General features: G+C 73.0%; 50 protein-coding genes (2 of these 50 running past the window's edge). 19 read left to right on the top strand and 31 right to left on the bottom strand.

The features are described 5' to 3' along the window. Nucleotides 1–458, top strand: the 3' portion of a protein-coding gene (locus ACFW01_RS22450; protein WP_384505932.1) for a pentapeptide repeat-containing protein. Its footprint begins 373 nt before the window's first position; only the last 458 of its 831 coding nucleotides appear in the window; the start codon falls outside the window, past its left edge; its stop codon occupies nucleotides 456–458. Here the strand turns inward: ACFW01_RS22450 and ACFW01_RS22445 are convergent. Next, nucleotides 420–1982, bottom strand: a complete 1563-nt coding sequence (locus tag ACFW01_RS22445; protein ID WP_384505930.1) for a cytochrome P450 — start codon at nucleotides 1980–1982, stop codon at nucleotides 420–422. The two genes, ACFW01_RS22450 and ACFW01_RS22445, sit on opposite strands and share 39 nt — an antisense overlap. 120 nt (nucleotides 1983–2102) lie before the next feature. Between ACFW01_RS22445 and ACFW01_RS22440 the strand changes: the two genes are divergently transcribed. Next, nucleotides 2103–2711, top strand: coding sequence for a TetR/AcrR family transcriptional regulator (locus ACFW01_RS22440; RefSeq protein WP_384505927.1), 609 nt, complete (start codon nucleotides 2103–2105; stop codon nucleotides 2709–2711). Nucleotides 2712–2872: 161 nt separating this feature from the next. Further along, on the top strand, nucleotides 2873–3598 hold the full coding sequence (locus ACFW01_RS22435; protein ID WP_161329244.1) for a DUF2470 domain-containing protein: 726 nt from the start codon (nucleotides 2873–2875) through the stop codon (nucleotides 3596–3598). Here the strand turns inward: ACFW01_RS22435 and ACFW01_RS22430 are convergent. From ACFW01_RS22430 to ACFW01_RS22415, 4 genes are all read right to left on the bottom strand, one after another. Then, nucleotides 3566–4780 (bottom strand): lactonase family protein, encoded by a 1215-nt coding sequence (locus ACFW01_RS22430; RefSeq protein WP_384505924.1) that lies wholly within the window; start codon nucleotides 4778–4780, stop codon nucleotides 3566–3568. The two genes, ACFW01_RS22435 and ACFW01_RS22430, sit on opposite strands and share 33 nt — an antisense overlap. 52 nt (nucleotides 4781–4832) lie before the next feature. Beyond that, nucleotides 4833–5879, bottom strand: a complete 1047-nt coding sequence (locus ACFW01_RS22425; RefSeq protein ID WP_384505921.1) for a hypothetical protein — start codon at nucleotides 5877–5879, stop codon at nucleotides 4833–4835. A 32-nt stretch (nucleotides 5880–5911) separates the two neighbouring features. Further along, nucleotides 5912–7168, bottom strand: a complete 1257-nt coding sequence (locus tag ACFW01_RS22420) for an aromatic acid exporter family protein (protein WP_384505918.1) — start codon at nucleotides 7166–7168, stop codon at nucleotides 5912–5914. Nucleotides 7169–7262: 94 nt separating this feature from the next. Continuing rightward, entirely contained in the window at nucleotides 7263–7757 is a 495-nt protein-coding gene (locus ACFW01_RS22415) for an FBP domain-containing protein (protein WP_234955829.1), read from the bottom strand. Between the two features lie 211 nt (nucleotides 7758–7968). Here ACFW01_RS22415 and ACFW01_RS22410 point away from each other — a divergent pair, with 211 nt between their 5' ends. Both ACFW01_RS22410 and ACFW01_RS22405 read left to right on the top strand, forming a co-directional pair. Beyond that, entirely contained in the window at nucleotides 7969–9258 is a 1290-nt protein-coding gene (locus ACFW01_RS22410; RefSeq protein WP_234955831.1) for an ROK family transcriptional regulator, read from the top strand. Between the two features lie 70 nt (nucleotides 9259–9328). Then, nucleotides 9329–9655, top strand: a complete 327-nt coding sequence (locus ACFW01_RS22405; protein ID WP_384505913.1) for a hypothetical protein — start codon at nucleotides 9329–9331, stop codon at nucleotides 9653–9655. A 107-nt stretch (nucleotides 9656–9762) separates the two neighbouring features. Here ACFW01_RS22405 and ACFW01_RS22400 read toward each other — a convergent pair whose 3' ends face one another. The 3 genes from ACFW01_RS22400 to ACFW01_RS22390 all read right to left on the bottom strand — a co-directional run bounded on the left by ACFW01_RS22400 (nucleotide 9763) and on the right by ACFW01_RS22390 (nucleotide 12874). Beyond that, the gene (locus ACFW01_RS22400; RefSeq protein ID WP_384505910.1) at nucleotides 9763–10794 is read right to left on the bottom strand and encodes an SDR family oxidoreductase; all 1032 of its coding nucleotides are present in this window, start codon (nucleotides 10792–10794) and stop codon (nucleotides 9763–9765) included. 338 nt (nucleotides 10795–11132) lie between these two features. Further along, nucleotides 11133–11789, bottom strand: coding sequence for an HAD family hydrolase (locus ACFW01_RS22395; protein ID WP_384505907.1), 657 nt, complete (start codon nucleotides 11787–11789; stop codon nucleotides 11133–11135). 53 nt (nucleotides 11790–11842) lie between these two features. Beyond that, nucleotides 11843–12874, bottom strand: coding sequence for a PHP domain-containing protein (locus ACFW01_RS22390; RefSeq protein WP_384505904.1), 1032 nt, complete (start codon nucleotides 12872–12874; stop codon nucleotides 11843–11845). A gap of 114 nt (nucleotides 12875–12988) precedes the next feature. Here ACFW01_RS22390 and ACFW01_RS22385 point away from each other — a divergent pair, with 114 nt between their 5' ends. Then, nucleotides 12989–13225, top strand: coding sequence for a hypothetical protein (locus ACFW01_RS22385; protein ID WP_234955840.1), 237 nt, complete (start codon nucleotides 12989–12991; stop codon nucleotides 13223–13225). A gap of 30 nt (nucleotides 13226–13255) precedes the next feature. Here the strand turns inward: ACFW01_RS22385 and ACFW01_RS22380 are convergent, their stop codons facing one another. From ACFW01_RS22380 to otr(A), 7 genes are all read right to left on the bottom strand, one after another. Beyond that, nucleotides 13256–14500, bottom strand: a complete 1245-nt coding sequence (locus ACFW01_RS22380) for a lectin (protein ID WP_384505901.1) — start codon at nucleotides 14498–14500, stop codon at nucleotides 13256–13258. Between the two features lie 208 nt (nucleotides 14501–14708). Beyond that, nucleotides 14709–15206 carry an FBP domain-containing protein gene (locus tag ACFW01_RS22375; protein WP_234955844.1) on the bottom strand — a complete coding sequence of 166 codons (498 nt, stop codon included), beginning with the start codon at nucleotides 15204–15206 and terminating at the stop codon, nucleotides 14709–14711. A 1110-nt stretch (nucleotides 15207–16316) separates the two neighbouring features. Next, nucleotides 16317–17774: an IS607 family element RNA-guided endonuclease TnpB gene (tnpB, locus tag ACFW01_RS22370; protein ID WP_384505898.1), complete on the bottom strand. Its 1458-nt coding sequence runs from the start codon at nucleotides 17772–17774 to the stop codon at nucleotides 16317–16319. Next, entirely contained in the window at nucleotides 17771–18346 is a 576-nt protein-coding gene (locus ACFW01_RS22365) for an IS607 family transposase (protein ID WP_384505895.1), read from the bottom strand. The genes tnpB and ACFW01_RS22365 overlap by 4 nt, the downstream gene beginning before the upstream one ends. Nucleotides 18347–18610: 264 nt before the next feature. Further along, nucleotides 18611–19162, bottom strand: a complete 552-nt coding sequence (locus ACFW01_RS22360) for a VanZ family protein (protein WP_234955850.1) — start codon at nucleotides 19160–19162, stop codon at nucleotides 18611–18613. 86 nt (nucleotides 19163–19248) lie between these two features. Then, the gene (locus tag ACFW01_RS22355) at nucleotides 19249–19932 is read right to left on the bottom strand and encodes a DUF4230 domain-containing protein (RefSeq protein WP_234955852.1); all 684 of its coding nucleotides are present in this window, start codon (nucleotides 19930–19932) and stop codon (nucleotides 19249–19251) included. A 110-nt stretch (nucleotides 19933–20042) separates the two neighbouring features. Beyond that, nucleotides 20043–21923, bottom strand: a complete 1881-nt coding sequence (otr(A), locus tag ACFW01_RS22350) for a tetracycline resistance ribosomal protection protein Otr(A) (protein WP_384505891.1) — start codon at nucleotides 21921–21923, stop codon at nucleotides 20043–20045. Between the two features lie 208 nt (nucleotides 21924–22131). Between otr(A) and ACFW01_RS22345 the strand changes: the two genes are divergently transcribed. After that, nucleotides 22132–23085 carry a ribose-phosphate diphosphokinase gene (locus ACFW01_RS22345; protein WP_384505888.1) on the top strand — a complete coding sequence of 318 codons (954 nt, stop codon included), beginning with the start codon at nucleotides 22132–22134 and terminating at the stop codon, nucleotides 23083–23085. On the opposite strand, the gene ACFW01_RS22340 is transcribed toward ACFW01_RS22345, so the two are convergent. Both ACFW01_RS22340 and ACFW01_RS22335 read right to left on the bottom strand, forming a co-directional pair. Next, on the bottom strand, nucleotides 23051–23437 hold the full coding sequence (locus ACFW01_RS22340; RefSeq protein WP_234955858.1) for an anti-sigma factor antagonist: 387 nt from the start codon (nucleotides 23435–23437) through the stop codon (nucleotides 23051–23053). The two genes, ACFW01_RS22345 and ACFW01_RS22340, sit on opposite strands and share 35 nt — an antisense overlap. A gap of 161 nt (nucleotides 23438–23598) precedes the next feature. Then, the gene (locus ACFW01_RS22335; protein ID WP_384505884.1) at nucleotides 23599–24540 is read right to left on the bottom strand and encodes an NADP-dependent oxidoreductase; all 942 of its coding nucleotides are present in this window, start codon (nucleotides 24538–24540) and stop codon (nucleotides 23599–23601) included. Nucleotides 24541–24782: 242 nt separating this feature from the next. On the opposite strand from ACFW01_RS22335, the gene ACFW01_RS22330 reads away from it, so the two are divergent. Continuing rightward, nucleotides 24783–25178, top strand: coding sequence for a VOC family protein (locus ACFW01_RS22330; protein WP_384505881.1), 396 nt, complete (start codon nucleotides 24783–24785; stop codon nucleotides 25176–25178). 55 nt (nucleotides 25179–25233) lie between these two features. Here ACFW01_RS22330 and ACFW01_RS22325 read toward each other — a convergent pair whose 3' ends face one another. Both ACFW01_RS22325 and ACFW01_RS22320 read right to left on the bottom strand, forming a co-directional pair. Next, nucleotides 25234–25533 carry a DUF4235 domain-containing protein gene (locus ACFW01_RS22325; RefSeq protein ID WP_122615220.1) on the bottom strand — a complete coding sequence of 100 codons (300 nt, stop codon included), beginning with the start codon at nucleotides 25531–25533 and terminating at the stop codon, nucleotides 25234–25236. 45 nt (nucleotides 25534–25578) lie between these two features. Continuing rightward, nucleotides 25579–26604 carry a glutathione S-transferase family protein gene (locus ACFW01_RS22320; protein ID WP_384505878.1) on the bottom strand — a complete coding sequence of 342 codons (1026 nt, stop codon included), beginning with the start codon at nucleotides 26602–26604 and terminating at the stop codon, nucleotides 25579–25581. A gap of 253 nt (nucleotides 26605–26857) precedes the next feature. Here ACFW01_RS22320 and ACFW01_RS22315 point away from each other — a divergent pair, with 253 nt between their 5' ends. Further along, nucleotides 26858–27778 (top strand): cation diffusion facilitator family transporter, encoded by a 921-nt coding sequence (locus ACFW01_RS22315; protein WP_384505956.1) that lies wholly within the window; start codon nucleotides 26858–26860, stop codon nucleotides 27776–27778. A gap of 63 nt (nucleotides 27779–27841) precedes the next feature. On the opposite strand, the gene ACFW01_RS22310 is transcribed toward ACFW01_RS22315, so the two are convergent. Then, entirely contained in the window at nucleotides 27842–28291 is a 450-nt protein-coding gene (locus tag ACFW01_RS22310; protein ID WP_234955864.1) for a nitroreductase family deazaflavin-dependent oxidoreductase, read from the bottom strand. Between the two features lie 362 nt (nucleotides 28292–28653). On the opposite strand from ACFW01_RS22310, the gene ACFW01_RS22305 reads away from it, so the two are divergent. The 3 genes from ACFW01_RS22305 to ACFW01_RS22295 all read left to right on the top strand — a co-directional run bounded on the left by ACFW01_RS22305 (nucleotide 28654) and on the right by ACFW01_RS22295 (nucleotide 31274). Next, a complete protein-coding gene (locus ACFW01_RS22305; RefSeq protein ID WP_384505875.1) occupies nucleotides 28654–29871 on the top strand; it encodes a cytochrome P450 in 1218 nt (405 codons plus the stop codon). 12 nt (nucleotides 29872–29883) lie between these two features. Further along, entirely contained in the window at nucleotides 29884–30084 is a 201-nt protein-coding gene (locus ACFW01_RS22300; RefSeq protein WP_234955866.1) for a ferredoxin, read from the top strand. Between the two features lie 221 nt (nucleotides 30085–30305). Then, nucleotides 30306–31274, top strand: coding sequence for an aldo/keto reductase (locus ACFW01_RS22295; protein ID WP_234955867.1), 969 nt, complete (start codon nucleotides 30306–30308; stop codon nucleotides 31272–31274). Between the two features lie 17 nt (nucleotides 31275–31291). On the opposite strand, the gene ACFW01_RS22290 is transcribed toward ACFW01_RS22295, so the two are convergent. Together ACFW01_RS22290 and ACFW01_RS22285 are read right to left on the bottom strand one after the other, a co-directional pair. Beyond that, nucleotides 31292–31960, bottom strand: coding sequence for a DUF4232 domain-containing protein (locus tag ACFW01_RS22290; RefSeq protein ID WP_384505871.1), 669 nt, complete (start codon nucleotides 31958–31960; stop codon nucleotides 31292–31294). A gap of 106 nt (nucleotides 31961–32066) precedes the next feature. Beyond that, on the bottom strand, nucleotides 32067–34445 hold the full coding sequence (locus ACFW01_RS22285; RefSeq protein ID WP_384505868.1) for a SpoIIE family protein phosphatase: 2379 nt from the start codon (nucleotides 34443–34445) through the stop codon (nucleotides 32067–32069). A 256-nt stretch (nucleotides 34446–34701) separates the two neighbouring features. Here ACFW01_RS22285 and ACFW01_RS22280 point away from each other — a divergent pair, with 256 nt between their 5' ends. The 5 genes from ACFW01_RS22280 to ACFW01_RS22260 all read left to right on the top strand — a co-directional run bounded on the left by ACFW01_RS22280 (nucleotide 34702) and on the right by ACFW01_RS22260 (nucleotide 42815). Beyond that, complete coding sequence (locus ACFW01_RS22280; protein ID WP_384505865.1) at nucleotides 34702–37788, top strand: glycoside hydrolase family 2 TIM barrel-domain containing protein; 3087 nt, start codon at nucleotides 34702–34704, stop codon at nucleotides 37786–37788. A gap of 142 nt (nucleotides 37789–37930) precedes the next feature. Beyond that, nucleotides 37931–40174, top strand: coding sequence for a glycoside hydrolase family 9 protein (locus ACFW01_RS22275; protein ID WP_384505862.1), 2244 nt, complete (start codon nucleotides 37931–37933; stop codon nucleotides 40172–40174). Between the two features lie 87 nt (nucleotides 40175–40261). Further along, nucleotides 40262–40510, top strand: coding sequence for a hypothetical protein (locus ACFW01_RS22270; protein WP_361359603.1), 249 nt, complete (start codon nucleotides 40262–40264; stop codon nucleotides 40508–40510). A 3-nt stretch (nucleotides 40511–40513) separates the two neighbouring features. After that, complete coding sequence (locus ACFW01_RS22265; protein ID WP_125494390.1) at nucleotides 40514–40891, top strand: toxin Doc; 378 nt, start codon at nucleotides 40514–40516, stop codon at nucleotides 40889–40891. A gap of 316 nt (nucleotides 40892–41207) precedes the next feature. Next, the gene (locus tag ACFW01_RS22260; RefSeq protein WP_234955877.1) at nucleotides 41208–42815 is read left to right on the top strand and encodes an RICIN domain-containing protein; all 1608 of its coding nucleotides are present in this window, start codon (nucleotides 41208–41210) and stop codon (nucleotides 42813–42815) included. Nucleotides 42816–43001: 186 nt separating this feature from the next. Here ACFW01_RS22260 and ACFW01_RS22255 read toward each other — a convergent pair whose 3' ends face one another. Then, the gene (locus tag ACFW01_RS22255) at nucleotides 43002–44171 is read right to left on the bottom strand and encodes a lactate 2-monooxygenase (protein WP_384505857.1); all 1170 of its coding nucleotides are present in this window, start codon (nucleotides 44169–44171) and stop codon (nucleotides 43002–43004) included. A gap of 359 nt (nucleotides 44172–44530) precedes the next feature. Between ACFW01_RS22255 and ACFW01_RS22250 the strand changes: the two genes are divergently transcribed. Then, entirely contained in the window at nucleotides 44531–44965 is a 435-nt protein-coding gene (locus ACFW01_RS22250; protein ID WP_122615206.1) for a protease inhibitor, read from the top strand. 155 nt (nucleotides 44966–45120) lie between these two features. On the opposite strand, the gene ACFW01_RS22245 is transcribed toward ACFW01_RS22250, so the two are convergent. The 8 genes from ACFW01_RS22245 to ACFW01_RS22210 form a co-directional block, all read right to left on the bottom strand. Continuing rightward, nucleotides 45121–45366 carry a CDGSH iron-sulfur domain-containing protein gene (locus ACFW01_RS22245; RefSeq protein WP_384505854.1) on the bottom strand — a complete coding sequence of 82 codons (246 nt, stop codon included), beginning with the start codon at nucleotides 45364–45366 and terminating at the stop codon, nucleotides 45121–45123. Beyond that, nucleotides 45347–45991 (bottom strand): HemK2/MTQ2 family protein methyltransferase, encoded by a 645-nt coding sequence (locus ACFW01_RS22240; protein WP_384505953.1) that lies wholly within the window; start codon nucleotides 45989–45991, stop codon nucleotides 45347–45349. Before ACFW01_RS22240 ends, ACFW01_RS22245 begins: the two co-directional genes overlap by 20 nt. Nucleotides 45992–46021: 30 nt before the next feature. Beyond that, nucleotides 46022–47053, bottom strand: coding sequence for an iron-containing redox enzyme family protein (locus ACFW01_RS22235; protein ID WP_384505851.1), 1032 nt, complete (start codon nucleotides 47051–47053; stop codon nucleotides 46022–46024). Nucleotides 47054–47098: 45 nt separating this feature from the next. Beyond that, nucleotides 47099–48109, bottom strand: a complete 1011-nt coding sequence (locus ACFW01_RS22230; RefSeq protein ID WP_384505950.1) for a Ppx/GppA family phosphatase — start codon at nucleotides 48107–48109, stop codon at nucleotides 47099–47101. Nucleotides 48110–48195: 86 nt separating this feature from the next. Next, on the bottom strand, nucleotides 48196–51018 hold the full coding sequence (locus tag ACFW01_RS22225; protein WP_384505848.1) for an NHLP bacteriocin export ABC transporter permease/ATPase subunit: 2823 nt from the start codon (nucleotides 51016–51018) through the stop codon (nucleotides 48196–48198). 1 nt (nucleotide 51019) lies between these two features. Then, nucleotides 51020–53242 carry an NHLP family bacteriocin export ABC transporter peptidase/permease/ATPase subunit gene (locus ACFW01_RS22220; RefSeq protein ID WP_384505845.1) on the bottom strand — a complete coding sequence of 741 codons (2223 nt, stop codon included), beginning with the start codon at nucleotides 53240–53242 and terminating at the stop codon, nucleotides 51020–51022. Next, nucleotides 53239–54045, bottom strand: a complete 807-nt coding sequence (locus ACFW01_RS22215; protein WP_234955889.1) for an HlyD family efflux transporter periplasmic adaptor subunit — start codon at nucleotides 54043–54045, stop codon at nucleotides 53239–53241. The genes ACFW01_RS22220 and ACFW01_RS22215 overlap by 4 nt, the downstream gene beginning before the upstream one ends. 132 nt (nucleotides 54046–54177) lie before the next feature. After that, on the bottom strand, nucleotides 54178–54393 hold the full coding sequence (locus ACFW01_RS22210; protein ID WP_003978108.1) for a hypothetical protein: 216 nt from the start codon (nucleotides 54391–54393) through the stop codon (nucleotides 54178–54180). 581 nt (nucleotides 54394–54974) lie between these two features. Between ACFW01_RS22210 and ACFW01_RS22205 the strand changes: the two genes are divergently transcribed. Continuing rightward, on the top strand, nucleotides 54975–56318 hold the 5' portion of the coding sequence (locus ACFW01_RS22205; RefSeq protein ID WP_384505841.1) for a S1 family peptidase. The gene runs 6 nt beyond the window's last position; only the first 1344 of its 1350 coding nucleotides appear in the window; it begins with the start codon at nucleotides 54975–54977; its stop codon lies beyond the right edge, outside the window.

Genomic DNA, 56318 nt, shown 5'->3' with positions numbered 1-56318 from the left:
CCGCCCGCCCGGTCCACCCCGACCTGCGCCGCGCCCTGGCCGACACCGAGCGGCTCACCGCCGGGACCCCCGGGGAACTGGCGGCCCTCGACGTCGCCGCGCACCGGCAGCGGGTCAACGCGCTCCTGCTCCGCACCAGCGAACTGGTGCGGTCCGGCACCCGCGGCCGCAAGAAGAACCGCCGCAACGCCGACCTGATGGGCGCCCGCCTCAGGGGCGCCGACCTCGCCGGGGCCGATCTGCGCGGCGCCTACCTCATCGCCGCCGACCTCACCGGTGCGGACCTGCGGGGCGCCGACCTGATCGGCGCGGACCTGCGCGACGCCGACCTGACGGACGCGGACCTGACGGGAGCCTTCTTCCTGACCCAGCCGCAGCTCACCGCGGCCCGCGGCGGTGCCGGTACCCGGCTGCCCGGCTCAGTCACCCGCCCGGTGCACTGGACAGCGGGCCGCTGACGCGGCGTCCCCGGCGGCCCCGGTGTCCGCGGTGCGGGCGCCGTCCTCCGGCGCCGGGCCGGGACCGCCGGACGGGGTGCGCCGCTCCAGTCGCAGCCGCAGCCCCTCCGGCATCAGCGTCAGCCGCTCGGTCACCCGCAGCCGGTAACCGGGCTCGGGCCGCAGCTCGTAGCGGCGCAGCAGCAGACCCAGGATCAGCGTCGCCTCGTGCAGCGCGAACTGCCGCCCTATGCAGGCCCGCGCCCCCGTCCCGAACGGCTTGAAGGTGTGCGGGGCGCGCGACCGTACGGCCTTCGCGTCGAAGCGGTCCGGGTCGAAGCTCTCGGCGTCCGGGCCCCACACGCCGGGGTCGCGGTGCAGCATCCCGGTGAGCACCAGGGCCCACGCCCCGCGCCGCATCGGGTACGCGCCGCCCAGCACCGTGTCCTCGCGGGCCTCCCGCGCGAAGGCGGGGGCGGTCGGCCACAGCCGCAGCGACTCGTCCAGCACCCGGCGCGTGTAGCGCAGCCTGGCCACTTGCTCGTAGCCGGGTGCCTCGGTGCCGCCCCAGACGCGGTCCACCTCGTCCCGGACCCGGGCGGCGACGTCGGGGTGCTGGGCGAGGTAGTGCAGGGCGAAGGAAAGCGCGCCCGAGGTGGTCTCGTGCCCGGCGACCAGGAAGGTGATGACCTGCCGGCGGACGTTCTCCGCCGACAGCCGCTCACCGGTGACGGGATGGGCCGTCTCCAGCATCCGGTCGAGCAGGTCGCCCTCGCCGCCCGCCGCGGCCCGGCGTTCGCGGACGAGGTCGTCCACGGTGCGGTTGAGGTGGGCGATGTCGGCGGCGTTGCGGCGGCTCGCGTCGCGCAGCAGCCAGGGGGCGAGCGGCGCGGGCACCGTGTTGAGGCGCTGCGCGTAGGTGAGCGTGCCCACCATCGCGGAGACGAAGGGGTGCGGGCGGGAGCGCTCGAAGGACCCGAAGTCGTGCCCGAACCCGGTGCGCGCGATGGTCTCCAGCGTCAGCTTGGTCATGTCACCGGGCACGTCCACCGCCCGTCCCGCGGCCCGGGCCCGGTCCCAGTGGTCGGTGAGCCGCGAGGCCACGTCCAGCATCATCACGTGGTACCCGGCCATGGCCTCGCGGCTGAAGCCGGGCGCCAGCACGTCGTGCGCGAGCTGCCAGTTGGGCTCGTGGTTGTACGCCGTGAACAGGCCGTCCCCGGCCACCGGCCGCAGGTTGGCCACGCCGAGCCCCACGTGCTTGGCGAAGCGCGACTCGTCCGCCAGGTCGGCGGCGAGCGCGGCGCCCCACACGAAGACGAACTCCTTGCCGAAGGCCCGCCGCCGGAAGATCGGCCCCAGCCGCCGCGCGTACCGCAGCGAGTCCTGCATCGGCGTGCGCCGGCTCGCCCCGATCACGTCCCCCAGCAGAGGGACGCGGTACGGCGGGCGGGGTATGCGGCGCAGTTCGGGCCAGCCCAGCTCGGCGCTGCGGAAGCCCTTCGGCAGGCCGTCCCGGGCCGTCTCGTCAGTCGTCCGGGCCATGCGCGATCTCCCTTGACACGGCGGCGTGTTGCCCACCTGGCGAAAGCGTGTTATACATGGATTCAATAGCGGCTCCCAGTCTCGTCCCGTTGTTGAACCGGCGTCAAGTAAGGTGCGGGCATGGCCGCGAAACAGGGCGAGCGCACACGCCGCCGGCTCAGCACCGGCGAGCGCCGGGAGCAGTTGCTGTCGGTGGGGGCGCGGCTGTTCTCGGAGAGCCCGTACGACGAGGTCTGGATCGAGCAGGTCGCCGAGATCGCCGGGGTCTCCCGCGGATTGCTGTACCACTACTTCCCGAACAAGCGGGACTTCTTCGCCGCGGTCGTCGAGCGCGAGAGCGAGCGCATGCTGCGGATGACGGCGGCCGTGCCGGGGGTGCCGGTCCGCGAGCAGCTCGCCGCGGGGCTCGACGCGTACCTGGAGTACGTCCGCGCCCACGCGCACGGCTACCGCGCCTTCCATCGCGCCGACGCGACCGGCGACCAGGCCGTGCGCCGGGTCTACCGGCAGGCGCTCGCCGCGCAGGAGCGGCAGATCCTCGCGGCCCTGGCCGCCGACCCGGAGTTCGGCCCGGCCTTCGAGGAGCGCGGCGACGTGCGGCTCGCGGTGCGCGGCTGGCTGGCGTTCACCACCGCGGTCTGCCTGGAGTGGCTGCGGGACCCGGAGCCCGCCCGGGAGCAGGTGCGCGACCTGTGCGCCCGGGCGCTGCTCGGCGCCATCGCCCCCTGAGTGTCCGCGTTGCACTGCGGAACGCGCCCCCGGGCCGCTGAAGTGTGCCGTCCGGAAAGCTGAAAAGGTCCAGCAAAGATCACGCGTCCTGGTTGGCGCACGCCGCGAACTCCGATAGGTTAGGTGAGCCTTACCTAATGAATTGATGACGGAGGTTGAGGATGGGTGACAGCCACGCCTGGACGGCCGCGCCTGCCGCGGCGGAGCAGGCCCGCTCCGTGCTCGCCGCCGCCTGGTCCTGCGCGGTGACCGCGGAAGGCGGCCGCGAGGAGTTCGTCGGCGCGCACACGGTCGGCGACGACGGCCAGGTGTTCCTGCACGTGCCCGAGGACAGCGCCCTGCTCGGGGCGGCGATCTGCGCGCCGCGCGGAGAGCCGTCCGCCGTGCTGGAGTTCGCCGACGTGGCGCCCGTCCCGGTGCGGGGCCGGATCAGGGCCCGGCTCTGGCTCGCCGGGTGGTTCGCCGTGGCGGACGGGCACTTGGCGTTCCGGCCCACGCGTGTGGTGCTGCGGCGGCCGTCCGGTGCGGTGGTGGTCGACCTCGACGAGTTCGCCGCCGCCGAGCCCGACCCGCTGGCGCTGGCCGAGGCCCGGCTGCTGACCCACCTCGCCGACTGCCACGGCGACGCGGTGGAGCGGCTGACCCGGCTCGTCGAGGCCGACAGCCTGCACGGCGCGGTCCGGGTGCGGCCGCTCGCCGTCGACCGGCACGGACTGACCCTGCGCATCGAGCGCGCCCGCTCCCACGGCGACGTACGCCTGCCCTTCCACGCGCCGGCCGACGACATCGGGCAGCTCACGGAGCGGGTGCACGTGCTGCTGTCGCAGGCGAGCGCCGCCTCCTGCCCCCGGGCCCTACAGCGGCAGCGCACAGACGGCGACGGGTGAGGCGAACGGCTCCCCGGCGGCGCGCAGCTCACCGCCTTCGGAGACGCGGAAGACGCTGACGGTGCCGGATCGCTGGTTCGCCGCGAAGAGCAGCCCGCCGTCGGGGGAGAAGGCGGTCTGCCGCGGGAAGTCGCCGCCCACCGGCACCGTGCCGAGCAGCCGCAGCCGGGCGCCGTCCGCCTCCACCGCGTAGCGCGTGAGGCTGTTGTGCCCCCGGTTGGCGAGGAAGGCGTGCGAGCCGTCGGCCGTCACCAGGATCTGCGCCGGGTGATTGGTGCCGGACCCCGTGCCCGTGGACTGCGCCTCGCCGATGGTGAGGCGGCCCGTGTCGGGGTCGTAGGCGCAGACCGCGACCGAGTCGTCGACCTCGTTGGCGAGGTAGGCGTGGCGGCCGCCGGGGTGGAAGGTGAGGTGGCGGGGTCCGGCACCCGGCCGGGTCCGGGCCCGCGCGACCTCGGTGAGCCTGCCCGACGCCTCGTCCAGCCGGTAGGTGTACACGGTGTCCGTGCCGAGGTCCACCGCGAGGACATGGCCACCGTCGGGAGCGGTGACGATCTGGTGCGCGTGCGGCCCCTGCTGCCCGGGGCCGGGCGGGGGAGTGGAGTGGGTCACCAGGTCGGTACGCTCCCCGAGCGCGCCCGAGGCGTCGATCGGGTGCACCGCGACGCTGCCCGAACCGTAGTTGGCGCTGAGCAGCCAGCGCCCGCCCGGATGCACGGACAGATGACAGGGCGCGGCGCCTCCGCTGCTCCGGCTGCCCAGCACCTTCCGGTCGGACAGCCGGACGGCGGTGACCGCTCCCTCCTCGCGCTCGCTCACCGCGTACAGGGTGCGCCCGTCGGGATGCGCCGCGAGATACGAGGGATCGCCGACGCCGGTGAGAACGCCACGGCCGGTGATCCGCCCGGTGCGGGGGTCGTACTCGGCGAGGCCGACGCCCTTGCCGCCGCCCTCGGCCGAGGTGTACGTGCCGATGTACAGCGGGCGCGGGCCGGTGGAGTCGCCCTGCCTGCCCGCGGCGCCCGCGCTCGCGCCCGGCGCCGTGGGTGTCGGGGAGGACGCCGGTGACGGCGGTTCCTGCGCGCCGCCGCACCCCGCCGCGACGGGCAGCACCGACGCCGCGCCGGCCGTCCGGGCGAGCAGCCCGACCAATCGCCGCCTGCTCCAGCCGTCACCGCTCACGCATCCGCTCCTCGCATCGCTCCCCTTGGCTCTCCCACCGGCCTGCCGCCTCCTACCAGTCCCCGTCCTCCACCGGCCTGCCCTGCGCGTCCTTCAACGGCCGGACCTGCTGCTGCCCCGGTGCCTGCCACGGCTCGTGGTCGTCCCCGAGCCACTCGCCGACCGGCTTGACGTCCCGCAGCGGCTCGGTGGGGTCGAGGTCGTGGGCGTCCTGGTCGTAGTAGTCGTACCAGGGCAGGCCCGCCTGTGTGTACGCGGCCCGGTCCACCGGGGACGGCGGCGGCTCCTCGCCCGTGACGCGCCGCCACTGAGGCGGCGTCACCAGGTGCACGAAGACCCGGCCCGCCGGGCTGTCGGCCCAGTGCTCCAGCGGCCGTTCGTCCCGGTACACCTCCTGGCGCATGGAACCGCCGACGCCCAGCCCCATCGCGGGCGCGGACCGGGACCGGGCCGCGCCCCCGTAGGCGGCGGCCGCGCCGGGGGCGGCCGGAGCCGGCATGGCCGCCCCGAAGGCGCCACCGGGAGGGGCCGCCCGGCGAGCGAACTCGGCGCGCCGCCGCTCCGCCTCCCGCCACCGCTCCCGTTCCCGGTCGTTGAGACGGAAGTCCTGCAACTGGACCCCGCCCCAGACCTCCTCGCCGGTGACCTGGCCCTCGACGGTCGCCCCCATGCCGAGCGGCACCGCCACGAACTGCCGGACCGTGCCCGTCCCGGAGTTGATGCCGTCCAGCCAGGGCTGGCGCGGCAGGACCACGTAGTTCTGCGGATCGCGGGAGAGCCGGCCGCTCCAGGGCCTGCCCGAGACCGCGCACACCTTGCCCACCCCGACCTGGAGCGCGGTGGGCTCCCGCGTGCCCGCGAAACTCAGCCACATGGCCTCCCGCAGGTACACCGGCAGCATCACGCCGCCGCGGGCCTGCCAGGACTCGGGGACCGTGCCGGCGTAGTCGGCGACGCGGCGGAGCGGGAACTCGCCGAGCCCGGGCGGCAGCGGGTGGGTGCCCTGCTCGGGCAGCCGCAGGGTGCGGATGAACCGCACCGCGGCCCCGCCCGGCAGCAGCAGCCGGTTCCCGTCGATCCGCACGCTGGTGTCGGTCATCCGTACGCCCCCTCGTCGTCGTCCGCTCTTCCTCAAGGGGAACGCCGCGCGGCGCCGCCGCGGTTCCGCTTCCGCAGCACCGCCCGTCCCCGGTCCCGCAGCCGGGTCAGCCGGGGCATGCGTTCACGCAGCTCGCGCGTGTGCCGGTCCAGCTCCTCCAGGAGCCGTCGCGAGCGGTGCTCGGTGTCCATCTCGTCGATGATCCGGTCGACCTCGGCCAGCACCGCGCCATGCAGCTGCCACTGCCGGGAGTCGCGCCTGACCTCCTCCAGGAGCAGTTCGGCCAGCCGGTCGCGGGTGGCCGCGGCCTGGCGCAGCTCGCTGGAGAGGCGTTCCTCCGCGGACTCGGCGTTCTCGCTGGCGCTGGTGGTGACCAGCACCGCGAAGCTCACCACGGCGTCGGCGATCTCGGACAGCAACTGCTGGATGGTGGCGCCCGTCTCCGGTGGGAACAGGGGCTCGGGTTCACGTTCCTTCGCGAGGTCGGTGAAGCTGCGGGCGAGGACCCGCATGACCACCGTGCAGATCTCCAGCGTGTCCAGTCCGGTGCGCAGCACCACCCGGTGCAGCAGTCCCTCGCGCACCCGGGGGTTGAACCGCAGACTGTCCTCGGCCTGCCGCAGGTCCTCGTCCACCTCCCCGATGTCGTGGTCCAGCCGGCGCGCCTCGTGCAGCCGGGCCGCCGCCTCGTGGAACGGCGTGCTGTCGGCGGCCTCCTCGCCCATACGCAGCATCAGCTGGCGCACCCGCCGGGCCAGTTCCTCGATGGACTCGCCCGCCTGCTCCACCCACACCGGAGGGGCGAGGACCAGGTTGAAGGCCAGTCCGACGATCGCTCCGATCAGCGTCTCCACCACCCGGGCCCACGCGAGGCTGCCGTGCGAGGTCACGCCGAGCACCAGCATCGCGCTGATCGCCACCTCGGCCGTGAACTCGTGCGCCCGCACCAGGTGCCCGGCGCCCAGCGCCGCCACGATCAGCAGGGCCAGGCTCCACCAGCTCAGTCCGACCAACTGGCTGAAGGCGATGGCGATCAGCACACCGGCCACCACGGCGTTCACCCTGCGAATGCTCATCTTGAGCGTGGCGTACAGCGTGACCTGGACGACCAGGAGCGCGGTCAGGGGCGCGGTGAGCGGTGCCGCCGACTTGTCCGGAGTCAGCCGCACCGCGATGACATAGGCGATCGAGGCCGCGGCGGCCGAACGCAGGGCCTGCACGACCACGGGGTCCCTGAGCCACTTCACCCGCCGCAGAGCCGACTTCGCGGCCTCCCGTACATCACGCATCCTCGGGCTGTTCCCTTCCCCGGGCGCCTCGAACGTGTTCCGGACAGGACGGTAACCGGACAAAGGGGGCGGGGATGGTTCCACGCGCCGTAGGTCAGCCGGTCACCTTGGCGAGGAAGGCGGACAGATTGCCCAGCGTCCGCTCGACCTGTTCCTCCAGGGTGAGGCTCTCCTCGAAACGGGCGCCGCTCTGCGACACCTTCCTGCCCCGCAGGTACAGCGAGCAGGCGAGGTCGGTGCACATGTACAGGCCGACCGAGTTGCCCTCGCGTCCGGCCGCCCCGGCCCTGCGCGCCGTCATCAGTGACACGCCGCCCCGGGGATGGGTGGTCAGGCACAGCGCGCACAGGCTGCGCTGGAAGTAGCCGGCCCGGCCTTGCTGGAACCGCAGCGACAGGCCGGTCAGCCGTCCGTCCAGGTCGGCGACCAGATAGCTGCGGTCGGGTGCCCCGGGATCGCGCCAGCCGAGGAAGTCGAGATCGTCCCAGGGGCGTTCGCCGAGATCGCGCGGGAGGGGCAGGCGCTTGGCCTCTCCCTTGGAGCAGTTGATGAAAGAGGTGCGGATGTCCTGCTCGACGAGTGCTCTCATGGGGAGCCTCCCCTTCGGGTGCCGGAGTGGGAACCTGGATGGCCAAACCTAGAGGCCCTAGGTTTCCGCCTAGCGTAGATAGTCGATGGGGGAAGAGCGACCGCATTTCGGCGAGCGGGATTTCATAGCATGAATTAAGGGCAGAGGGAAGTCGCGTACTGTCGCACGTCAGAGGTATGTTGCACACCGGGCACGGTACGGAAGGAGCCACATGGCGGGGCGGAACGGGCGCACGGTGCGCGACCTGAGAAGGGCCAACCGTACGGCCGTACTCCAGCGGCTGTACTTCGACGGGCCGCTCAGCCGCTTCGAACTGGGCCCGGCGACCGGACTCAGCTCCGGCTCCGTCAGCAACGTCGTCGCCGACCTCGTCGCCGACGGCCTGGTGGAGGAGGCCGGCAGCGTCGACTCCGACGGCGGCAGGCCCCGCACCCTGCTGCGGGTGGCCCCCGCCAGCGGCCACATGATCGGCGTGGACGTCGGCGAGACCCGGGTGCGCGTCGAACTGTTCGACCTGACGCTCACCGAACTCGCCCGCGCCGAACGCCCGCTGACACAGCAGGGCTACGACGTCGAGGTCATCGTCGGCCACATCCGCGACGGCATCGCCGAGGTGCTGGCCGCGGCCGGTCTCCCGCCCGAGCGGCTGCTCGGCGCCGGGATCGGCGTCCCCGGCATCGTCGAACACACCCAGGACCGCGGCGCCGTGGTGCACGGTCAGACCATCGGCTGGGACGCGGTCCCGCTGGAGGCCCTGCTGCGCGCCGGGTCCCCGCTGCCCGACACCGTTCCCCATTTCATCGACAACGGCGCCAAGACCCTCGGCCAGGCCGAGATGTGGTTCGGCGCCGGACGCGGTGCCCGCAACGCCGTCGTCGTCCTCTTCGGCTCCGGCGTCGGCGCCAGCCTCGTCACGCCCGAGGTCGAGCAGGGCCGGGCGGTCGAATGGGGGCATCTGACGGTCCGGGTCAGGGGACGCCGCTGCCGCTGCGGCGCGCTCGGCTGCCTGGAGGCGTACGCGGGCGCCGAGTCGCTGCTGGCCCGCTGGCGGGAGGAGGGCGGCGCGGTGCCCGGGGGCGCCGACGAGGAGACCGCCCTGACCACCATGCTCGCCGCCGCCTATCCGCCGCGGGGCGAGGCGGCCGACCCGGTCGCGCTCGCCGTCCTGGAGGAGACCGCCGAGTACCTGGGCGCCGGGCTGTCCGACCTGATCAACCTCTTCCAGCCCGAGCGCATCCTCATCGGCGGCTGGGCCGGCCTCCAGCTCGGCACCCGCTTCCTGCCCGCCGTCCGTCGCCACGCCGTGTCGTACGCGCTGCGCCACCCGGCCCAGAAGGTGACGGTCGACCTGGGGCGGCTCGGCCCGGACGCCGTCACCGTGGGCGCCGCGATCCTGCCCCTGGCCGACTTCTTCGCGCGCGGCGGCCGCCGCCCCGAGCCGGCACCCGAATACCCGGTCCCCGCCTGGCGCACGGCGCTGGAGGAGCGGGCGCCGCAGTGAGATTGCGCGAGGTGGCGCGGGGTACCCGGTGCGGTCGGACGTGCACGAGCACCACCGGAAGGAGCGCGCAGTGACCGACCACCGCCAGGAGGGTCCGGGCGAGAACGGCACCCCCGTTCCCCGGGACCTGCCGGACCAGCAAGCCGGGACCGGCGACGACCCGTGGGAGGCCGCGGCGCCCACCCGCGAGCAGCGCGAGCAGCTGCAGGGCGACCCGGCGGACGCGGCGGACCACGAAGAGGACACCGGGACCGGCGGCGAGGACAGTGGCGAGGACGCGGCCGAACCCGCCGAGGACGTCCCCGACACGGACGAGGCCGGAACCGGCCGCCAGGGCGCCCCGCACTCGGCCGCCGTCCACCCCGAGCACCCGGTGCCCGACGAGTCCTCCGGCTGACGGCGCGCACACAGGCGGATCAAAGGGGCCAGAAGGCGGATCAGGGGGCGGGCCGGGTGCCCGCCCCCTGAAGCGCGCCGCGCCCCACGGGGGCGGGCGCGGGCCACTCAGCCGACCTTGCGTCCCCGCATCGGTGCCGTGTCCGCGCCCGCGCCCTCGCGCAGGCCGTCCAGGAACTCCTCCAGCACCTCCGTGGCCGAACGCGTCGCGCGCCAGCCCAGCTCCACCCGCGCCCGCGTACAGTCCATCAGCGGCAGCCGCAGCACCGCGTCGAACAGGTGCGGCGACGCCGGCAGCAGCCGCAGCCCCCACGCGGCGGCGACGGCCGAACGGGCCGCGGTCCGGGGCAGCCGCACCGGCCGCGCGCCGAACATCTCGCCCAGCACCTTCGCGTCCACGACGGGCTCCGCCGCGAGGTTGTAGGCACCCCGCGCGTCCTCGGAGCGCACCGCGAGCCGGTAGGCGTGTGCGGCGTCGTCGGTGTGCAGCGCCTGCACCCGCAGACCGGGGACGTCCGGCAGGAAGGGCAGCGCCCCGGGGCGTGCCGCCGGGCCCGGCAGGAACCTGCCGCCGAAGATCCGGCGCTGCTCACTGGCCGACTCCCGCTTGAACAGGAACGCGGGACGCATCCGCACCACCCTGGTCCCCGGGTGGTCCCGCTCGAAGATGTCCAGGGTGCGTTCCAGGTAGGCCTTCTCCCGGCAGTACGCGGCGTCCGGCCAGCCGTGGGTCGGCCACGACTCGTCCACCGCGCGGTCCTTCGGCCCGGGTGAGTACGCCCCCACCGACGAGGCGTGCACCAGCGCCGGCACCCCGGCGGCGGCCACCGCCTCGAAGACCCGGATGGAGCCCAGAACGTTGGTGCGCCAGGTCGTCGCGGGATCGTGCGTCGGCTGGAAGGCCCAGGCCAGGTGCACCACCGCGTCCGCCCCCGCGAAGTGCGCGGCGAGGTCGGCCCGGTCCGAGGCCAGGTCGACGGCGGCCCACTCCGTCCGCTGCGGCGACCACCCGGGGATCCGCCGGGCCAGCCCCAGGACGGACCCCACCTCCGGATCCTCCGACAGAAGCCTCACCACGCTGGTGCCCACGTTGCCGGTGGCACCCGTGACCACGATCCTGCTGCCCGCTCCGCCGCTCACCCTGCGCTCCTCTCAGCCGTTCGCCGCACGAGGTCACCGGGTACCCAGCGCGCCGGAAAGGCACGCGGGAGCGGCGCGTGGACAGAGGGTGGACAGAGGGAAGCCCCGACCGCGACGGGGGAATCACGGCCGGGGCGGCTCTGAGGCGGGTACGGATGGCGGTCGCCTCTCGGCGAAAGGCTCCACAGGGCTTCAGCCGAACGATCGTCCCTGTGGGCAAAAGGTGAGGCCCGGGGACACTGTCCCATCCGTACCCACGCCCTCTACAACGGGACGGGGGCGCCCGGTGTTCCGCCGTCCGGCCCTCCCCGGGGTGAGGTGTGTCACGGCAGGGCCGCTCAGGCGAGCGGGCTCCGCTCCAGGGAAGCCAGCAGTTCGGCCGGATCGGCGTAGACCGCGTCGGCGCCCGCCTCCTCCAGGTCGGCTCGCGGCAGACCGCCGCACAGCACCGCGACGCAGCGCACCCCGGCGCGGCTGCCGGCGCGCATGTCCCACACCGTGTCGCCCACGAAGACGGCCCGCTCCGCGGGCACCCCGGCCAGCTCCAAGGCGTGCTCGACCGGCTCCGGCGACGGTTTGCCCGCCTCCACGTCGTCCGCGCTCGCGGTGGCCGCGATCGCGTCGTCCGCGTCGATCGCCCGCCGCAGCGCACCCAGCTCCGGTCCGCCGGCGGAGGTGGCGAGCACCACCGTCCAGCCGTCGCCGGCCAGGCGGCGCAGCAGCCTCCCGGCGTCCGGCAGCGCGGGCAGGCGGTCGAAGTACTGCCCGTAGAGCGCCTTGTGCGCGGCGCTCAGCTCCGCGTCCCGGTCCCTGTCCCGGTCCTCGCCCAGCAGCCGCCCCACGAGGTCCGAGGAGGGCAGCCCGACGGCCCGGAGCACCGCGTGCATCGGCACCTCGTGCCCCGCCTGCCGGAACGCCTCCCACCAGGAGACGACGTGCAGATGATTGGTGTCGACGAGGGTCCCGTCGACGTCGAACACCGCAGCGCGGTCCATGCGCCCTCACTCTCCGGCCGGCGGTGGTCACCGGCCGCCCGGCGGGTACCACGTCATCCGCCGCCCACGCCGGACGGTGCAAGGCCCTCCCGGGTCCAGGCCAGCACCTCGTCCAGGGACCAGGTGGTGACCACCCGTTCGGGCGGCACCCCGCACTCCTCCGCCCGCGCGCACCCGTTGATCTGCCAGTCCAGCTGGCCCGGCGCGTGCGCGTCGGTGTCGACCGAGAACAGCACGCCCGCAGCCACCGCCCGGCGCAGCAGCCGCCGCGGGGGATCGAGGCGCTCGGGCCGGCTGTTGATCTCCACGGCGGTGCCGGACTCCGCGCAGGCGGCGAACACCTCGTCCGCGTCGAACTCCGACTCGGGCCGGCCCCGCCCGCTCAGCAGCCGCCCGGTGCAGTGCCCGAGGACGTCCGCGTGCGGGTCGCGCACGGCCTTCACCATGCGGCGGGTCATGGCGCGGGCGTCCATCCGCAGCTTGGAGTGCACGGACACCACCACCACGTCGAGCCGTTCCAGCAGCTCCGGCTCCTGGTCCAGTGAACCGTCCTCGAGGATGTCGCACTCGATGCCGGTCAGCAGCCGGAACGGCGCCCAGGTCTCGTTCAGCCGGGCCACCACGTCCAGCTGCTCGCGCAACCGCTCGGGGGAGAGCCCGCGCGCCACCGTCAGCCGCGGCGAGTGGTCGGTCAGCGCAGCCCACGCGTGGCCGAGCGCGGCGGCGGTGCGGCCCATCTCCTCGATCGGGCTGCCGCCGTCGGACCAGTCGGAGTGCAGGTGGCAGTCGCCGCGCAGCAGCTCCCGCAGCGCCTCGCCGCCCTGCGCGCGCGGGGCCTGAGGCTCGCTCTCCAGCTTCTCCAGGTAGCCGGGTGTCCGCCCGGCCAGCGCCTCGCGTGCCACCTGCGCCGTCTTGGGGCCGATGCCCTTCATCGACTCCAGCGACCCGGCCCGCTCGCGCAGCTCGTCGGCGCTCAGCCCGCCGAGCACCCGGGCGGCGGTGCGGAAGGCGCGGACCCGGTAGGTGGGCGCCTGGGACCGCTCCAGGAGGAACGCGATCCGCTCCAGTGCCTCGACGGGCTCCATCGGCACCTCCTCCCGCGGCCTCCTGTGCACGTCCAGGGTTCCCCAGCGCCCTGGGACCCGCACCCCGGGCCGGTCCAGTCCTCGCTCCGGCGCGTTGCGGCCTACCCTCTATTCATGACCGAAATCGACAGCCCGCACATCGGCACTCCGCGGATCCTCGTGCTCCGGGTGCAGCCGGGCACGCCTCCGTTCCGGATCGTGGAGATCGACGGCCAGGTCGTCGGTGAGGCCAGGGCCGTCACCGACGTACTGGAGGCCGCGGCGGCCTTCGGCATCACGGTCCACGACCTGGACGACCCGGACGTGGTCCGTTGGGTGGGCGGGGACAAGTTCACCTGGACGGTCCGCTAGGAGAGCCGGGCCCCGGCCCTTCGGGGCGGCTCAGCCGACCGTCCACTTCTGGTTGGCGCCGCCCGAGCAGGTCCAGATCTGGAGCCGGGTGCCGTTGGCCGCGTTGTTGCCGGTGACGTCGAGGCACTTGTCGGCCTGCGGATTGACGATGTCCCCGGCGCCGGTGACGACCCATCGCTGGGCGGCGCTGCCGTTGCAGTCCCACAGCTGGACCACCGTGCCGTCCGCCGTGCCGCCCGCGTCGACGTCCAGGCACTTGCCCAGCGCCCGGACCGTGCCGTCGGAGCCCACCGTCCACCGCTGCGCGGCGGTGCCGTTGCAGTCGTAGAGCTGTACGGGGGTGCCGTTGGCGGTCCCCGCCGCGGCGACGTCCACGCACTTGCCGGCCAGACCCCGGATCGCGCCGCCGGTGCCGGAGTCGCTCGTCGTCACCGACACATGGTCCACCACCAGCGACTGCGGGAAGACCGTGGAGGCGTCCGGGTCGCCGGGCCAGTAGCCGCCGACCGCCAGGTTGAGGATCAGGAAGTACGGCCGGTTGAACACCCACTGCTTCCCGCCCAGGTCGGCCGGGGTGCGCCGCTGGTAGACGTTGCCGTCCACCGACCAGGTGATCGAGTCGGGCGCCCAGTCGACCGCGAACGTGTGGAAGCCGTCCGCGAAGGCCTGGCCGCCCGGCAGGGTGTAGCCGGCGCCGATGCCGCCCGCGCCCGAGTAACCGGGGCCGTGGATCGTGCCGTGCACGGTGGACGGTTCGAAACCGACGTTCTCCATGATGTCGATCTCGCCGGAGTCCGGCCAGTTCACCGGGGTGCCGAGCATCCAGAAGGCCGGCCACATGCCCTGTCCGCGCGGCACCTTCATCCGGGCCTCGACATGTCCGTACTGCGCCGTGAACTTGCCCGAGGTGTTGAGGCGTGCCGAGGTGTACTGGCAGGTGCCGTACCAGCACTGGTAGTTGGCGGGGTTCTCCTTGCGGGCCGTGATGACCAGCTGGCCCTGGCCGTTCAGCGAGGCGTTCCGGTTGCCCGCGGTGTAGTACTGCCGTTCGTGGTTGTTGACGTTGTCGCCGGTCTCGATCTGCCACTTCGAGGAGTCGACGGCCGAACCGGCCGGGCCGTCGAAGGTGTCGGAGAACGTCACGGCGGCGGCCGCGGCGTCGGCGGCACGGGAATCGGGTTCCGCCTGGGCGGGGCCCGACACGAGGGACGCGGCGAGCCCCGCGGACAGGGCGGCGGCGAGGAGACATCTGCGGAGCAGGCGTGGACGGACCACGGCTCTCCCTTCCGTACGGCGCCCGGGGAGGGGCGCCGACCGAGGTGGGGGGTTGAGGTGTCGCCTCTTGATTCAAGTAGTGAGATAAGGGGTGGTCAATACATTGGTACGGACCAGATTCGCGCCAAAGTGTGCGGTCCATGACCGAGATGCGGCCGGACGGTGCCGGGCCGCCTCACGAGGTGGCCCGGCACGACGACGGGTCGGCTCAGCTGAAGAGCCGGTCCAGGAACCCGTCGAGGTTGGCGCGGGTGCGGTCGATCTGCTGCTCGACGGTGAGGGTCTCTTCCATGCGCCCGCCGGGTGCGGGCTTCTTCTTGCCCCGTACGTAGAGCGGGCAGTCGAGGTCGGTGCAGATGTAGAGGCCGACGGAGTTTCCGTCCCGGCCGGCCGGCCCCGCCTTGCGGGCGCTCATCAGGGCGACGCCGCTGCCGGGGTGGGTCGTCAGGCAGAGCGAGCACATGCTGCGGCGCAGGAATCCGCGGGTGGTGGACGACGAGCGCAGGGTCACGCCGACCGGTACGCCCTCGCGTTCGGCGACGAGGTAGCTGCGGGCGGGCGCCGACAGGTCGCACCATCCCAGGAAGTCCAGGTCGCTCCAGTGGTCGATGTCGGCCAGGTCCTTGGGCAGGGGGAGGCGTTTGGCCTCTCCCTTGGAGCAGTTGACGAACGAGGTGCGGATGTCGTGTTCGGTCAGGGGGTTCATGACGTGGGTTCCTTCGGTTGCCGGAGGAGTCGAGGGTCGAGGAGAGGAAAGACGGCGGACGTGAGCCACGGCGGTGCCGGGCCAGGCCCCAGCTGCGAGCAGCAGGGCACGCCGACGTGCGGGCAGGCCCGTGCGTGGGCTGCTCGCGTGTGGTCAGGAGTGAGTGCCGCTGTTCCACCGGTCGACGACGGGCCCGCCGGGGGACGGGGCGTCGGCGTGCCGCTGAGGCGACTTCGGAGCAGGCCGACGTCTTGGCGACCGGCGAGGAGGCCCGTCCACGGGCGCGCGGCCCTGCGACCGGTACGCAGGACCGCACGAGTGAAGGCAGCTCAGGGAGATGCCGCAGAGAGTGGCTTGAGAATTCTTACCGCGCGCCGCAGAGGAACGAAGGCACACGGCCGGGGGCAACTATGGCCGCAACAGCTTCAGAACGGTCCATGTCTCTCGCCTCCCTCCGGCCGGGGCGCGCGATGCGCGTCGACGCCGAACGCGTCGATGGGGGCGGCGGGGAGCCCCGCCGCATGTGAACCCTGAAAGGCTACACCCTCGGGCCAGGTCACTCACACGGGTGAATCCCGCTGCGCCCTGCGTCCGCCCAGGGCAGCCACCGGGAAGTCCGGGTGAGGGTTCCTCCCTGTGGCCCTCTCCGCCCCCGGCTCAACGCCAACCCGTGGCTCCCCCCGGCCGGGGGCGGACCCACCCCCAGGGCGTGCGCGCGGTCGGCGGCGCTTCGAGTCAGGGGGGAGGGGCGTCGGAATACGGCCCCTAGCGGCGTCGCCGCCACGACCGCCAAAGCCGGTACACCCGCAGACCGGTCACCGCGAGGACCACGGCGCCCAAGACGATCCCCACCCAAGGAGGCAGGCTCCCCGAGTCGGGCAGGAAGATCGCCATCGCCGGCGCCGCGAGATGGTGCACTGCTACTCCTCGGGCTGCTTTGTCGCCGGGTTGTGCAGGGCCCCCGCATGACCCCCGCGAGTGCGGTGGCCTTCCTGTTGATCATCCGCCGGGGCCGGACTCAGAGTCGCCTTCCCACGATACTCGTTCCGTTACTCAGAGCCTCAGCGACTCTCGGCATTCCGGGCGTTTCAGCCCGGAAGGTCCGTCACATCACCAAAGCGTGAGGGCTTCGGCTTGAGTACGGTCTCTCGTTTCCTGCTGCCGCTGGTGCGGCAGGGTTGCGCCACCTGCCCGCCCCGCCCTCGTCTTGCGACGGGTGCGGGTGGCGCGGGTCTTACGGTCGGCTCCACGAGGCTTCGACGCCGCCGGGGCGGTGTCCTGGTCTCCGGCCACTCCGGTACCAGTGGTGCAGGCCGCCGCGAGCGCGGCGAGGTTGAGTGCGGCGTTGTCGTCCCGGTCGATGACCAGGCCGCAGGCGTCGCATTCGTAGGTCCGGACGTGCAGCGGCAGCTTGGCTTTCACCGCGCCGCACCCGGAACAGGTCTTCGAGGAGGGGTACCAGCGGTTCGCGGCCACGAGGCGGGTGGCGTGGCGCTGGCGCGTCTTGTAGTCGAGCAGGCGGCGGATCTCGCCGAACCCGGCGTCGGCGATCCTGCGTGCGAGGCGCCGGTTCTTCAGCATGCCGGCGACGTTGAGGTCCTCGACCACGACCGTGCCGTACTCGGCGGCCACGCTGGTGGTGAGTTTGTGCAGGGCGTCCTCGCGGAGGTTCGCCACCCGGTGATGCGTCTTGTTCCGCTGGGCGTTGGCCTTCTCCCACCGCTTCGACGGCTTGCGCCCGGTCCTGCGGTCGGGGCCTTGACGGCGGGACACGGTCCGGGACGCGCGGCGCAGCTGCTTGCGCGCGGCGTCGTAGTGCCCGGGATTGGGCACGGTCCGGATCTCACCGGTCGAGTCGGCCATGACGGCGAGGGTCTTCACGCCGAGGTCGATACCGACCGCCGTGTCCGGGCGCGCCACGCGTTCGAGGTCGCGCTTGACCTCGGCCTGGAAGGAGACGAACCAGCGCCCGCGAACGCGCTGGACGGCCGCGGACAGGACCCGCGCCGTCCCGGCCTGGACGTGGGCCAGGAGCTTCACCGTGGGTTCGTGGGTGCGGATCGTTCCGAGGCGGGGCAGGGTGACGTGCCGGCCGTCGGTGTCCACGCGGATCGTGCCCGTGGTGAACCGGCAGGCCAGACGCGCCTTCCGCTTCGACTTGAACCGGGGCGTGCCCACCCGCTTGCCGCGCCGCTTGCCCTGTTTGGACTTCGCGTAGTTGTCGAACGCGGCCGACGCGTTCGCGAGGCCGGTGGAGTACGCCTCCTTGGAGTTCTCCTCCCACCAGGCGGCGAACCTCGGGTCGGTCGTCTTGGCCTGGTCGAACGCCTTGCGCAGGGCGGGCAGCGACCACGGCCGCCACTCGGTCAGCTCCGCCTCGGTGATCCCGTACGACTCCTCCGCGCGGCGCTGCCACCACGACGCCTCGACCCAGCCGACAGCCCAGTTGTAGGCGGCACGCGCGGCACCGCAGTGCGAGCGCAGCGCGTGCTCCTGGGAGGCGTTCGGGTCCAGAGCGAACCGGAATGCCTGCACCACGAAACCGGGCTGGGGTCGGAACTTCTTCATTCGGCGGCCTCACCGGTCGCCACGGCCACCGCGCGGGCGGCCCGATTCTTCGCCGCCCGCCGCCCGTACAGGCGCGCGCACATCGAGGTGAGCACCTCGGTGATGTCCCGTACGAGGTCGTCGACGGTCTCGGTGGGGTCGAGGACGACCAGGCGCCGCCCGGACGCCGACAGCACCGCTTCGAGGTGCTCGACGCCGAACCGGGCCAGCCGGTCGCGGTGCTCGACCACGATCACCGCTGCCTGCGGGTCGGACAACAAGCGGTGCAGTTTGCGGCGCCGCCCGTTCAGCCCCGGACCGACCTCGGTCACCACTTCCCCGACCGGAAGGCCCAGCCCTGTGGCCGCCTGGACCACGCGGGCCACCTGCCGGTCAAGGTCCGCTTTCTGGTCCGCCGAGGAGACCCGGCAGTACGCCACGACCCGTCCGGACGCCTCCGGGGTGGGCTCGTCGACCAGCCATGTACCGGATGGCGTCTGGCGGACCGGGACCGGCATACGGCCCTCTTTCGCCCACGCCCACGCGGTCTGATAGTGCACGCCATTGCGTGCCGCCCACTCGGAAAGCTTCACGCGATCAAGATAGCAGCTGAGAAAGGCTGAGATTCACTGATGGATCACGCAACAGTTGTTAGCCCCTCACGGCGCCTCCGGGGCCGAGGACGAGGCGGGTGAAGTGCTCGGTCCGGATGATCTGGTCGCGGTCGGCTTCGGGAAGGCGGGCGAGGACGGCAGGCCCGGGACGTTCATGGTGAAGGAGGCTTCGACGCGTACATGCGTGGGCCGTCTACGAGCACACCGAAGAACCGCAGGGCTGTTCGCGCGGTGGGAGAACCCTCACGCGCGCGCCTTCCGGACCTTGCGCGCGTGCACCGCGCGGCTCATCCGCCGGCCCAGCAGCAGGTAACCGATCAACGCACCGCTGGTGTTGAGGATGACGTCGTCGATGTCGAAGGCCCGCCCGGTGATCAGGGCGCCCTGCGCGAACTCCACCAGCAGCATCACCACCGCGGTCAGCAGCAGCACTTTCAGCAGGCCCCGGGTGCGCGGGGCGACGACCGGGACGAGCACGCCGAACGGCACGCCGAGCAGGATGTTGCCGCCGACCTGCTTCACCGCGTCCCGCAGCGCAGGCTGGTCCAGGTAGGCCCGCAGCGAATCCCCGGGACGCAGGTTGGTGTGGGTCAGCGCCTCCGACGCGGGGGAGGGGTTCAGTGTCAGCCGGGCCAGCACCACGGCGAACGCCACCATGAACACGAAGGCGCACAGCGTCGCGAGCAGGCGCAACGGAAGGGGGAGCGGACGGCGTTCCCGCTGTTCGGAGTCCGTCTGCGCCTTCTTGGCACGGGGACGCGAAGGGAAGCGCAGCCCTGAGGCGACACGAGCCATTTCATTCCTCCAAGAGTCAATGTCCCCGCGTGGCGGAGCTATTACCCCCCGGACCGCCGAGGATGCCCGGCGGTCCGGGGGACCGCTCAGGCCCCGTAGGCCACCCGCACCTCCGTGAAGCCGAGGGAGCGGAGCAGACCCTGGAGCATCGCCGTGGTGTTGCTCTCGGCGCGGGTCTTCAGCTCGCTGTCCTTGGCGGCCTCGCCGATGTGCCGGGCCGCGAGCTTCTGTACGGCCTGCTCGCTGTTCGGGTTGTCCGAGAACAGGTCGCCGAGGCGGTCGAGGAGTCCGCGCTGCTTGGACACCGCGTACGAGCGGTCGGGGTCCAGGGCCGGCTCGCCGAGCGCGGCGTGCGGCAGCCGCAGCGTGGCCGACGTCCGGTCGTCGTTGACCGTCACGTCGTCCTCGCCGACCTTCCCGAGGTCGACGTAGGCGTCGACGGTGCCCGCCCCGACATACAGGGTGCGGGAGCCGCGGACGGCGTCGGGCAGGAACTTGGTGTCCTTCTCCAGGTCCACGACGACCTGGAAGTTGCCGGAGGCTGCCTCGTAATGGCTGATGTCCTGGATGGACTTGAGCAGCGCGGGGCCCGAGCGGTCCTTGGTCTCGGTGCCGAACAGGTCGTTCAGGCCCGGTATGACGCTCAGCCGGAGCCCCGCGAACAGCACGGCGAGGACCACCACGACCGCGGTCAGCACCTTCGCCCAGCCGGGCATGCGCCTCGCGGGCCTCTCGACGGGACGCGTGGGATTCTTGACGGGAGTCGTCATGGCGACGGCCCTCCTTCCTACTGACCCTGATGCCCCCCATCTCCTCCACCAGACAGAGCAGTTGGGGGACACGGGCAGGGGACGGGGGCACGGGCGGGGCGTACGACGGCTCAGTGCTGCCGCTTCAGCGGGCGGTCCGCGCAGGGCCGGGACGACCACACCGCCTCCCCGTGGGTGAGTCCCGGCAGTCGCAGTTCGGCCTCCCGGACCCGCCGGGCCGGCAGCTCGCCGGTGAGGATCCAGGCGGGGTCGCCGCCCGTCGTGCCGGTGAAGTCGGCACCCAGCGCGGCGAGCCGGGCCGTCACGGCGGCCAGCGCGTCCGGCGGGATCTCCGCCTCGAAGGCGTGGTACGGCTCGTAGAGCACGGTCCCCGCCCGGCGCAGGGCGCGGCGCAGCACGATCGGCGTCAGCCCGCGGAAGTCGGCGGCGGTGCTGACCGGCGAGCAGAAACCGGAGCGGATCAGCGTCACCCGGCAGTCGGTGACCGCCGCCCCGGCCGGCCCGGTCAGCAGCGTGGCGTGGACGCTCTCCTCCACCGCCTGGTGGAAGGCGCGGGGGAGCGCGCCCAGCTCCGTCTCGTACGCGAACACCACGCCGGAGCCGCGCGGACCCGGCTCGACCCGCAGTCCGACGGTCGCCCAGTACCGGGTGTGGTCGAGCCACGGCATCTCCTCCGCCGCCTCACCCGTCCCGGCCGGGCGCTCCAGAAACCGCACCCGGCCGGGCGTGAACTCCGCCTCGACGCCGAAGTCCTCGGCCAGCGTCGCCGCCAGCACCTCCATCTGGACCTCGCCGTACAGCAGCAGGGCCGTCGCGCCGGACGCCGCCGGGCGGGCGTGCAGCAGCGGGTCCTGGTCGGCCAGCGCGAGCAGCGCGGAGCGCAGTGGCGCCGCCTGCTCCGGGCGCCGCGCCCGGACCAGGGTCTGCAGCGTCGGTGCCGCGAACTGCGGCGCGCGGTCGGTGAGGTCGCCGAGCCGGTCGCCGACGCGCAGGCCGCCCGGCACGGTGAGCGCGGCGATGTTCCCGGCGGTGAGCGTGGCGCCCCCGCCGACGACGTCGAGGCGGGTCACCCGGCCGGGGACCTCGGTGGTCCGGCCGTCGGCCTCGCGCCGCAGGAACGTCAGCCGCCCGCGCGGGCGCACCTCACCGTCGTACAGCCGCAGGTACGCCGTGCGCCCGCCACCGGGCTCCGGGCGCACGGCGAAGACCGTGCCGCGCGGCGCCGCGGAGGCGGCCGGTGCCGGTGCGGTGGCCGCCGGGACCAGTGAGACCAGGCCCTCCACCAGCTCGGCGACACCCTGACCGCCGAGCGCGGAGCCGTGGTACAGCGGGTGGAAGGAGCCGTCGGCGGTGCGGGCGGCGAGGGCCGTGCCGAGAGCGTGCGGCGTCGGCGCGGGCCCGTCCACCAGGGCGGCCAGGATGTCCGGATCGACCTCGGCGAGCGCCTCGGCGGTCCGCTCGTCCGGCGGGCGGGCCACGACCCGGGCGCCGGCGGTGCCCGCGCCCGTCACGACCGTCAGCGGCGCGACGTGCTCAGTCAGCAGGCGCCGCACGTCGTCGAGCAGGCCCTCGGGCCGCGCCCCGGCCCGGTCGACCTTGTTGACGAACACGAGCGTGGGCAGCTGCAGCCGCCGCAGGGTGCGCAGCAGCACGCGGGTCCGCGCCTGCACGCCCTCCACGGCGGAGAGCAGCAGCACCGCGCCGTCGAGCACCTCCAGGGCCCGCTCGACCTCGGCGACGAAGTCGGAGTGTCCCGGGGTGTCGATCAGGTTGACCTGCGTGTCGCCGACGGTGAAGGCCGCGACGGCGGAGCGGATGGTGATGCCGCGGCGGCGCTCGATTCCGCCGTCGTCCGTACGGGTGTCACCGGCGTCGACGCTGCCGAGCCGGTCGACCGCGCCGTGGTCGAAGAGCAGCCGTTCGGTGAGGCTGGTCTTACCGGCGTCGACGTGGGCCAGGATGCCGATGTTCAGGGTGTGCGTGGGGTGCATGCGTGGTCGCGTCCTCGGGAACCGTGGGCCGGAAGGGGCACTGGGGGATTCCGAGGAGTCGGCGCATGCGGGGGATCCTGACCTGAGAGGTCCGAGGGACCTGGGAGAAACGGACGGCGCCATGATGCCGTCGGCCGCCCGGGCCGGCGCAACCGGATTTCCGTAAGCTGAGGATCCCGGCCGGACAGGATCACGCGAGGAGCGGTCCGTGCGAGACATCGCCGTGTTCAGCGGTAGTGCCCATCCCGAGCTGGCCGAGGAGGTCTGCGCACAGCTGGGGGTGCCGCTCAGCCCCACCCGGGTCAGCCGGTTCGCCAACGACTGCCTGGAGGTGCAGCTCCTGGCCAACTGCCGGGAGCGGGACGTCTTCCTGGTCCAGCCGCTGGTCAAGCCGGTCCAGGAGCATCTGGTCGAGCTGCTGCTGATGTGCGACGCGGCCCGGGGCGCGTCGGCCGGCCGCATCACCGTCGTCATGCCCCACTACTCCTACGCCCGCTCCGACAAGAAGGACGCCCCGCGCATCTCCCTGGGCGGTCGCCTGGTCGCCGATCTGCTGGTGGCGGCCGGCGCGGGCCGGGTCCTCGCGATGACCCTCCACTCCCCCCAGGTGCACGGCTTCTTCCCGGTCCCGGTCGACCACCTGCACGCGCTGCGGGAACTGGCCGCGCACTTCCGGCAGTACGACCTGTCCCGCACCACCGTCGTCTCGCCGGACCTGGGCAACGCCAAGGAGGCCGCCGCGTTCGCCCGGATGCTCGGCGCCCGGGTGGCGGCCGGCGCCAAGCAGCGGTACGCCGACGACCGGGTCAGCATCAGCACCGTGATCGGGGACGTCGCCGGGCGGGACGTCATCGTGCTCGACGACGAGATCGCCAAGGGCAGCACGGTGCTGGAACTCCTGGACCGGCTGAGGGAGTCGGGTCCGCGCACCATCCGCCTCGCCTGCACGCACGGGCTCTTCGCGGCCGGTGCGCTGGGGCGGCTCAGCGAGCAGCCGGACGTGCTGGAGATCGTGTGCACCAACACCGTGCCGGTGCCGGTCGACGATCACACGGACAAGCTGCGGATCCTGTCCATCGCCCCGGCACTCGCCGAGGCCGTGCGCCGCATCCACAACGGCGAGTCGGTCAGCGCCCTGTTCGACGCGCGGCCGGCAGGCTGACGCCCAGCACCTCGTCCAGCGTCGGCAAGGGCGGCAGCAGCCGGGTCAGGCCGGTGATCCGCAGCATCCGCAGGGTCAGCGGGTGGGCGCACACCAGGTGCACCTGCCCGCCCCCGTCGAGCACCTGGCCGCGGGCCCGGTGGAGCAGCCGCAGGCCGGAGCAGTCGAAGAACTCGATCCCGCCGAGGTCCAGGACGACCCGGGCGCCGGGGCGCCGGGTCTCCCGGTCCAGGTGGGGCGTGATCTCCGCGGCCGACGCGATGTCGATCTCGCCGTGGAACTCAAGCACCGTGTGCCCGCGGTCGTGGCGCACGCGCAGATGCCGGGTGGGCGACGCCGATTCCTGCCGCACGAAACCTGCCTCCAGCTTGTTCTGGCCTGTTTCCGGCCTGCTTCCGGAGGGCTCAACCAGCCAGCCCGCACGAAAAGTTACCCCGATCGAGCGAATCTGAGCATGTTCGATTGACATATGTCATCGAAACTCACAGCCGGGTCGATCGGTCGATCAGTCGATCAGTCGACAACGAGAACGAGCTTGCCCGTGGTGCGGCCGGTCTCGCCGAGCGCGTGCGCCTCGGCCGCCTCGGCCAGCGGGAACGTCTTCTCGACGGTGGCCTTCAGCTTCCCCGCCTCGACCAGGGCCGCGACCGACTCCATGTCGGCCCGGTCGGCGTCCACCAGCATCCGCACCGCGCGCACGCCGAGCCGTCCGGCCTCCTCGAAGAACTCGTCCGACCCGACCGGCAGGATCGAGACCACCACCCCGCCGGGGCGCAGTACGCGCAGCGACCGCAGGGACGTGTCGCCGCCGATCGTGTCCAGCACGACGTCCACGTCCTTCACCGCCTCGGTGAAGTCCGTCTCCCGGTAGTCCACGGTCTCGTCCGCGCCCAGAGAGCGCAGGAACTCGTGCTTGCCCGCGCTGGCGGTGCCGATCACATGGGCGCCCCGCGCCTTGGCGATCTGTACCGCCACATGGCCCACACCGCCGGCCGCCGCGTGGATCAGCACCCGCTGTCCCGGCCGGACGTCGGCCCGCTCCACCAGCGCCTGCCACGCCGTCAGCGAGACCAGGGGGAGCGCGCCCGCCTGGACGTGGTCGATCCCGGCCGGCTTGTGCGTGAAGGTGCGTGCGGGAGCGGTGACGTACTCCGCGTGGGAGCCGTGGCCGAAGGGGTACGAGAGCATGCCGAAGACCTCGTCGCCGGGCGCGAAGGCGGCCACGCCGATCCCCACCGCCTCCACCGTGCCCGAGACGTCCCAGCCCAGCACGAAGGGCGGCTCACCGAGGAAGCCGCCGTTCGCCCGGTGCTTCCAGTCGGTCGGGTTCACTCCGGCGGCGCGCACCCGCACCAGCACCTCGTTCGGGCGCGGCTCGGGGCGCGGAGGACGTACTTCCTTCAGGACCTCGGGTCCGCCGAGGACGTCCTGGCCGATGGCGCGCATGGTGTTCATCGAGAACCTCGCAGATAGGGAGCGGTTCCAGGGGCACGGTCTGCAACCTCCGACGAGATCGTGACATTCCCGCGGCGGCACGGCATCCGGATGCCCGGGCAGGCAGGGGGAGCCGTCGGCCCCGGACAGCCATGACGCCGCGTCAGGAGCCCGCCGCCGACTGAATCGGCGCCGCCGGGATATCCGCTAGGTAGAGGGCACGGAGCACGTCGGCCCCGCGCCCGGAATCCTTCGGAGGAGACATGGCAACGGTCAACGCGGGCGTCGTGGTACTCGACTGCGCCGAGCCCGAGAAGCTCGCCGAGTTCTACAAGGGCCTGCTGGGGGCGGAAGAGACCGAGGTGTCCGCCAACCGGGTCGAGATCGAGGGCCCGCGCGGCTTCCGCATGGCCTTCCGGCGGGACGTCAACGCGACCCCGCCGAGCTGGCCCCGCCCCGAGAACTCGCTCCAGGTCCACCTGGACTTCGTGGTGGCGGAGCTGGACGAGGCCGAGCGGGCGATCGTGGGGCTCGGCGGACGCCCCGTGGAGGCGAAGGACGCGGTCGGTCCGCTCGAGGAGCGCGGCTTCTCCGACCCGGCGGGGCACTCCTTCACCGTGCGCCTGGCCGCCGCGCCGACGGCACCCAAGCAGGGCTGACCACAGCCTGCCGGGCGCCGTCGCGGGGAGCGGGGGAGGAGGGGACTGCGAGGCGTCAGTCCCGTCCGCCCTTGTCGACCGGCCACACACCGGTCGAGCGCTCGATGGCCTTGGCGCCCGTACGGTCCACGGCACTGCGCACCGCCGCGAAGATGGCGCCCTGGATCGCGGCGGCCAGCAGGATCTCGCCCCAGCCGCGGTCCGGGTCCAGCGCGTCGGGCGCGTCGTCCTCGTGCCGGATCAGCTTCCAGGTCTTCTGGAACGCCATCCCGGCCAGCGTGCCGCCCACCCAGCCGAGCGCGAACCCGACGGGCTTGTAGGCGAGCGGGAGCTTCTTCTTCTTGGGCTTCGCCATGCGTATCTCTCCTTGCGTGGGGTGCGTGGTGTGGGTGCGGAAGGGTCAGGGCCGGCCCGGTACCGGCACCTCCTCGTCGGCCCGGACGGGCCCCGGCGCGGTGCCGTCACCGAACGGCCGCCCGCCCAGCTCCTCCCGGCGGTGGGGCGTGAGCCAGCCGGCGAGGTCCGGGCCCAGGGGCACGATCGCCGTCGGATTGATGCCGGTGTGCACCTGGTAGTAGTGGCGCTTGATGTGGTCGAAGTCGACGGTGTCCCCGAACCCGGGCGTCTGGAACAGGTCGCGGACGTACCCCCACAGCACCGGGTGCTCCGCCAGCTTCCAGCGGTTGCACTTGAAGTGGCCGTGGTAGACGGCGTCGAACCGGACCAGCGTCGTGAACAGCCGGATGTCGGCCTCGGTGACGGTGTCACCGACCAGGTAGCGCTGCCGCTCCAGCCGGGGCGCCAACTGCTCAAGCCGCCGGAACACGCCCGCGCACGCGGCCTCGTACTCCTCCTGGCCGGTCGCGAAGCCCGCCCGGTACACGCCGTTGTTGACGTCCTCGTAGACGCCGGCCATCACCTCGTCGATCTCGTCGCGCCGCGACTCGGGATACAGGTCGGGCGCGCCCGGCCGGTGCAGCGAGGTCCACTCGGTGGCGAGGTCCAGGGTGATCCGCTGGTAGTCGTTGGTGACCAGCGCCCCGGTGGGCACGTCCACGATCGCGGGAACACTCACCCCGCCCGGATAGCCGGTCTCCCGCCGGTCGTAGGCCTCGCTCAGGTAGCGGATGCCGAGGACCGGGTCGCGGCCGTCCGGGTCCAGCGTGAACCGCCAGCTGCGGTCGTCCTGGACCGGATCGGTGACCGCCAGCGACAGGGCGTCCTCGAGACCGAGCAGCCGCCGCGAGACCAGGGCCCGGCTCGCCCACGGACAGGCTCGGCTGACCACCAGGCGGTACCGGCCGGACTCCACCGGCCAGCCGTCGCGGCCGTCCGCGGTGATCCGGTCCGCGAAGTGGCTCTTGGACCGCTTGAACGGCTTCCTGCCGTACCCGCTGTTGCCCGACGTGCCGCCGTCACCGCTCATGGGCCTGCCTCCAGTCTTCCGGGTGCCCTGGTGGACGCGTTCCCCGTTTTCGGCCGTCGGCACTGGTGGGCCACCCACAAGGCGGGGTGTGAGTGCTGCCGCCACGGGCATTCGGCCCTTCGTGACTGGGACAGCCGCGCAGGAGAAGCCGGGCCGCGAGGGCGGCCGAGTGGACTACGGGAAGGACGGGGACGGCAGTGAGGGAGGGGACGTGAGCGCGGAGACGAAGGCGGACCGCAAGACACGCGTCACGGTGCTGGTCGCCCTCGCGGCCAACCTGGTGATCGCCGTCGCCAAGGCGATCGGCGGGTTCCTCGCGGGATCGCCCGCGCTGCTGTCGGAGGCCGCGCACTCGGTGGCGGACAGCATGAACGAGGTCTTCCTCCTCGCCGCCCTGCGCCGCAGCCGCCGCCCCGCCGACCGCAGGCACCCCTTCGGTTACGGCAAGGAACGCTTCTTCTGGTCCCTCCTCGCCGCCGTCGGCATCTTCGTGATGGGCGGCTGCTTCTCCTTCTATCAGGGCATCGAGGCGCTGCGCACCGGCGCCGACGAGGAACTGGGCGGCTACGTGGCCGGACTGGTCGTGCTCGGCGTCGCCCTGCTCGCCGAGGGCGGCTCCCTGCTGCGGGCCCTGTACCAGGTACGGGGCCAGGGTGGCATCGCCACCGGGCTGCGCGACCCGGCCCTGCGCACGGTCGTCGCCGAGGACGGCACCGCGGTGCTCGGGGTGACCCTCGCCATGACCGGCATGGTCCTGCACATGGTCACCGGCCAGGTGGTCTGGGAGGCCTGCGCCTCGCTCGCGATCGGCGGGCTGCTCGTGTACGTCGCCTACCGGCTGGGCCGCGAGGCCCGCGACCAGCTGATCGGCGAGGCCGCCGACCCCGAGGCCAGCGGCCGGATCTGCGCCCTGCTGGAGGCCCAGCCGGAGATCGACACCGTCGAGGCGCTGTTCACCATGAAGACCGGTCTCGATTCCACTCTGGTGGCCGCGCGCGTCGACCTGATGCCGGGCATGGACAGCGAACGGGTGGAGGAGGTCGCGGTGCGCATCAAGCGCTCGATCGCCCACACCGTTCCCGAAGCCGGGGAGATCTTCCTGGACGTCACCGACCGCCCCGCGCGCGAGGCAGCGGAAAGCCCCGCCGCGACGGGGGAACGCGGCGGGGCCTGACCCTCGGCTGCCCGGAACCCGGCGCTCCATGCACGCCGTCGCCGGGAATCCGGTGCGCCCGGATCAGCTTCCGTCGGCCGGCTCCAGGACGAAGACGGGGATCTCCCGGTCCGTCTTCTTCTGGTAGTCGGCGTACGGCGGATACGCCGCGACCGCACGCTCCCACCACTCGGCCTTCTCCACGCCGGTGACCTCACGGGCCGTCATGTCGCGCCGCACCGGGCCGTCCTGCAGTTCCACCTGGGGGTCGGCCTTCACGTTGAAGTACCAGACCGGGTGCTTGGGGGCGCCGCCCAGGGAGGCCACCACGGCGTACGTGCCGTCCTGCTCGACCCGCATCAGCGGCGTCTTGCGGATCTTCCCGCTCTTGGCGCCCCGGGTGGTCAGCACGATCACGGGCAGGCCCGTGTTCTGCAGGGTCGTGCCCTTGGTGCCGCCCGAGCTCTCGTACAGCTCGACCTGTTCGCGCACCCACTTCGTCGGGCTGGGTTCGTACTCGCCGTCCAGAGGCATGTGTGCATCCGTTCCGTCGTCGCTCAGTCGCTCAGTCGCTCGGTCGCATCGCCGGGCCGACCGGCCCGGTGTACGTCACCGACCGGTGCGGACCCGTTCCATCCATACCGCATCCTGCCCCGGACCACCGGGCACCTTGCCGCCCGGCCAGATCCGGCGGGCGGTCGGCGCCCCCGGGCGGCCCGATCGCGCCACGCACAGGGCGCGCCCGGCCCCGCGGGGCCCGAGTGGCGCCATGCACCCGGTGATCCCCGGCCAGTCCGTCACCGTCACCGATCTGGCCGAACTTGGCGTCGCCGCATAGATGCCCGAGGCATCTAATGAAGAGCGGTACGACGCACTCTTCGTCTGCGAGGTCTCCCATGACGGACACGGACACGACGGACACGGACACGACGCACCCCGTCGGCTTTCCGCAGGACCGGACCTGTCCCTACCACCCGCCCGCCGCCTACGACCCGCTGCGCGCCACCCGTCCGCTGGCCCGCGTCACCCTCTTCGACGGCCGCCCCGTCTGGCTCGTCACCGGCCACACCACCGCCCGCCGGCTGCTGGCCGACCAGCGGCTGTCGACCGACCGCACCCGCGACGGCTTCCCCGCCACCTCGGCACGGCTCACCGCAGTACGGGGGCGCAGTCCCGCCCTGCTCGGCGTCGACGACCCGGAACACCGTGCCCAACGCAAGAGGGTGATCCCGGAGTTCACCCTCAAGCGCGCCGCCGCCATGCGCCCGCGCATCCAGGAGATCGTCGACGAACGGCTCGACGCGATGATCGCGCAGGGCCCGCCCGCCGACCTGGTGCCGGCCTTCGCGCTGCCGGTGCCCTCGATGGTGATCTGCGCGCTGCTCGGGGTCCCCTACGCCGACCACGACTTCTTCGAGGAGCAGTCCCGCCGGCTGCTGCGCGGCCCCCGGCCCGAGGACACCCTCGAGGCGCGCGGCCGACTGGAGTCGTACCTGGGGGAATTGGTCGACCGCAAGCGCGAGGAGCCCGGCGAGGGTCTGCTGGACGACCTGGTCCGGCAGCAGCTGAGCGAAGGGGCCCTGGACCGTGACCAGTTGATCGCCTTCGCGGTCATCCTGCTGGTCGCCGGCCACGAGACCACCGCCAACATGATCTCCCTGGGCACCTTCACGCTCCTGCGGAACCCCGGACGTCTGGCCGAACTGCGCGCGGATCCCGGGCTTCTGCCCGGCGCCGTCGAGGAACTCATGCGGGTGCTCTCGATCGCCGACGGACTGCTCCGGACGGCCGTCGAGGACATCGAGGTGGCGGGGCAGACCATCCGGGCCGGTGACGGGGTCGTCTTCGCCACCTCCGTCATCAACCGGGACGAGACGGTCTACCCCGAGCCGGACACCCTGGACTGGCACCGTCCGGCCCGCCATCACGTCGCCTTCGGGTTCGGCATCCACCAGTGCCTGGGCCAGAACCTGGCCCGCGCCGAGCTGGAGATCGCCCTGCGCAGCCTCTTCGAGCGGCTGCCCGAACTGCGCCTGGCCGCCCCGGCGGAGGAGATTCCCTTCAAGCCCGGCGACACCATCCAGGGGATGCTGGAACTCCCCGTGGCCTGGTAGGAGGGCCCGCACATGCACATCGCCATCGACGAGAACACCTGCATCGGGGCGGGGCAGTGCGCCCTGACGGCCCCGGAGGTCTTCACCCAGGACGACGACGGCTACAGCGCGCTCCGCCCCGGCCGGGAGGACGGGGGCGGCAGCGCCCTGGTGCGGGAGGCCGCCCGCGCGTGCCCCGTCGGCGCCATCACCGTGTCGGAGCGGGTGGACTGACACCGTGCCCGTGCGGGCCGGGGATCACCTGTGGATCGTGGACAGGACGATGCCGTCCCGTCCACGCCGGTGGGTGCGAGATCCTGACACCGGAGGCCGTCTGCCAGGCGGCGTCCCACCTCAGGGCGCTGACGGCGGCCTGTCGGGGGCCGGGGTTCGAGCGCGCGCGAAGACGTACGCTCGCCCTGGTACGGATGATCCGGAAGACAGGAGCAGCAACGATGCAGTACGTGAAGCTCGGTTCGACGGGCCTGGACGTGTCGCGGATCTGCCTGGGCTGCATGACGTACGGAGTCCCGGACCGCGGCACGCACGAGTGGACGCTGGACGAGGAGGCCTCGCGCCCGCTCGTCCGGCGGGCGCTGGAGGCCGGCATCACCTTCTTCGACACCGCCAACGTCTACTCCGACGGCACCAGCGAGGAGATCGTCGGCAAGGCGCTGCGCGACTTCGCCCGCCGCGACGACATCGTGCTCGCGACCAAGGTCAACGGCCGGATGCGGCCCGGACCCAACGGCGCCGGGCTGTCCCGCAAGGCCATCATGACGGAGATCGACCACAGCCTCCGGCGGCTGGGCACCGACTACGTCGACCTCTACCAGATCCACCGCTACGACCCGGACACCCCGGTCGAGGAGACGATGGAGGCCCTGCACGACGTGGTGAAGGCGGGCAAGGCCCGGTACATCGGGGCCAGTTCGATGTACGCCTGGCAGTTCTCCAAGATGCAGTACACCGCCGAGCGGCACGGCTGGACGAGGTTCGTGTCGATGCAGAACCACTACAACCTCGTCTACCGCGAGGAGGAGCGCGAGATGCTGCCCCTCTGCGCGGACCAGGGGGTCGGCGTGCTGCCCTGGAGCCCGCTGGCGCGCGGCCGGCTCACCCGCGACTGGGACACCGCCACCGAGCGCAGCGCCACCGACAACTTCGGCAGCACCCTCTACCAGGAGGGCGACCGGGCCGTGGTCGAGGCCGTCACCCGCATCGCGGGCGAGCGCGGAGTTCCGCGCGCCCAGGTCGCCCTCGCCTGGCTGCTGCACCAGGACACGGTGACCGCGCCGATCGTCGGCGCGTCGAAGGCGGGGCACCTCGACGACGCCGTGGCAGCGGTGGAACTGACGCTCAGTGAGAAGGAGACCGAGGAGCTGGAGCGCCCCTACGCGCCCCACCCGATCGCCGGCCACTGATACCGGCACGGGTTGCCTCAGGGGCCCGTGCCCGCCTCCAGGGCGGTGACGGAGACCGACGACTCGTCGCCGCCCACCGGGACCTCGCCGGCCGTCCACTTCACTTTGAGGGGGTCGTGCTCGTCCGGCGGGGTGACGAGCAGCGCCGCCGGGGTGGCCGTGCGGGCGCCGCTGACCTGCGGGCTGGAGAACGACAGCCCGGCCCAGGCGCTCTCGCCCGGCGTCAGCGTGACGGCGCGAGGGGAGGCGGGCGTGCGTTCCGGGTCCGGGCCCAGCTGCTTGCCGGACGCGTCCACGAAGGCGGCGCCGGGGTGGCCGTACAGCGTGCAGGTGCGGTCGGCGGTGTTGGTCAGCACGACCGGGAAGTTCCGCTGCCCGGCGCCCGGGTCGACGCGGCCGACCGTGGCGCGCAGCTCGGAGGTGTGGCAGCGGCCGTCGGTACGGCCCGAGGCGGAGGCCGACCCCGCGGTGTCGCTCGGCGCGGCGCCGACCGCGGGCGCGCTGTCGGTCGCGGTACCGCGGTCCGTCTCGGCCCCGGGGTCCGTACCGGTCGTGCGGGCGGACCCGGCGGGCTGCGGGGTGCCCGACGTACCGCTCTCGGTGCCGCAGGCGCTCAGCAGGCCGACAAGCGCGACCCCGCTCGCGAGCAGGGCCGTCCGGCGCAGCGGCTGGGACGTGTTCGCCATCGCTTTCCACACTCCCGTCAGGTATCGCGCAGGGCGTGGCCCGACGCGGCGCCGTACGCCCTGTTCCTGGCGAGTGTCCCGTCACACCGCCCGGGAAACGGGGGCTTCATTCCTCGTCGAGCAGCCCCAGCTCCGCCCAGATCGTCTTGCCGTCGGTCGTGTGCCGGCTGCCCCAGCGCTGGGTGAGCTGGGCCACCAGGAGCAGGCCGCGCCCGCCCTCGTCCCAGGTCTTGGCCCGGCGCAGGTGGGGCGCGGTGTGGCTGGTGTCGGAGACCTCGCAGATCAGCGTGGCCGCGTCGTGGATCAGCCGCAGCCGGATGGGCGGGGAGCCGTACCGGATGGCGTTGGTCACCAGCTCGCTCACCACCAGTTCGGCGGTGAAGGACGCCTCCAGCAGACCCCAGGTGGACAGCTGTTCGAGGACCTGCTTGCGCACCGGGGCGACCAGCGAGGGGTCGGCGGGGATGTCCCAGGTGGCGACCTGTCCGGCGGGCAGCCCTCGGGTGCGGGCCAGCAGCAGTGCCACGTCGTCGGCCGCGCTGCCCGACGGGAGCAGGGTGCGCAGCACGCGGTCGCAGGCGACGTCCAGGGAGTCGGCGGGGGCTGACAGCGCCTCGCGGAGCAGCGACTGGCCGGCGTCGGCGTCCCGGTCCCGGCTCTCGACCAGGCCGTCGGTGTAGAGCGCCAGCACGCTGCCCTCGCGCAGCTCCAGCTCGGCCGACTCGAACGGCAGCCCGTCCACGCCCAGCGGCGGCCCCGAGGGCAGCTCGACCAGCCGGGGCGGTCCGTCGGGCGGCACCAGCACGGGCGCCGGATGCCCGGCCCGGGCCAGGGCGCACTGCCGCGAGACCGGGTCGTACACCGCGTACAGGCAGGTGGCGCCGACCTCGCCCGCGCTGTCCTCGCCGGACTCCTCGGAGAGCCGGACCACCAGGTCGTCGAGGTGGGTGAGCAGTTCCTCGGGCGTCAGGTCGATGTCGGCGAGGGTGCGCACGGCGGTGCGCAGCCGGCCCATCGTCGCCGACGCCTGGATGCCGTGGCCCACGACGTCCCCGACGACCACGGCCACCCGCATCCCGGAGAGCGGGATGACGTCGAACCAGTCGCCGCCGACCCCCGCGCGGGCGGCCGGCAGGTAGCGGGAGGCCGCCTCCACCGCTGCGGTGGGCGGCAGCCACCGGGGGAGCAGGCTGCGCTGGAGGGTCAGCGTGGCCTCGCGCTCGCGGGAGTAGCGGCGGGCGTTGTCGACGCAGACGGCGGCGCGGGCGCTGACCTCCTCGGCCAGCAGCACGTCGTCGTGGGTGAACGGGTAGGGGCGCCGGAACCGGGTGAAGACCGCCACGCCGAGGGTGGTGCCGCGGGCCTGGAGCGGCACCGACATCACGGAGTGGACGCCGAACTCCCGCACCCGCTGGAGCCGCACCGGGTCCCACTCCAGCCAGTGTTCGAGGTCGCCGAAGGTCTCCGAGGCCACGATCGCCTGCCCCGAGAGCAGGCACTCGGCCTGCGGCGAACCGGCCGGGTAGACGTCCAGTTCGCCGGTCTCGGCCACGGCCGGCGGGTGGTCCGGGGTGACCGACCGCTGGGCCGTCCTGCGCAGGGCCACCGGCGGTTCGAGCACGGTGGCGGGCTCGCCGCCGTTCTCGCGCGGGTCCAGCAGGTCGACGGTGACGAAGTCGGCCAGCGCGGGCACGCACACGTCCGCCAGTTCCTGTGCCGTACGAGTGACGTCGAGGGTGCTGCCGATGCGCACGCTGGCCTCGTTGACCAGTTGCAGCCGCTCCCGGGCGAGGTGCTGCTCGGTGAAGTCGTGGGCGCTCACGCAGACGCCGATCACGCGGCCGTCCGGGGCGGTCAGGGGTGCGACCCGGGCGTTCCACGCGTGGGCGCGGCTCTCGCCGACGGCCCTGAGGTGGGTCTGCATGTCGGACCGGCGGCCGGACTCCAGGACCCGCCGCATGTGCCGTTCGAGTTCGCTGTTCTGCCGGCGGCTGCTGATGTCGGTCGCCCGCAGGCCGCGCAGCCGGTGCTGCGGCAGTCCCACCAGCTGTGCCATCGCGTCGTTGACACCGCGCAGCAGGAGCCGGTCGTCGAAGATCATCATGGCGCAGGGTGACTGCGTCAGCGCCGCTCTGACCAGCGGGTCGTCGGCCGGTTCGGGGCCCGCCTCCAGGGCTGCCACGGCGAGCCAGGTGCCCGGCGAGCCGTCCTGCGGCGGTCTGCGGTGGGCGAGCACCCACACCGACACGGTGTGCCCGTCCCGGTGCCGCAGCGCCAGGGTGCCGCTCCACTGGTCGTCGTCGCGCCCGGGGGGAGTTGGCTCGGCGCCGTCGGCCAGCAGCGTGGCGGCGGGGCGTCCGACGACGTCGGCGGCGGGGTGGCCGAGCAGCAGGCGGGCGCCCTCGTTCCACTCCCGCAGGGTGCCGGAGTCGTCGACTACGACGCGGGCGGTGGCGGCATCGTCGAACGGGTTGACCGGACTCATCGTCGCCACTCCATTGCGCACACCCACGGTGAACAGCGTGTCACCTTCTTCCCAGCCTAGTGCGTCCGGGCCTCGTGCGGACCCGAACCACCGGGCCCACACGACTCCATGGCCGCGGGGGTCACCGGGCGGGTGGGGAGGCCCGCGACAGAAAGTGCTTTCCGTGGCCTTGACGAGCGCGTATGCCGGGACGTCAGAATCTGTTTGGTCACGATGAGTTGTGAGTACTTCTGGGCCCCGATGAGGGAGATGCGTCATGACGGTCACGCGCAGATCGGTACTGATCGCCTCCGCGGCCACGCCCGCGGCCGGAGCGGTCCTCGCCGCCCCCACGGCGTCGGCCGCGGACGCGACGGGCGGCGCCCCGGGCCGCCGGACCGTCGCCCTGCGCGACGGCTGGCGCTTCTGGCTCGCCGATCCCGACGGTTCCGTAGGCGGTTCCACCGCCCCCGCCGACCCCGCGTACGACGACGCGGCGTGGCGGGAGGTCGCCGTCCCGCACGACTGGAGCATCGAACAGACGCCCACCACCGAGCACGGCACCACCAGCGGGACCGGTTTCCTGCCGGGCGGCCTCGGCTGGTACCGGCTCGCCTTCACCCTGCCGCCCGCCCTGGCCGGCAAGCGGATCTCGGTCGAGTTCGACGGCGTGTACATGGACGCCCGCGTCCACTGCAACGGCCGGGAGGCCGGCCGTCACCCCTACGGCTACACCGGATTCGCCCTCGACCTGACCGACCTGGTGCACACCGACGGCCGCACCGAGAACGTCCTCGCGGTGCAGGTGCGCAACCGGCTGCCGAGCAGCCGCTGGTACTCCGGCAGCGGCATCTACCGCGAGGCCCGCCTCGTGGTCACCGAGCCCGTGCACGTACGGCGCTGGGGCACGTACGTCACCACGCCCGGGGTGAGCGCGGAACGCGCCGTCGTCCGGGTGGAGACGGCCGTCGTCAACACCTCGGGCGCCGCGCGCGAGGTCGAGGTCAGGTCGTCGGTCGAGGACGCCGACGGACGCACGGTGGCCCGGGCCGCCTCCACGGCCCGGGTGACCGACGAGGCGAGCGAGACCCACGAACTCACCGTCACCCACCCCCGGACCTGGGACTTCGCGGACCCGCACCGGTACACCCTGCACACCGAACTGCGCGTCGCCGGCCGGACCGTCGACACCTACCGCACCCCCTTCGGCATCCGCACCTGCCGCGTCGACCCAGAGGAGGGCTTCCACCTCAACGGGAGGTACGCCAAGATCAAGGGCGTCGACCTCCACCACGACCTCGGCGCACTCGGCGCCGCCGTCAGCGCCGACGCGGTCCGCCGCCAGATGACGATCATGAAGTCGATGGGCGTCAACGCCTTCCGCACCTCCCACAACCCGCCCTCGCCCGAGATGATCGAGGTCTGCGAGGAACTGGGCATCGTGATGCTGGTGGAGGCCTTCGACTGCTGGCGCACCGGCAAGAACCCCTACGACTACGGCCGCTTCTTCGACGAGTGGTGCGAGCACGACGCGACCGAGATGGTGCTCGCGGCCCGCAACTCGCCCGCCGTCGTCATGTGGTCGATCGGCAACGAGGTCCCCGACTCCACCTCCACCGCCGGACTCGCCATGGCCGACCGGATCATCGACGCGATCCGGGCCGCCGACGCCACCCGGCCGCTCGTCATCGGCTCCGACAAATACCGCGGGATGCCGGCCAAGGGCTCCCCGGCCGACCTGATGCTGGCCAAGCTGGACGGACTGGGCCTCAACTACAACACCGCCAAGTCCGTCGACGACCTGCACGCGGCCTACCCGCACCTCTTCCTCTTCGAGTCCGAGTCCTCGTCCGAGACCTCCACGCGCGGCACCTACCAGGAGCCGGAGCACCTGAACACCGGCGAGAACCACACCCCGGGACGCCGGGCCACCTCGTCCTACGACAACAACCTCGCCTCGTGGACCATGAGCGGCGAGTACGGCCACAAGAAGGACCGGGACCGCAGGTGGTTCGCCGGCCAGTTCCTGTGGTCCGGGATCGACTACATCGGGGAACCCACGCCGTACGACGTCTTCCCGGTCAAGGCGTCCTTCTTCGGCGCGGTCGACACCGCCGGCTTCCCGAAGGACATGTACCACCTGTTCCGCAGCCAGTGGACGGACGAGCCCATGGTCCACCTGCTGCCGGAGACCTGGAACCACCGCGAGGGCGACACCGTGGAGGTCTGGGCGTACGCCAACGTGGACACCGTCGAGCTGTTCCTGAACGGGCGGTCCCTCGGCACCCGCCGGTTCGACACCAAGCGGACCGCCGACGGCCGGACGTACCTGGAGACCACCGAGGCCACCGGCGACGACAAGACCTTCACCGACGGCCCCTACCCGGGCAGTTACACCAGCCCCACCGGCAGCGCCGGCAAGCTCCACCTGACCTGGCGGGTGCCCTTCGAGCCGGGCGAGCTGAAGGCCGTCGCCCGGCGCGGGGGCAGGACGGTCGCCACCGACGTCCTGCGCACCGCCCGGGCGGCACACGCCGTCCGCCTCACCCCGGACCGCGAGACCGTCGCCGCCGACGGCCGGTCCCTGGTCTTCGTGACCGCCGAGGTGGTCGACCGGCACGGCGTGCTGGTGCCCGGCGCCGAGCACCTGATCACCTTCGACGTCGAGGGCGGCTCACTGGCCGGACTCGACAACGGCCGCCAGGAGAGCGCCGAGCGCTACCAGGCCACAACCCGCACCGCCTTCCACGGCAAAGCGCTGGCCATCGTGCGCTCCGGCACCCGGCCCGGCGTGCTGCGGGTGACCGCCCGCGCGCACGGCCTGCGCACGGGCACGACGGCCGTGGGCGCCCGGCGCGCGCCGGACCCGGCGACCACACCCGCGCCCGGGTTCCGCCCCGAGCACCCCGCGCCCGTGGACCACCCGCACGCGGACGCGAGCTACTCCGGCCGCCCCGGCACCCTCCCCGCCGCCATGATCGACGGCGACCCCGCGACCGGCTGGTCCAACGGCTTCCGCAAGGCGGCCACCGCCCTGCTGCCCGCCTTCGACGGCGCCCGCCCCGAGGACTGGATCTCGCTCGCCCACGGCCGCACCCGCCGCTACGGCCGGATCGAGGTCTCCTTCACCGTCGACGACGCGCACAGCCTGCCCGCCGCCGTCGAGGTCGCCGTCCGGGACGGCGGCGTCTGGCGGGCGGCCGAGGGCGTCGAGACCGACTGGGCCACGTCGTCCGACACGCCCACCGTGGTCACCTTCGACGCGGTACGGGGCTCGGGCGTCCGTCTCACGCTGACCAGCCGGCACCCCGGTCAGGCGCGGGGCGCCATCCGCGTCAGTCTCCTGGAGGCGCCCGCCGTCTGAGCCGCCGCGCGCCGGTCCGGACGGAAAACCAGTCCCGTCCGGACCGTTGACGGCATGTCATGTCTGCCACAAGCATGGCCTGCGACCGCATTTGGGAGCGCTCCCATCACAGTGAGCGCCACCTCCCCCGAGGAGCCCGGACGTGAAAAGACGCAGAACCGCGCTCATCTCCCTGACGGCCCTGCTGGCGGCGGCCGTCACCGCGCTGCCCGCCGCGCCGGCCGGGGCCGACGAGACCGAGCAGGTCAGCAACGGCACCTTCGACAACGGCACCGCATCCTGGTGGGCCGGCAGCAACGTCACGGCGGCCGTGTCCGACGGCCGGCTGTGCGCCGACGCGCCCGGCGGCACCGTCAACCGCTGGGACGCCGCGATCGGCCAGAACGACATCACCCTGGTCGCGGGGGAGTCGTACCGGTTCTCCTTCACCGCGACCGGCACGCCCGCCGACCACGTGGTCCGCGCGATCGTCGGCCTGTCGGTAGACCCGTACGACACGTACTACGAGGTCAGCCCGCAGCTCAGCGTCTCCGGCGACACCTACGCGTACACCTTCACCTCGCCCGTCGACACCACCCAGGGCCAGGTCGGCTTCCAGCTCGGCGGCACGCCCGACGCCTGGCGGTTCTGCGTGGACGACGTGTCCCTGCTGGGCGGTGTGGAGCCCGAGCCGCACGTCCCCGACACCGGACCACGGGTCCGCGTCAACCAGGTCGGCTACCTGCCCGCCGGACCGAAGAACGCCACCCTCGTCACCGACGCGACCGCCGCCCTGCCCTGGCAGCTCAAGGACGCCGGCGGCCGGGTCGTCGCCCACGGCCGCTCCACGCCGCGCGGCGTGGACGCCTCCTCCGGACAGAACGTCCACTCGATCGACTTCGGCCGCCACAAGAAGCGCGGCGAGGGCTACACGCTGACCGCAGACGGCGAGACCAGCCGCCCCTTCGACATCGGCACGGCCGCCTACCAGCGGCTGCGCACCGACTCCGCGAAGTACTACTACACGCAGCGCAGCGGCCTCGCCATCAGCGACGAACTCCGCCCCGGCTACGGCCGCCCCGCCGGGCACGTGGGCGTGGCACCCAACCAGGGCGACACCGAGGTGCCCTGCCAGCCCGGCGTGTGCGACTACAGCCTCGACGTCTCCGGCGGCTGGTACGACGCCGGCGACCACGGCAAGTACGTCGTCAACGGCGGCATTTCCACCTGGGAGCTGCTGAGCACGTACGAGCGCTCGCTGCACGCCCGGACCGGGGAACCCTCGAAGCTCGGTGACGGGACCCTCGACATCCCCGAGAGCGGCAACGAGGTGCCGGACGTCCTCGACGAGGCCCGCTGGGAACTGGAGTTCCTGCTGAAGATGCAGGTACCCGAGGGGCAGCCGCTGGCCGGCATGGCCCATCACAAGATCCACGACGAGCAGTGGACCGGGCTGCCGCTGCTGCCGAGCGACGACCCGCAGAAGCGTGAGCTCCACCCGCCGACCACCGCGGCGACCCTGAACCTGGCGGCGACGGCCGCACAGGCGGCCCGCCTGTACCGCTCCTACGACCGGGACTTCGCCGCGAAGGCGCTGGACGCCGCCCGCACCGCCTGGGCGGCGGCGCTGGCCCACCCGGACGTGCTCGCCGACGAGAGCGACGGCATCGGCGGCGGCGCCTACCCCGACAGCCGGGTCGACGACGAGTTCTACTGGGCCGCGGCCGAGCTGTACCTGACCACCGGGGAGCGGGACTTCAAGGAGTACGTGCTGAACTCCCCGGTCCACACCGCCGACATCTTCGGCCCGACCGGCTTCGACTGGGCGCGCACGGCGGCCGCCGCCCGGCTGGACCTGGCGACCGTCCCGAACCGGCTCCCCGGCCGCGACGAGGTGCGCAGGTCCGTCGTCCGCGGCGCCGACGGCTACCTGGCGACCCTGCGGGCGCACCCGTACGGCATGCCCTACGCGCCCGACGGCAACCTGTACGACTGGGGCTCCAGTCACCAGGTCCTGAACAACGCCGTCGTCCTCGCCACCGCCTACGACATCACCGGCGGCTCCAAGTACCGTGACGGCGCCGTCCAGAGCATGGACTACGTCCTGGGCCGCAACGCGCTGAACATGTCGTACGTCACCGGCTACGGCGAGGTCAACGCGCACAACCAGCACAGCCGCTGGTACGCCCACCAGCTCGACCCCGCGCTGCCGGAACCGCCCGACGGCACCCTCTCCGGCGGGCCGAACTCGAGCATTCAGGACCCCTACGCGCAGAGCAAACTCCAGGGCTGCGTCGGCCAGTTCTGCTTCATCGACGACATCCAGTCCTGGTCGACCAACGAGCACACCATCAACTGGAACGCCGCGCTGGCCCGGATGGCCTCCTTCGTGGCGGACCAGGGCTGACCGCCCGCTGACCCTCGCGGTACCGACTCCCTGTGGCTCTGACCTGGGTCTATTTACGGGTCAGTACCGGAGCGGTACCGTGGGGGCATGCCAGCTCTGAACGTGGAGTTCAGCGACCGCGAGCTCGAGGACCTGCGGCAGATCGCCAAGGAACGCGGTACGTCGATGAAGGCGCTCGTCAGGGACGCGGCCGCCGCCGACATAGCCCGGCACCGTGCACTGCAGGAGGGGGCGGAGGCGTTCCGCCGGTTCTTCTCGGCCCACGCCGACGAATTCGCGGCCGCCTTTCCCGACGACGAACCACCGCCCGTCCGGGGCGAGGGGCGGGCCGCCTGACCCATGGCCCCGGTCCTGCACATCGACGTGCCGTGGCTGCTTCAGCGCCACGAGGAAGTGCTGCCGGAGCAGCCCACGGTCAACGACTTCTCCGCGCTGGTGGCCGCCGTCGCCCGGCACCGCGTGGACCCGCCCCGCCTCGGGGTGGACTCCGACCCGGCCTGGCGGGCCGCCGCGCTGCTGCACACCCTCGCCGTACTCAAGCCGCTGCCCTCGGCCAACGCGCGCTTCGCCTGCGCGACGGCGGTGGCCTACATGTTCGCCGCCGGTACCGGCATCGACCCGCCCTACGGCGCCCTGGTCGACCTCGCGCGCGACCTGATGTCCGGCAAGGCCGACGTCTACGGCGCGGCGGACCGGCTGCGCTCCTGGCAGATCTGACCCGGGGTTCGCACGCGCGCGCGGAGAATACGGAAAGTCGTTGCGCGTTTCATGAGTTGCGACGGAATCTGACCTTCTTTCAAAGGCGGGCCGATGTTGCCCGCTCGCCTTGTTGACCATGAGTGGTTTGTGCGAGAGTGAAGCACCCGTGCGGGGGGTAAAGGCCGGGTCTCGCACGCGCTTTGACAGACCAGGTTCGATTTCGCCATGGCGAATTCACGCTCCCCACACCGCGCCGAAAAGGTCCACACCAATCCGGGGTCCCTTTTCGGCGATCGGAACGTCTGAGTCGCAGCGCGTGGGAAGGAACATCTCAGTGCCCACCCCCCACCCCCCTCGTCCCGCGTACCCGCCCCCGGGCGGGGACCCCGGGGAGTCCGACGAGTTGCTGGCCGCGCGGCTCCGGGACGGCCCGGAGAACGAGGCCGCCCGGGTAGCCGCGCTGCTGATGGCACGCCACTGGCAGCCCGCGCACGACTACGCGACCATCTGCCTCGCCACGTCGACACAGGTCACCGCCATGGTCACGGCTGCCGCCTGGCACCGGGTGCTGGACCGTCTCGCCGAGGGCGAGCCGGCCACCGCACTGCGTCCGCGCCTGCTGGTCGCCGTCCGCGACACGGTCCGCCAGTGGGCCGCCGACCCGGACACCTCCGGTGTGCTGCCGCAGTTGCTCAAGCCCGCCGGCGGACGCGGCATGCTGGCGGCGAAGTCCCTGACCCCGGAAAATCGGACCCTGGCCGCGCGGGCATTCTCCTCCCTTCCCGGACCGGCCCGTTGTTTGCTGTGGCACACGGAGGTCGAAGGCGAGTCCATAAGTGTCCCGGCCGGTCTGCTCGGCATGGATACCGACACCGCGTCGGCCACCCTCGAACAAGCGCGTGAGAAATTCCGCGAGGGTTGTCTGCACGCCCACAGGCAGCTCGCGCCGAGCCAGGACTGCCGCTTCCACAGCCGCCTCCTCGACGTGCCGATCCGCCGGGGCGGCGCCCTGCTGCCGGATGTCCGCAAGCATCTGGTGGACTGCCGCCACTGCCGTCACGCGGCCGATCAACTCGGCCACTTCGAGCGGGAACTGGGCACGCTGATCGCCGAAGCGGTGCTCGGCTGGGGAGCCCGGCGCTATCTCGACTCCCGTCCCTGCCGGACCACCCTGGGCGGCCTGGCCAAGGGCGCCGCCCGGCACCGGGGCTCACGCACCGGGCTGCTGGCCCGCATCCCCGTCCCCGTGCGCCGGGCCCCGGGCCGCCCCGGTTCCGGCCGGTCGCCGCTCCGGCAGCTCGGCGCCGCCTCCGCCGGTGTGCTGGCCATCGTGCTGGTGGTCAGTGTGTGGTCGTACGACGGCGGCGGCGCCGATCCGGCCGCCTCCACCAGTGCCGTCGGCGGCGACGGCGAGACGTCCGCCACCAGCCGTCCCGAACCGCCCGGCGCGGCCGGGCTGCCCGCCGGCGCCGACCGGACCCGGCTGCGGAACGTGGGCGCCGACCTGTGCCTGGACGTCCGGGGCGAGCCGAAGGCCGGGACGGGCGCCCGCCTGGCGGCGTGCTCCGAGGCGTGGACCCAGCAGTGGACCTACGAGGACGACGGGCTGCTGCGCAGCGTCGCCGACCCGGGGCTGTGTCTGGACTCGCAGGCGGACGCCGGAGTCGTCATTCTCGGTACCTGCGCCGACGACGGCACCGAGCGGGGCGACGACGTCCGGTACGACCTGACCGACCGGGGGCGGCTGATCCCGCGCCGGGAGCGGCAGCTCGCCCTCGCCGCCACCACCGTCGCACCCGGTGCCGACGTCGTGGTCAAGCTGCACGACGGCTCGGACATCCAGCGCTGGCGCGGCGACCCGCTGCCGACGGCGGAGGGCTCCCTGTCGATCGCCCGCACCGACGGCCCGGCCGCCCGCTCGGTGGAACTGGCCGGCGACTGAGCCCGCGGCGCCCGGTGGTGCCGGGTGTGGGCGAGGCCGGCCGCTGCCGAGTTGGCCGTGGCCGGGCGTGGCCGTGCGGCCCGGCGCCGTCGGGGTGCGCCTCGCGCGGGTGGTGTGGCGGTCGCCGAGGCCGGTGGCCGCCGGGCCGTCCCTCCGTAATGCCGGCGCAAAGGTTGCGCGGTCGCGCTACACCGGGCCTTCCACGAGGTCGTCCGGGCCGGGGGTCGTCGGGGAGGCGTGGCCGGACAGGGCCAGGGTGAGGTCGAGTTCGGCGAGCAGGCAGCGGACGACGTGCTCGACGCCCGCCTGTCCGTCCAGGCCCAGGCCGTAGACGTAGGGGCGGCCGAGGAGCACCGCGCGGGCGCCGAGCGCGAGCGCCTTGAAGACGTCGTCGCCGGTGCGGACGCCGCTGTCGAAGAGCACGGTGAGCCGGTCGCCGACCGCCTCAGCCACCCGGGGCAGCGCGTCGGCCGCCGCGACCGCGCCGGCCACCTGGCGGCCGCCGTGGTTGGACACCACCACACCGTCCATTCCGGCGTCGGCGGCGAGCCGGGCGTCGTCCGGGTGCAGGACGCCCTTGAGGACGATCGGCCCGTCCCAGTTCTCCCGCAGGAACGCCAGGTCCGGCCAGGACTTGGCGGGGTCGGAGAACATGCCGACGAAATGCATCACCGCCGCGTTCGGATCCTCGTGCACCGGCTTGGCCAGACCCGCCCGGAACGCCGGGTCGGAGAAGTAGTTGGCGGTGCCCACCCCGTGCAGGAACGGCAGATACGCCCGGTCGAGATCGCGCGGGCGCCAGGACAGCAGCGGTGTGTCCAGCGTGACGAACAGCGCGCCGTACCCGGCCGCCTTCGCCCGGTCCAGGAAACTGCGGGCCACCTCGCGGTCCTTGGGCCAGTACAGCTGGAACCAGCGCTCGGCGTCGCCCATCGCCTCGGCCACCTGCTCCAAGGGCGTGCTGGACGCCGAGGACAGGATGTACGGCACGCCCTGCCCGGCGGCGGCCCGGGCCGCCGCCGGCTCCGCGTCCGGGTGCATGATCGACAGGACGCCCACCGGGGCCAGCGCCAGCGGCGCCGGCAGCGGCCGCCCCAGCACCTCGACCGAGAGGTCGCGCTCGTGCACGTCCCGCAGCATGCGCGGGACGATCCGCCGCCGGTCCAGCGCCGCCCGGTTGGCGCGTGCGGTGCTGCCGTCCCCCGCGCTGCCGGCGACGTACCCGACGGGGCCGGGGCCCAGCCGGTGCTCGGCCAGCTCCTCCAGCCGGGTCAGGTCGGTGGGGAGCCTCGGCACGGCCCCCGTCATGCCGTTCAGATAGATCTCGTACTGGAAGTCCGCCCAGTGCTTGGCCATCCCGCGTCGCCTCTCGTCGTCGAGTTCGCGTCGCCAGCACCGTACTCGCTGGTATGCCGAGGCCGTCCGCCAGGGTGAACGGGCATGTTTCAGGGGTGTTTCAGGCCGATTGGCGAACGCGTGGATCACGCCATTCGGCCAGTTCAAGCCTCAAGAACCGATCAAGAACCGCACTGTTCCGGACTTGGAACGTTCGAATTCTGTGACTTCGAGCCACTGATTCAATACGCAAGGTTACCGAAATCCAGGGGGTCGAGATGAGTTTCGGTGCCGGACTCGGCAGACTCGCGCTCGCCGTTCCGGCACCAACCGAGCCGGGCCGGCATCAACACCCTCGAAAGAGCGGAAGGATGCACACAATGCGGAACACCGCGCGCTGGGCAGCGACTCTGGGCCTGACGGCCACCGCCGTCTGCGGGCCCCTCGCCGGGGCGTCTCTCGCCTCCCCGGCCCCCGCCCCCGCGTCGCTCTACGCCCCCTCGGCCCTGGTGCTGACGGTGGGTCACGGAGAGAGCGCTGCCACCACTTCACCGCTCCGCGCGGTCACTCTCACCTGCGCCCCGACGGCCACCGGGACCCACCCCGCGGCCGGCGCGGCCTGCGCCGAACTCCGCCACGCCGGTGGCGACTTCGACGCCCTGTCCGCCGCCGACGGGGTGATGTGCACGCGGGAGTACGCCCCCGTGACCGTCACCGTCGACGGAGTCTGGCAGGGCCGGCGCCTCTCCTACGAGCGGACCTTCGCCAACGAGTGCGTGAAGAACGCGGGCAGCGCGAGCGTCTTCACGTTCTGAGGGACCGGGGCCGCCCGGCCCGTGCGGCGTGACCGGTTGCTCGCTACTGGGGAGTGCGAGCGCCACCGTACGGGCCCGCGGTCCCGCACCGGGGACGGCGGACGGAGTGGGGCCGTCCGCCGTCCTCCCGGTACGAGCGAGCGTCACGACGGGACTCAGTCCGCCGTCGGCCCGTCACCGGGCCCGGCGGATCTGGCGCGGTGGCTGGTGTCGCACCAGGGGAAGCGCCGGCTGCGCCGGCAGGTGCACAGCGCGACCCGGAAGCGGTCGGAGAACACCGTCGTGCCGTCCTCCATTTCCACCTCCACCGGGCCCTCCACCAGGAGCGGCCCCCGCCGCTGGACCTTGACCCGGCGAGCGGCACGGGGCGTACCGGCGTCGTCAGACGGGGAGTTCGGCACGGACGACCACCAGTTCCTCCTCGTTCTCGGCCAGGGACAGCAGCCCGCGCTGCCGCAGCCAGCGCTCCCGGCCGCGCACCACCGGACCGAACGCGATCCGCCGCCGCCGGACCACCGCGGCCTTCAGCCCCGCCTCGCGCAGCAGAGCGACGGTGCGGCCGGGATCACTGAGCCCCGACTGCACGAGCAGCAGTACTCCGCCGGGCCGCAGCAGGCCGGGTACCTCGCGGCAGATCCGGTCCAGGACCATCCGCCCGTCGTGGCCCGCGTCCCAGGCCCGGGCCGCACCGCGCGGGCGACGCCCGGCGGCCGGTGCCGGCACGTACGGCGGATTGGCCAGGACGAGGTCGAACGACGCGCCGTGCACCGGCGTGAAGAGATTGCCGTGCAGGACCCGGATCCGCAGCCCCGCCCGGGCGGCGTTGAGCCGCGCGGCCCACACCGCGCGCCACGACACGTCCACCGCGGTCACCCGTCCGCCCCGCACCGCAGCGGCCAGCGCGAGCGCCCCGGTGCCGGTCCCCACGTCGAGCACCGCCGCGCCCGGGGGCAGCGGCTCGCCCGACAGCGCAGCGGCCAGCAGGGCGGTGTCCTCCTGAGGGGCGTAGACGCCCGGCAGCACCATGAAATTCACGCGAGCCAGGTACCCGTTTGGTCATGAAATAAAAGAAATTCCGGAATGCTCACCATCCGGCTCGGGAAGCGGGACGACCAGCGACGACCGTCCGGCCCGCCAGTCGTCCAGCAGCCGGACGCCGAAGCGGTCCTCGACGTGCCCGGTGGCGTCGATGCCGAACACGACGTCCGCCGCGAGGTGCGGTTCCTGCTCCAGCAGGCCGTCGATCACCTCGTGCCGCACGATCTGCTCGTGCACCGCGTCCGCCTCGACGTGCTCGTCGTAGAAGTGCTCGGCGGCCGGCCCGGCGCCGGTGCGGCGCATCGCCTCCGCGAGCCGCCGGGAGCCGGGGGAGGACGTGATCTCCACCGCCGCGAAATGACCCACCAGGGCGCCGCGCAGCGACCGGTGCAGCCCGAACAGCGACATCATGTTCACCGTGACCAGGCACTCGGCCGAGGCCGCGTCGAGATGGCGGCCGTACGCCGTGTCCAGTCCCAGGTCCGTCATCAGGTCGGCGAACAGACGGGCGTGCACCCGGTCGGCGCGGCCGCCGCCGTACTCGTCGAACTCGACCGCCGCCATCGCCGCCTTCGCGCGCCCCCACAGCCGCGGCAGCACCCAGGCGTGCGGGTCGGCCTCCTTGAGGTGGTACAGGGAGCGCTGGGCCGCGTACTCCCGCAGCTGCCACAACTCTCCCTCGTCGCGCAGGAAATGGCTGACGCCCTCCCCGTGCACGGGCTCGACCAGCAGTGCCCCGATCGCCTCTTCCACGCTGTCGTGGACCGGCGTGTCGGCCCGCAGGGCGGTGAGGAAGTTCTGCTCCAGCGCTGCCCGGGTGCGCAGCAGGTCCGGATCCCACTCCAGGCCCGGGGACACACCCGCGAATCCCCGGTAGTGCAGCTCGTAGCACTGGTACAGCGCGAGCTGGAGATCGTCGCCGTACGCCTGAGCGGCGGCGGCCTCCTCCGGTCCGGGCAGTGGCCCGGTCCCGAGGAGGTACGCGCCGACGGCCGCGGAGAGTGGGCCCCGGGCCGTCGGAAGCAGTGGTCCTTCGTGGTCGTACTCCATGCGCCGCGAGTACCCCCGGAGACCTGCGTGGCACCTGGACCGCGGTCAGCCCGGCGTGGACGCGAGGTGCAGCGGCCCCGGTGGCGGGGCCGCTGCCTCGTCACTGAGGCGGACGACCTCCTTCCACCAGGACGGGCCCTCCTCGATGTGGCGCAGCAGGATGCCCTCGCGGATCGCCCAGGGACACAGCGTGACCGCGTCCACTCCGGTGAGCTTCATGGCGGTGTGCCCGACCACCGCCCCGGCCACGCTCTGCGCGGCCCGCGGTGCGGAGATGCCGGGCAGCCGGGACCGCTCCGCCGCGGACAGGGCGGCCAGCCGGCCGACGGCGTCCCCGAGGTCCGCGCAGCGCATCCGCCGCTCCACGAACGGCCCGTGCCGGCCCGGCGAGGCACCGCACAGCCGCCCCAACTGCTGAAAGGTCCGGGATGTGGCCACCGCGGTGCGCGGGCCCTCCCAGCGGATCCGCGCCGCGACGTCCCGCAGCTGATGCCGGACCTTGCGACGCAGCGCCCTGATCTGCTCCGGCGACGCCGGGTCCTGGCCGCCCGCCAGGAACTCGTGGGTGAGCCGCGCCGCGCCCAGGGGCAGCGAGGCCACGAAGCCGGGCAGCCGGCCGCGCCCGAAGGCGACCTCCAGCGAGCCGCCGCCGATGTCCAGCAGCGCGAGCGGCCCGGCCCGCCAGCCCATCCAGCGCCGGGCCCCGAGGAACGTCAGCTCCGCCTCCACCTCGCCGGGCAGGGTGCACAGGGCCACGCCGGTGCGGGCGCGCACGGCGCGCAGCACCTCCTGGCGGTTCGGCGCGGCACGCACCACGGCGGTCGCGAAGGCCGGCGGGTCCGGCGCCCCCCACCGGGCCGCGGTCCGGCTCGCGTCGGCCACCGCCGCCACCAGCCGCTCCACGGCCTCCTCCGGGACCGGTGCACCCGGCTTGACCTGCTCCGACAGCCGCAGTCGCCACTTCTCGGTGTGCACCGGCAGCGGCACCCCGCCCTCCGCGTCCGCCACCACGAGCCGGACCGTGTTCGACCCCACATCCACCACGCTGATCCGCATGAGGGGCCACGTACCCATCCGAGCGCCGGTCCAACGCGGTCCGGGACGGTACGACCGGAAACCGGGCGGCCCGCCGGCCGGTCCGGTCAGGCCAGCTGCCGCCGCACCAGCTCGTGCAGCCGGCCGCCGGTGTCCGCGAGCAGCTGGGCGGGCGGCCCCTGCTGGGCGACCTTCCCGTCCTCCATCACGATCACCCGGTCGGCGTCCAGCACCGTGGACAGCCGGTGCGCGATGACGATCCGGGTCGCGTTGAGCGCCTTGGTGGACTCGATCACGGTGCGCTGCGTCTCGTTGTCCAGGGCGCTGGTCGCCTCGTCGAAGAAGAGGATGCGCGGCCGGCGGATCAGCGCCTGCGCGATCATCAGCCGCTGCCGCTGGCCCCCGGAGACGGCACCGCTGCCCGACACGATGGTGTGCAGGCCCATCGGCATCCGCTTGATGTCCTCCGCCAGCCCCGCCATCGCGGCCGCCGCCATCGCCTCCTCGGGTGTGTACGGCTCGGTGCCGCAGATGACGTCCAGGATCGATCCGTTGAACGGCTGCGCGTGCTGGAGCACCACCCCGCACTGCCGCCGTACCGCCGACTGGTCCAGCGCGGCCAGGTCCTGTCCGTCGTACAGGACACTGCCCGACAGCGGCCGGTCGAAGCCGATGAGCAGCCGCAGCAGGGTCGACTTGCCGCACCCGCTGGGGCCGACGACCGCCACGAACTCGCCCGGCCGCACCTCGAAGGACACGTCGTCCAGGACCAGCGGCCCGTCGTCGGTGTACCGGAACGACAGCCGCCGCGCCTCGATCCCCCCGGACAGCGGCCCGGGACGGGTGCTGGCGGTGCGCACCTCGGGTGTCGCGTCCAGCACCGGACGGATCTCCTCGAACAGCGGCAGCGCGGCCACCGCCGACACGAAGGAGCCGGTCAGCTGGGTGACCGAGGTCAGCAGCATCGTCACCGAGGCGTTGAAGGTCAGGAACTCCGCCGCCGACATCGAACCGCGCGCCGGACCGGCGAGGAGCATGAACATCAGCAGCGTGCACAGCGGCAGGTACACCGCGCCCAGCACCGCGTTGAGGTTCTTGATCCGTCCCGCCCGCTGCTGCAGTTCGCGGCTGTGCGCGAAGCGTTCCGCCCAGGCCGCGTAGGCGTAGTTCTCGGCGGCGGCCACCCGCAGTTTCGGCAGCCCGCGCAGCGTCTGGAACGCCTGGTTGTTCAGCTTGTTGGTGAGCTTGACCAGCCGCCGCTGCCAGCGCACCTGCCACAGCCCGAGCGCCAGGAAGACACCGGCGACGACCACCAGCATGCCGATCGCGGCGAGCGCCATCGGCACGCTGTACCAGAGCAGCAGCCCCAGGTTCATCGCCCCGACGGTCACCGACTGCGCCACCGTCGGACCGACGCCCGCCAGCAGTCTGCGGATCGAGCTGATGCCCATGGCGGCGCTCGCCAGCTCGCCGGTGGACCGCTCGGTGAAGAACTTCGTCGGCAGCCGCAGCAGCCTGTCCCACACGGCGGGCTGGAGGGTCGCCTCGATCCGGCCCTCGAGGCGCAGGATGGTGAGGTTCTGCATCAGCATGAAGGCCGCCGCGACGACGCTGCTCAGCATCACCGCGAGACACACCTGCACGATCAGCCCGGTCTGCGCCTTCGGCACGAACTCACCGAGCACCTTGCCGGTCGCGACCGGCACCAGCGCGCCGAGCGCCACCGTCACCAGACCGGCGAGCAGCAGACCGGTCAGATCACGGCGGGTGCCCTGGAGACAGAACCGCAGCAGCCGCAGCGGACTGAGCCGGCGTTCCGGCAGCGGCCGGTAGAACATCACCGCCCGCGGCTCGAACTCCCCGGCGTTCGCCCTCTCCACCGGGGTCTCCCGGCCGGTCCCCGGATGCACGGCCACATAGCCGCCGCGCCGCCACAGCAGCGCCACCGGCGCCCCCGACAGGGTGCGGTGCCCGACCAGCGGACCCACGTCGTCCCGCCACCAGCCGTCCTCCAGCCGCACGCCGCGGGTGCGGACGCGCGAGGCCAGGGCGACGCGCTCCACCGGATCGAGCCGCTCGCTCTCGGTGCCGTTCTGCGCGGGCTCGGCGAGCGCGATGCCGGCGGCACCGGCGACCAGCCTGCACGCGGCGTACGTGGCGTCGGCGTCGGCGGCCGTGGTGCGCCCGGCCGACCGCTTGCCGATCGAGGCCAGCAGCGTCCGGTCGGCCTGCGCGCGCACCGCCTCACCGGCCTTGATGCCGGCCGCCGTCCGGGTCTCGTGGGTGCGTTCCAGCTGCTCGATCCAGCGGTCGAGCGTGGTCAGCAGCCGGTGCTGCTGGTCGACCAGGCTCTGCCACAGCGCCGGGTCCATCAGCAGGTCGGCGGCGGCCTCCTCGCCGTACAGCGCCCCGTACTGCACGCTGCCCGGCGGCACCTGCATCCAGAACACGTCGTCGTCGGTGGGCGCCGTCGCCCGCTCGGTGGCCATCGGCGCCTGGAAGAGCACGGTCAGTCCCCGGCCCACCCCCAGGGCGAGCGCGTACTCCAGCGGGCTCGTCGTCGGCGGCACGTACTGGGGGTTGCCGTACTCGTCGTACGACCAGGTCTGCGTGTTCGCCGGCTGGTACAGCTCGCGCAGCCCGATGCGGTGCACCACGCAGTCCCGCAGCGGGCGCGCGACCAGCGTGTGCTGCGGCCCGGCGACCGGCCCGAGCAGCACCGAGCCCGCCTCGAGACGCCCGAGGTGGTGCCAGTGGCCCTGCTCCCCGGCGTCGACCGCGAACAGGTCGACCGCGCCGGACGCCACCAGCCACAGCACCTGGGGGCCCTCCAGGTCGAGGCGGTTGAACCCGGCGCAGTCCACGCGGGTGCCCAGCGAGCCGAGCGCCCCGAGGACGAGGTCGCCCTGCCCTTCGTGCACGGTCGTCATCTCAGCGCTCCCTGACCAGGGCCGCGTAGGCGCCGCCGTGCGCCACCAGCTCCTCGTGCCGGCCGCGCTCCACGACCGTGCCGTGCGCCAGCACGACGATCTCGTCGCTGTCCCGCACGGTGCTGAGCCGGTGCGCGATCACCACGCAGGCGCAGCCGCGCCGCCGCAGGTTGTCCATGACGACCTGCTCGGTCTCCGCGTCCAGCGCGCTGGTCACCTCGTCCAGGACGAGGATGCTCGGCCGGCGCACCAGCGCCCGCGCGATCTCCAGCCGCTGGCGCTGCCCGCCGGAGAAGTTGCGGCCGTCCTGCTCGACCGGGCTGTGGATGCCGCCCGGCCGGCGCATGACGACGTCGTACAGCGCGGCGTCCTTGAGCGCGTCCACCACCGCGCTGTCGGGGACCGACGGGTCCCACAGGGCGATGTTGTCGCGCACGGAGCCCTCGAAGAGGAACACGTCCTGGTCGACGAAGGAGACGGAGGACGCCAGCGCCCCGCGCGGGATGTCGTCCAGCCGCTGCCCGTCGATGCGGATCACACCGTCCCAGGGGGCGTAGAGGCCCGAGATCAGCCGGGACACCGTGGACTTGCCGCTGCCCGAGCCGCCCACCAGGGCCACCTGCTGCCCCGGCCCGACGGTCAGGTCGAAGCCGGTGAGCAGGGGCTTGTCGAGCGGGTTGTAGCCGAAGGAGACGTTCTGCAGCTCGACCTGCCCGCGCAGCCGCCGGGTGGAGTCGGCGCCGCCGGGACGGTCGTAGAGCGGGTCGGCCCGGAAGTTCTCCACGTCCTTCAGCCGGGCCACGTCCGCCGCGAAGTCCTGGATCCGGCCCGCGACGCCGTTCAGCCGGGTCAGCGGGGCCGTGAAGCGGACCACCAGCGCCTGGAACGCGACCAGCAGACCGACCGAGATGTGCCCCTCGACCGCCCGCATGCCGCCGATCCACAGGATCAGCCCGCTGTTGACCGTCGCCAGCGTCGGCGCGACCACACCCAGCCAGGCGCTCGGCACCCCGAGCCGCTGCTGCTCCTCCAGGGTGGTGGCGTGCTGCCCCGCCCACTTGCGGAAGTAGCCGTCCTCGCCGCCGGTCGCCTTCATCGTCTCGATCAGCTGGAGGCCGGTGTACGCGGTGTTGGTCAGCCGGGCCGTGTCCGCCCGCAGCTTCGCCGTACGGGTCGCGCGCAGCCGGATGACGATCCGCATCGCGAGGATGTTGAGCAGCGCCACCCCGATGCCGACGAAGGTGAGCTGGGGGTCGTAGGTGTACAGCAGCACGGCGTACAGGACGACGACGATCGCGTCCACGCCCGCGGCGGCGAGGTCGCGGGCCAGCGTCTCGGCGACGGCGTCGTTGGACTGGAGCCGCTGCACCAGGTCGGCCGGACTGCGCTGGGAGAAGAACGTCACCGGCAGCCGCAGCAGATGGCGCAGGAAGCGGGCGCTGGAGAGGGTGGAGGAGATGATGCGGCCGTGCAGCAGGTTGGCCTGCTGGAGCCAGGTCAGCACCACCGTCAGCAGCACGCAGGCCCCCATCGAGGCGAACAGCACGCCGAGCAGCGAGGTCTGTTTCCCGATCAGGAACATGTCGATGTAGGTACGGCTGAGCGCGGGCACCGCCGCCCCGACCCCCACCAGCAGCAGGCTCGCCAGCACGGCGGCGGGCAGCGTGCCCGCGGTGCCGCGCAGACGGGCGGGCATCGCGCCGAGCACACCGGGCTTGCGGCCGCCCCGGGTGAAGTCCTCGCCGGGCTCCATGGTCAGCACGACCCCGGTGAAGGACCCGTCGAAGTCCTCAAGGGTCACGAAGCGGCGGCCCTTGCCCGGGTCGTTGATGAACACCCCGCGCCGGCCGAAGCGGCGCCCGATGCCGTCGTAGACGACGTAGTGGTTGAACTCCCAGAACAGGATGGCCGGCGTCGTCACCTCGGCGAGGGCGGCCAGGTCCATCTGCATGCCCTTGGCCGTCAGCCCGTAACCGCGCGCCGCCTTCAGCAGGTTGCTGGCGCGCGAGCCGTCGCGGGAGACACCGCAGGCGATACGCAGCTCTTCCAGCGGGACGTGGCGGCCGTAGTGGCCGAGCACCATCGCGAGGGAGGCGGCGCCGCACTCGACGGCCTCCATCTGGAGCACGGTGGGCGTGCGGACGGTCTTCGCGCTGCTCCTGGGCGCGCCACGCCCCGGTGGAGCGGCCCGGCGCCGTCCCCGGGTCTCCTGTGCGGTGCTCACGGCAGCAGCCAATCGACGGGACGCTGGTCGGCGAGCCGGATGGAACCGGTCGCCATGGTCATGGAGGTCAGCTCGAACGGCGGCCCGTCGGCGGACGACCACGCGTAGCCGCTCTTCGTGGACTTGGAGGTGTCGAGACGGACCGTCACGGCGACCGGCCTGCCGTCCTCGGTGAACTGCTCGCCGAGCTGGCTGTCCCCGAGGAACGCGGAGATGGTCTGCGCCGACTGCGCGGAGCGGTCCACCGACTTCACCTCTCCGTGCAGGACGCCGTACTGCTGGGTCGGCACCGACTGGACGGTCAGGTCGACGGAGGCGTGCGCGGGGATCGCGGCGGCCTTCTCGGCCGGTACGTAGACGGTGGCGTAGAGCGGATCGCCGGGGTCGGCGACCTTCTCGACGGAGGCGACGTTGGCGCCGGTCCGGATGATCTGTCCGACGGTCGCCGCGAGGGCGCTGACCCGTCCGGCGTCGACGGTGCGGACCACGCTCTCGCCGTCGGCGGTACGCACCTTCAGCACGGGGGAGTCGGCGGCCAGCCGCTGGCCCGGGCGCGCGAGGACCGCCGTGACCTGCCCCGAGACGGGGCTCTGCAGGAGGTAACTGCCCTGCCCGTGGGTGAGGATGGCGGGTGCGCCGACGGTGGAGGTCACCGAACCGCCCACCGCCCACACGGACGCGGCGGCCATCGCGACCACGGTCACGGACAGCACCAGCCAGCCCTGCGGGCGGGCGAAACGCACCGGGAGGTCTAGTTCCTCCGGTGACTGGAGCTTGGAGAGGGCCTGCTGGCGGAACTGCACGGCGGACGTATCCCAGTGATTCCCGGAGAAAGCCTGCGAGGGGACGCCCCGGAGGCTGGAGATGCTTGTGCGGAACGGCCGAAAAGCCCCGGAGCCTGGGTGGCTCCGGGACTCAGCGGCACAGGGGCCCGATCAGAGACCGGCGACCAGGCCGGTGACCGGGGCGGTGTTCAGGCCGGTGACACCCTCGACGGTGCCGACGGCCGTGTTGAGCAGACCGGAAACCGGGGCAATGCCGTCCACCAGGCCGGTGACGGTGCCGACGGCGTTCACGTTCAGGCCGCCGGAGACGTTGTCGAGGTCCGCGTCCGAGATCTCGACGGTCTCAACCTGGGGGGTGGAGTTCATGATGGAACTTCCCTTCGTATAGCCATTTCACAAGGGGGGAGCGGCCCCCTCTGGGGACAGATGACGGCCGCGACCGCAGGTAGCCGGACGCCCGTTTCCGGAGCCTCCGCGGCTCCCGCGGTGCGATGGATCAAAGCATGCGGCCGGTCCGGGCTTCCAATCACTCACCCCCTCCCACCAGGGCTCTTGCGACCAAGGGGCACCCAAAGGTGCAGGCGCGCGCACGGCTTCGCGGCCACTTCTTCACACCGCGGGCGACATCGGCCCGCGCCACCCCTTGCCCGCACCGGGCCGATTGGGACACTCCCGCACCAAAGGCGTGGGTGGCGCCGCGCGGTTGTGCAGATCCCCCAGCCGGGGTGACCGGGTTGGGCATTCGATGTGCAGATTCGCTGAAGCAGGGATTCCGCTCCGTGATCGGCACCGTGCGTGTCGACTCGGGCGCGGAGGGTGCCGGCCGGGCGGGATCGGAGGGCCCGGCTGAACGCCCCGCCGGGTCCGTGCGTACCAACTGCCGTCCGGGCGCCCCCCCAACAGCTGCCGGACCGCGGCACCGTCCCGGTCCCAGGAGGTCGAGTAGGTTGAGTCACAAGCGAATTCCGAAGCGCAGGGCCGCGATGGCGGCGGGCGGTGTGGTGGCGCTCGGCGCGGCCGCCATCCTGCTCCCGAACGCCAACGCCTCGCAGGACGGCGGGCCTTCGGACGCCGCGGCGGCGCCGAGGACCCTCAAGGCGGCGGACGCGTCGGATCTCGCCTCGCAACTCGCCGGGATGCTGGGCGACGCCTTCGCCGGCTCGTACTACGACAGCGGCGAGCAGCAGCTCGTGGTGAACGTCGTACCGGGCGACAACAACCAGGTCATCGTGGAGGCGAAGAAGGCGGGCGCGGACGTCCGCGAGGTCGACAACAGCATGGGCGAGCTGCGCGGCGGCGCGTCGACGCTGAAGTCCGAGGCGACCATCCCCGGCACCTCCTGGGCGATCGACCCCCGCACCAACAAGATCCTGGTGACCGCCGACTCCACCGTCACCGGCGAGAAGTGGGACAGGCTGGAGTCCACCGTCCAGGGCCTCGGCTCCGGCATGGCCACCCTGGAGAAGTCCGCCGGCACCTTCCGGACCTTCGTGTCGGGCGGCGACGCCATCTTCGGCGGCGGCGCGCGCTGCTCGCTCGGCTTCAACGTCACCGCCGGCGACGGCTCCCCGGCCTTCCTGACGGCCGGTCACTGCGGGGTCGCCACCGAGCAGTGGTCCGACGCCCAGGACGGGGCGCCGATCGGCACCGTCGACCAGGCGGTCTTCCCGGGCGAGGGCGACTTCGCCCTCGTCACGTACGACGACCCGGCGACCGAGGCGCCGAGCGAGGTCAATCTCGGCGACCAGACCCTCGCGATCGGCCAGGCCGCCGAGGCGACGGTCGGTCAGCAGGTCTTCCGCATGGGCAGCACGACCGGACTGGCGGACGGTCAGGTCCTCGGCCTGGACGCCACCGTCAACTACCCCGAGGGCACGGTCACGGGCCTCATACAGACCGACGTCTGCGCCGAGCCCGGCGACAGCGGCGGCTCCCTGTTCACCCAGGACGGACAGGCGATCGGCCTGACCTCCGGCGGCAGCGGTGACTGCACGGTCGGCGGCGAGACGTTCTTCCAGCCGGTCACCACTGCCCTGGAGGCGGTCGGCGCCACCCTCGGCGGCGACGCGGCGGGAGGCGCGGGCGACCAGGCCGGCGGTGAAGAGGCCGGCGGCGAGGAGGCCGGGGGCGGCGACGCCGTCGGCGGTGAGGAGGCAGGCGGCGAGCAGGCCGGTGGTGAGGCGGGTGCCGGGGACGCGGGCGACGGTGACGCGGGCGACGGTACCGGCACCGGTGTCGGCGGCTCCGACGACGGGGCGGGCGTCGGGGCCGACGACGGCTCCGGCCTGACC

Origin of the sequence: Streptomyces sp. NPDC058985 (assembly GCF_042740985.1) — a bacterium.
Lineage (GTDB): Bacteria > Actinomycetota > Actinomycetes > Streptomycetales > Streptomycetaceae > Streptomyces.
This window is presented reverse-complemented; position numbering and strand designations above follow the sequence as displayed.

Excerpts from the sequence above, each read along its gene's own strand:
- ACFW01_RS22445 (WP_384505930.1), bottom strand. The coding sequence starts at position 1,982 with ATGGCCCGGACGACTGACGAGACGGCCCGGGACGGCCTGCCGAAGGGC.
- ACFW01_RS22335 (WP_384505884.1), bottom strand. The coding sequence starts at position 24,540 with ATGAACACCATGCGCGCCATCGGCCAGGACGTCCTCGGCGGACCCGAG.
- ACFW01_RS22360 (WP_234955850.1), bottom strand. The coding sequence starts at position 19,162 with ATGGCTCGTGTCGCCTCAGGGCTGCGCTTCCCTTCGCGTCCCCGTGCC.
- ACFW01_RS22425 (WP_384505921.1), bottom strand. The coding sequence starts at position 5,879 with ATGACCGACACCAGCGTGCGGATCGACGGGAACCGGCTGCTGCTGCCG.
- ACFW01_RS22230 (WP_384505950.1), bottom strand. The coding sequence starts at position 48,109 with ATGCGGATCAGCGTGGTGGATGTGGGGTCGAACACGGTCCGGCTCGTG.
- ACFW01_RS22415 (WP_234955829.1), bottom strand. The coding sequence starts at position 7,757 with ATGAGAGCACTCGTCGAGCAGGACATCCGCACCTCTTTCATCAACTGC.
- ACFW01_RS22325 (WP_122615220.1), bottom strand. The coding sequence starts at position 25,533 with ATGGCGAAGCCCAAGAAGAAGAAGCTCCCGCTCGCCTACAAGCCCGTC.
- ACFW01_RS22410 (WP_234955831.1), top strand. The coding sequence starts at position 7,969 with ATGGCGGGGCGGAACGGGCGCACGGTGCGCGACCTGAGAAGGGCCAAC.
- ACFW01_RS22265 (WP_125494390.1), top strand. The coding sequence starts at position 40,514 with ATGGCCCCGGTCCTGCACATCGACGTGCCGTGGCTGCTTCAGCGCCAC.
- tnpB (WP_384505898.1), bottom strand. The coding sequence starts at position 17,774 with ATGAAGAAGTTCCGACCCCAGCCCGGTTTCGTGGTGCAGGCATTCCGG.
- ACFW01_RS22330 (WP_384505881.1), top strand. The coding sequence starts at position 24,783 with ATGGCAACGGTCAACGCGGGCGTCGTGGTACTCGACTGCGCCGAGCCC.
- ACFW01_RS22390 (WP_384505904.1), bottom strand. The coding sequence starts at position 12,874 with ATGGAGCCCGTCGAGGCACTGGAGCGGATCGCGTTCCTCCTGGAGCGG.
- ACFW01_RS22295 (WP_234955867.1), top strand. The coding sequence starts at position 30,306 with ATGCAGTACGTGAAGCTCGGTTCGACGGGCCTGGACGTGTCGCGGATC.
- ACFW01_RS22355 (WP_234955852.1), bottom strand. The coding sequence starts at position 19,932 with ATGACGACTCCCGTCAAGAATCCCACGCGTCCCGTCGAGAGGCCCGCG.
- ACFW01_RS22255 (WP_384505857.1), bottom strand. The coding sequence starts at position 44,171 with ATGGCCAAGCACTGGGCGGACTTCCAGTACGAGATCTATCTGAACGGC.
- ACFW01_RS22420 (WP_384505918.1), bottom strand. The coding sequence starts at position 7,168 with ATGCGTGATGTACGGGAGGCCGCGAAGTCGGCTCTGCGGCGGGTGAAG.
- ACFW01_RS22210 (WP_003978108.1), bottom strand. The coding sequence starts at position 54,393 with ATGAACTCCACCCCCCAGGTTGAGACCGTCGAGATCTCGGACGCGGAC.
- ACFW01_RS22285 (WP_384505868.1), bottom strand. The coding sequence starts at position 34,445 with ATGAGTCCGGTCAACCCGTTCGACGATGCCGCCACCGCCCGCGTCGTA.
- ACFW01_RS22395 (WP_384505907.1), bottom strand. The coding sequence starts at position 11,789 with ATGGACCGCGCTGCGGTGTTCGACGTCGACGGGACCCTCGTCGACACC.
- ACFW01_RS22440 (WP_384505927.1), top strand. The coding sequence starts at position 2,103 with ATGGCCGCGAAACAGGGCGAGCGCACACGCCGCCGGCTCAGCACCGGC.
- ACFW01_RS22435 (WP_161329244.1), top strand. The coding sequence starts at position 2,873 with ATGGGTGACAGCCACGCCTGGACGGCCGCGCCTGCCGCGGCGGAGCAG.
- ACFW01_RS22280 (WP_384505865.1), top strand. The coding sequence starts at position 34,702 with ATGACGGTCACGCGCAGATCGGTACTGATCGCCTCCGCGGCCACGCCC.
- ACFW01_RS22305 (WP_384505875.1), top strand. The coding sequence starts at position 28,654 with ATGACGGACACGGACACGACGGACACGGACACGACGCACCCCGTCGGC.
- ACFW01_RS22270 (WP_361359603.1), top strand. The coding sequence starts at position 40,262 with ATGCCAGCTCTGAACGTGGAGTTCAGCGACCGCGAGCTCGAGGACCTG.
- ACFW01_RS22235 (WP_384505851.1), bottom strand. The coding sequence starts at position 47,053 with ATGGAGTACGACCACGAAGGACCACTGCTTCCGACGGCCCGGGGCCCA.
- ACFW01_RS22240 (WP_384505953.1), bottom strand. The coding sequence starts at position 45,991 with ATGGTGCTGCCGGGCGTCTACGCCCCTCAGGAGGACACCGCCCTGCTG.
- ACFW01_RS22385 (WP_234955840.1), top strand. The coding sequence starts at position 12,989 with ATGACCGAAATCGACAGCCCGCACATCGGCACTCCGCGGATCCTCGTG.
- ACFW01_RS22290 (WP_384505871.1), bottom strand. The coding sequence starts at position 31,960 with ATGGCGAACACGTCCCAGCCGCTGCGCCGGACGGCCCTGCTCGCGAGC.
- ACFW01_RS22310 (WP_234955864.1), bottom strand. The coding sequence starts at position 28,291 with ATGCCTCTGGACGGCGAGTACGAACCCAGCCCGACGAAGTGGGTGCGC.
- ACFW01_RS22320 (WP_384505878.1), bottom strand. The coding sequence starts at position 26,604 with ATGAGCGGTGACGGCGGCACGTCGGGCAACAGCGGGTACGGCAGGAAG.
- ACFW01_RS22300 (WP_234955866.1), top strand. The coding sequence starts at position 29,884 with ATGCACATCGCCATCGACGAGAACACCTGCATCGGGGCGGGGCAGTGC.
- ACFW01_RS22225 (WP_384505848.1), bottom strand. The coding sequence starts at position 51,018 with ATGACGACCGTGCACGAAGGGCAGGGCGACCTCGTCCTCGGGGCGCTC.
- ACFW01_RS22250 (WP_122615206.1), top strand. The coding sequence starts at position 44,531 with ATGCGGAACACCGCGCGCTGGGCAGCGACTCTGGGCCTGACGGCCACC.
- ACFW01_RS22375 (WP_234955844.1), bottom strand. The coding sequence starts at position 15,206 with ATGAACCCCCTGACCGAACACGACATCCGCACCTCGTTCGTCAACTGC.